The 57671-nt window shown below is 39.6% G+C and carries 51 protein-coding genes, 1 tRNA gene and 7 pseudogenes (1 of these 59 cut by a window edge); 26 read left to right on the top strand and 33 right to left on the bottom strand.

The genetic code is table 11. The annotated features are described in order from the left end of the window. The 3 genes from coaBC to slmA all read left to right on the top strand — a co-directional run. Positions 1 to 753 carry the 3' portion of a bifunctional phosphopantothenoylcysteine decarboxylase/phosphopantothenate--cysteine ligase CoaBC gene (gene coaBC / locus M1F25_RS00770; RefSeq protein WP_140172662.1) on the top strand. Its footprint begins 459 nt before the window's first position, so the window shows 753 of its 1212 coding nt (coding positions 460-1212); its start codon lies off the left edge, out of view; the stop codon is at positions 751 to 753. Beyond that, the gene (gene dut, locus M1F25_RS00765) at positions 740 to 1195 is read left to right on the top strand and encodes a dUTP diphosphatase (protein ID WP_181489000.1); all 456 of its coding nucleotides are present in this window, start codon (positions 740 to 742) and stop codon (positions 1193 to 1195) included. Before coaBC ends, dut begins: the two co-directional genes overlap by 14 nt. Before the next feature lie 217 nt (positions 1196 to 1412). Further along, positions 1413 to 2012, top strand: coding sequence for a nucleoid occlusion factor SlmA (slmA, locus tag M1F25_RS00760; protein WP_004906897.1), 600 nt, complete (start codon positions 1413 to 1415; stop codon positions 2010 to 2012). Positions 2013 to 2061: 49 nt separating this feature from the next. Here slmA and pyrE read toward each other — a convergent pair whose 3' ends face one another. Both pyrE and rph read right to left on the bottom strand, forming a co-directional pair. Continuing rightward, positions 2062 to 2706, bottom strand: a complete 645-nt coding sequence (pyrE, locus tag M1F25_RS00755; RefSeq protein WP_125895057.1) for an orotate phosphoribosyltransferase — start codon at positions 2704 to 2706, stop codon at positions 2062 to 2064. 112 nt (positions 2707 to 2818) lie between these two features. Further along, the gene (gene rph / locus M1F25_RS00750) at positions 2819 to 3532 is read right to left on the bottom strand and encodes a ribonuclease PH (RefSeq protein WP_140172663.1); all 714 of its coding nucleotides are present in this window, start codon (positions 3530 to 3532) and stop codon (positions 2819 to 2821) included. A 123-nt stretch (positions 3533 to 3655) separates the two neighbouring features. On the opposite strand from rph, the gene M1F25_RS00745 reads away from it, so the two are divergent. Then, positions 3656 to 4519 carry a YicC/YloC family endoribonuclease gene (locus tag M1F25_RS00745; protein ID WP_004906895.1) on the top strand — a complete coding sequence of 288 codons (864 nt, stop codon included), beginning with the start codon at positions 3656 to 3658 and terminating at the stop codon, positions 4517 to 4519. 357 nt (positions 4520 to 4876) lie between these two features. Here the strand turns inward: M1F25_RS00745 and M1F25_RS00740 are convergent, their stop codons facing one another. The 3 genes from M1F25_RS00740 to M1F25_RS00730 form a co-directional block, all read right to left on the bottom strand. Then, positions 4877 to 6133, bottom strand: a complete 1257-nt coding sequence (locus tag M1F25_RS00740; RefSeq protein ID WP_004906869.1) for a nucleoside permease — start codon at positions 6131 to 6133, stop codon at positions 4877 to 4879. After that, on the bottom strand, positions 6130 to 7047 hold the full coding sequence (locus M1F25_RS00735) for a DMT family transporter (protein ID WP_004906867.1): 918 nt from the start codon (positions 7045 to 7047) through the stop codon (positions 6130 to 6132). The genes M1F25_RS00740 and M1F25_RS00735 overlap by 4 nt, the downstream gene beginning before the upstream one ends. A gap of 67 nt (positions 7048 to 7114) precedes the next feature. Next, positions 7115 to 7933, bottom strand: a complete 819-nt coding sequence (locus tag M1F25_RS00730) for a purine-nucleoside phosphorylase (RefSeq protein WP_004906865.1) — start codon at positions 7931 to 7933, stop codon at positions 7115 to 7117. Positions 7934 to 8122: 189 nt separating this feature from the next. Here M1F25_RS00730 and M1F25_RS00725 point away from each other — a divergent pair, with 189 nt between their 5' ends. Together M1F25_RS00725 and M1F25_RS00720 are read left to right on the top strand one after the other, a co-directional pair. Then, positions 8123 to 9325 (top strand): ROK family protein, encoded by a 1203-nt coding sequence (locus tag M1F25_RS00725; RefSeq protein ID WP_140172664.1) that lies wholly within the window; start codon positions 8123 to 8125, stop codon positions 9323 to 9325. A 77-nt stretch (positions 9326 to 9402) separates the two neighbouring features. Next, a pseudogene (locus tag M1F25_RS00720) lies at positions 9403 to 9612 on the top strand (hydroxyethylthiazole kinase); the annotation flags it as partial. Position 9613: 1 nt separating this feature from the next. On the opposite strand, the gene M1F25_RS00715 reads toward M1F25_RS00720, so the two are convergent. The 7 genes and pseudogenes from M1F25_RS00715 to M1F25_RS00685 form a co-directional block, all read right to left on the bottom strand. Then, positions 9614 to 10782, bottom strand: a protein-coding gene (locus M1F25_RS00715; RefSeq protein ID WP_094963266.1) for an IS3 family transposase whose coding sequence is annotated in 2 segments (ribosomal slippage) — positions 9614 to 10533 and positions 10533 to 10782 — 1170 coding nt in all. Because the reading frame shifts where the segments join, the coding sequence is not laid out codon by codon here. Between the two features lie 73 nt (positions 10783 to 10855). After that, positions 10856 to 11428 (bottom strand): annotated as a pseudogene (locus M1F25_RS00710) (EscN/YscN/HrcN family type III secretion system ATPase); the annotation flags it as partial. A 6-nt stretch (positions 11429 to 11434) separates the two neighbouring features. Further along, positions 11435 to 11839, bottom strand: coding sequence for a type III secretion system protein (locus tag M1F25_RS00705; protein WP_094960865.1), 405 nt, complete (start codon positions 11837 to 11839; stop codon positions 11435 to 11437). Between the two features lie 97 nt (positions 11840 to 11936). Then, the gene (locus tag M1F25_RS00700; RefSeq protein WP_181488998.1) at positions 11937 to 14003 is read right to left on the bottom strand and encodes an EscV/YscV/HrcV family type III secretion system export apparatus protein; all 2067 of its coding nucleotides are present in this window, start codon (positions 14001 to 14003) and stop codon (positions 11937 to 11939) included. 21 nt (positions 14004 to 14024) lie between these two features. Then, positions 14025 to 15125: a type III secretion system gatekeeper subunit SctW gene (gene sctW, locus M1F25_RS00695; RefSeq protein ID WP_181488996.1), complete on the bottom strand. Its 1101-nt coding sequence runs from the start codon at positions 15123 to 15125 to the stop codon at positions 14025 to 14027. After that, entirely contained in the window at positions 15116 to 16819 is a 1704-nt protein-coding gene (gene sctC, locus M1F25_RS00690) for a type III secretion system outer membrane ring subunit SctC (RefSeq protein WP_181488993.1), read from the bottom strand. Before sctC ends, sctW begins: the two co-directional genes overlap by 10 nt. Continuing rightward, complete coding sequence (locus M1F25_RS00685) at positions 16809 to 17588, bottom strand: helix-turn-helix domain-containing protein (protein ID WP_094960869.1); 780 nt, start codon at positions 17586 to 17588, stop codon at positions 16809 to 16811. Before M1F25_RS00685 ends, sctC begins: the two co-directional genes overlap by 11 nt. A gap of 227 nt (positions 17589 to 17815) precedes the next feature. Between M1F25_RS00685 and M1F25_RS00680 the strand changes: the two genes are divergently transcribed. From M1F25_RS00680 to M1F25_RS00640, 9 genes are all read left to right on the top strand, one after another. Beyond that, on the top strand, positions 17816 to 19024 hold the full coding sequence (locus tag M1F25_RS00680) for a PrgH/EprH family type III secretion apparatus protein (RefSeq protein ID WP_094960870.1): 1209 nt from the start codon (positions 17816 to 17818) through the stop codon (positions 19022 to 19024). Between the two features lie 47 nt (positions 19025 to 19071). After that, the gene (locus M1F25_RS00675) at positions 19072 to 19380 is read left to right on the top strand and encodes an EscF/YscF/HrpA family type III secretion system needle major subunit (RefSeq protein ID WP_094960871.1); all 309 of its coding nucleotides are present in this window, start codon (positions 19072 to 19074) and stop codon (positions 19378 to 19380) included. A gap of 53 nt (positions 19381 to 19433) precedes the next feature. Next, entirely contained in the window at positions 19434 to 19730 is a 297-nt protein-coding gene (gene sctI, locus M1F25_RS00670; RefSeq protein WP_004263051.1) for a type III secretion system inner rod subunit SctI, read from the top strand. A gap of 3 nt (positions 19731 to 19733) precedes the next feature. Continuing rightward, on the top strand, positions 19734 to 20483 hold the full coding sequence (gene sctJ / locus M1F25_RS00665) for a type III secretion system inner membrane ring lipoprotein SctJ (protein ID WP_094960872.1): 750 nt from the start codon (positions 19734 to 19736) through the stop codon (positions 20481 to 20483). Then, positions 20467 to 21024, top strand: coding sequence for a hypothetical protein (locus M1F25_RS00660; RefSeq protein ID WP_094960873.1), 558 nt, complete (start codon positions 20467 to 20469; stop codon positions 21022 to 21024). The genes sctJ and M1F25_RS00660 overlap by 17 nt, the downstream gene beginning before the upstream one ends. Further along, positions 20996 to 21646: a hypothetical protein gene (locus M1F25_RS00655; protein ID WP_094960874.1), complete on the top strand. Its 651-nt coding sequence runs from the start codon at positions 20996 to 20998 to the stop codon at positions 21644 to 21646. The genes M1F25_RS00660 and M1F25_RS00655 overlap by 29 nt, the downstream gene beginning before the upstream one ends. Further along, positions 21636 to 22115: a hypothetical protein gene (locus tag M1F25_RS00650; RefSeq protein ID WP_094960875.1), complete on the top strand. Its 480-nt coding sequence runs from the start codon at positions 21636 to 21638 to the stop codon at positions 22113 to 22115. The genes M1F25_RS00655 and M1F25_RS00650 overlap by 11 nt, the downstream gene beginning before the upstream one ends. Before the next feature lie 318 nt (positions 22116 to 22433). Continuing rightward, complete coding sequence (locus tag M1F25_RS00645; RefSeq protein ID WP_181489669.1) at positions 22434 to 22862, top strand: winged helix-turn-helix domain-containing protein; 429 nt, start codon at positions 22434 to 22436, stop codon at positions 22860 to 22862. A gap of 26 nt (positions 22863 to 22888) precedes the next feature. Further along, complete coding sequence (locus M1F25_RS00640) at positions 22889 to 23335, top strand: YbaY family lipoprotein (RefSeq protein ID WP_004263072.1); 447 nt, start codon at positions 22889 to 22891, stop codon at positions 23333 to 23335. Positions 23336 to 23452: 117 nt separating this feature from the next. Here the strand turns inward: M1F25_RS00640 and M1F25_RS00635 are convergent, their stop codons facing one another. Continuing rightward, a complete protein-coding gene (locus M1F25_RS00635; RefSeq protein WP_004263073.1) occupies positions 23453 to 23914 on the bottom strand; it encodes a MarR family winged helix-turn-helix transcriptional regulator in 462 nt (153 codons plus the stop codon). Between the two features lie 108 nt (positions 23915 to 24022). On the opposite strand from M1F25_RS00635, the gene M1F25_RS00630 reads away from it, so the two are divergent. Further along, positions 24023 to 25837, top strand: coding sequence for an FUSC family protein (locus tag M1F25_RS00630; RefSeq protein WP_181488991.1), 1815 nt, complete (start codon positions 24023 to 24025; stop codon positions 25835 to 25837). A 56-nt stretch (positions 25838 to 25893) separates the two neighbouring features. Here M1F25_RS00630 and norR read toward each other — a convergent pair whose 3' ends face one another. Continuing rightward, positions 25894 to 27408, bottom strand: coding sequence for a nitric oxide reductase transcriptional regulator NorR (norR, locus tag M1F25_RS00625; RefSeq protein WP_181488989.1), 1515 nt, complete (start codon positions 27406 to 27408; stop codon positions 25894 to 25896). Positions 27409 to 27588: 180 nt separating this feature from the next. On the opposite strand from norR, the pseudogene norV reads away from it, so the two are divergent. Further along, positions 27589 to 28782: pseudogene (norV, locus tag M1F25_RS00620) on the top strand (anaerobic nitric oxide reductase flavorubredoxin); the annotation flags it as partial. Between the two features lie 62 nt (positions 28783 to 28844). Continuing rightward, positions 28845 to 29507 (top strand): iron-sulfur cluster repair protein YtfE, encoded by a 663-nt coding sequence (gene ytfE, locus M1F25_RS00615; protein ID WP_110592732.1) that lies wholly within the window; start codon positions 28845 to 28847, stop codon positions 29505 to 29507. A 70-nt stretch (positions 29508 to 29577) separates the two neighbouring features. Here ytfE and M1F25_RS00610 read toward each other — a convergent pair whose 3' ends face one another. The 6 genes and pseudogenes from M1F25_RS00610 to M1F25_RS00585 form a co-directional block, all read right to left on the bottom strand. Next, positions 29578 to 30948, bottom strand: a complete 1371-nt coding sequence (locus M1F25_RS00610) for an adenylosuccinate lyase family protein (RefSeq protein WP_180312276.1) — start codon at positions 30946 to 30948, stop codon at positions 29578 to 29580. A gap of 14 nt (positions 30949 to 30962) precedes the next feature. Next, positions 30963 to 31268 (bottom strand): annotated as a pseudogene (locus M1F25_RS00605) (glucose PTS transporter subunit EIIB); the annotation flags it as partial. Positions 31269 to 31296: 28 nt separating this feature from the next. Further along, on the bottom strand, positions 31297 to 32550 hold the full coding sequence (locus M1F25_RS00600) for an IS256 family transposase (protein ID WP_135536280.1): 1254 nt from the start codon (positions 32548 to 32550) through the stop codon (positions 31297 to 31299). Between the two features lie 97 nt (positions 32551 to 32647). Next, a pseudogene (locus M1F25_RS00595) lies at positions 32648 to 33907 on the bottom strand (PTS transporter subunit EIIC); the annotation flags it as partial. 193 nt (positions 33908 to 34100) lie between these two features. Continuing rightward, the gene (locus tag M1F25_RS00590) at positions 34101 to 34841 is read right to left on the bottom strand and encodes a MurR/RpiR family transcriptional regulator (RefSeq protein ID WP_094960882.1); all 741 of its coding nucleotides are present in this window, start codon (positions 34839 to 34841) and stop codon (positions 34101 to 34103) included. Positions 34842 to 34951: 110 nt separating this feature from the next. Further along, positions 34952 to 35434, bottom strand: coding sequence for a cold-shock protein (locus M1F25_RS00585; RefSeq protein WP_004263097.1), 483 nt, complete (start codon positions 35432 to 35434; stop codon positions 34952 to 34954). 182 nt (positions 35435 to 35616) lie between these two features. On the opposite strand from M1F25_RS00585, the gene M1F25_RS00580 reads away from it, so the two are divergent. Continuing rightward, positions 35617 to 36315 carry an RluA family pseudouridine synthase gene (locus M1F25_RS00580; RefSeq protein ID WP_181488987.1) on the top strand — a complete coding sequence of 233 codons (699 nt, stop codon included), beginning with the start codon at positions 35617 to 35619 and terminating at the stop codon, positions 36313 to 36315. Positions 36316 to 36347: 32 nt separating this feature from the next. Here the strand turns inward: M1F25_RS00580 and M1F25_RS00575 are convergent, their stop codons facing one another. Further along, a complete protein-coding gene (locus M1F25_RS00575) occupies positions 36348 to 36887 on the bottom strand; it encodes a DUF2058 domain-containing protein (protein WP_181488985.1) in 540 nt (179 codons plus the stop codon). Between the two features lie 290 nt (positions 36888 to 37177). Here M1F25_RS00575 and M1F25_RS00570 point away from each other — a divergent pair, with 290 nt between their 5' ends. Then, positions 37178 to 37540, top strand: a complete 363-nt coding sequence (locus tag M1F25_RS00570; RefSeq protein ID WP_036958636.1) for a YibL family ribosome-associated protein — start codon at positions 37178 to 37180, stop codon at positions 37538 to 37540. A 95-nt stretch (positions 37541 to 37635) separates the two neighbouring features. Here the strand turns inward: M1F25_RS00570 and rhuM (M1F25_RS00565) are convergent. The 3 genes and pseudogenes from rhuM (M1F25_RS00565) to M1F25_RS00555 form a co-directional block, all read right to left on the bottom strand. Further along, a pseudogene (gene rhuM / locus M1F25_RS00565) lies at positions 37636 to 37752 on the bottom strand (RhuM family protein); the annotation flags it as partial. Between the two features lie 32 nt (positions 37753 to 37784). Continuing rightward, the gene (locus tag M1F25_RS00560; RefSeq protein WP_094960890.1) at positions 37785 to 38900 is read right to left on the bottom strand and encodes an alpha/beta hydrolase; all 1116 of its coding nucleotides are present in this window, start codon (positions 38898 to 38900) and stop codon (positions 37785 to 37787) included. A 67-nt stretch (positions 38901 to 38967) separates the two neighbouring features. Further along, positions 38968 to 40170: an MFS transporter gene (locus M1F25_RS00555; RefSeq protein ID WP_181488983.1), complete on the bottom strand. Its 1203-nt coding sequence runs from the start codon at positions 40168 to 40170 to the stop codon at positions 38968 to 38970. Positions 40171 to 40281: 111 nt separating this feature from the next. Here M1F25_RS00555 and M1F25_RS00550 point away from each other — a divergent pair, with 111 nt between their 5' ends. Further along, positions 40282 to 41178, top strand: a complete 897-nt coding sequence (locus tag M1F25_RS00550) for a LysR family transcriptional regulator (protein ID WP_096863483.1) — start codon at positions 40282 to 40284, stop codon at positions 41176 to 41178. Between the two features lie 68 nt (positions 41179 to 41246). Here M1F25_RS00550 and rhuM (M1F25_RS00545) read toward each other — a convergent pair. Beyond that, positions 41247 to 41510 (bottom strand): annotated as a pseudogene (gene rhuM / locus M1F25_RS00545) (RhuM family protein); the annotation flags it as partial. A 176-nt stretch (positions 41511 to 41686) separates the two neighbouring features. Further along, positions 41687 to 41781 (bottom strand) — tRNA-Sec (locus tag M1F25_RS00540). A 309-nt stretch (positions 41782 to 42090) separates the two neighbouring features. Here M1F25_RS00540 and prlC point away from each other — a divergent pair. Together prlC and rsmJ are read left to right on the top strand one after the other, a co-directional pair. Further along, positions 42091 to 44133 carry an oligopeptidase A gene (prlC, locus tag M1F25_RS00535; protein WP_181488981.1) on the top strand — a complete coding sequence of 681 codons (2043 nt, stop codon included), beginning with the start codon at positions 42091 to 42093 and terminating at the stop codon, positions 44131 to 44133. After that, on the top strand, positions 44126 to 44896 hold the full coding sequence (rsmJ, locus tag M1F25_RS00530; RefSeq protein WP_094962881.1) for a 16S rRNA (guanine(1516)-N(2))-methyltransferase RsmJ: 771 nt from the start codon (positions 44126 to 44128) through the stop codon (positions 44894 to 44896). Before prlC ends, rsmJ begins: the two co-directional genes overlap by 8 nt. 83 nt (positions 44897 to 44979) lie before the next feature. Here the strand turns inward: rsmJ and gdhA are convergent, their stop codons facing one another. Beyond that, positions 44980 to 46314: an NADP-specific glutamate dehydrogenase gene (gdhA, locus tag M1F25_RS00525; protein ID WP_004263145.1), complete on the bottom strand. Its 1335-nt coding sequence runs from the start codon at positions 46312 to 46314 to the stop codon at positions 44980 to 44982. Between the two features lie 266 nt (positions 46315 to 46580). Then, on the bottom strand, positions 46581 to 47015 hold the full coding sequence (gene uspA / locus M1F25_RS00520) for a universal stress protein UspA (RefSeq protein ID WP_004263149.1): 435 nt from the start codon (positions 47013 to 47015) through the stop codon (positions 46581 to 46583). Positions 47016 to 47465: 450 nt separating this feature from the next. Between uspA and uspB the strand changes: the two genes are divergently transcribed. Continuing rightward, complete coding sequence (gene uspB / locus M1F25_RS00515; protein ID WP_004263154.1) at positions 47466 to 47801, top strand: universal stress protein UspB; 336 nt, start codon at positions 47466 to 47468, stop codon at positions 47799 to 47801. Between the two features lie 132 nt (positions 47802 to 47933). Here uspB and pitA read toward each other — a convergent pair whose 3' ends face one another. Next, positions 47934 to 49424 (bottom strand): inorganic phosphate transporter PitA, encoded by a 1491-nt coding sequence (pitA, locus tag M1F25_RS00510; protein WP_004263157.1) that lies wholly within the window; start codon positions 49422 to 49424, stop codon positions 47934 to 47936. Between the two features lie 375 nt (positions 49425 to 49799). Between pitA and M1F25_RS00505 the strand changes: the two genes are divergently transcribed. Together M1F25_RS00505 and M1F25_RS00500 are read left to right on the top strand one after the other, a co-directional pair. Then, entirely contained in the window at positions 49800 to 51008 is a 1209-nt protein-coding gene (locus tag M1F25_RS00505; RefSeq protein WP_181488979.1) for an NAD(P)/FAD-dependent oxidoreductase, read from the top strand. A gap of 478 nt (positions 51009 to 51486) precedes the next feature. Further along, positions 51487 to 52185 (top strand): pirin family protein, encoded by a 699-nt coding sequence (locus M1F25_RS00500; protein ID WP_094962883.1) that lies wholly within the window; start codon positions 51487 to 51489, stop codon positions 52183 to 52185. Between the two features lie 67 nt (positions 52186 to 52252). Here the strand turns inward: M1F25_RS00500 and pckA are convergent, their stop codons facing one another. From pckA to M1F25_RS00480, 4 genes are all read right to left on the bottom strand, one after another. Continuing rightward, positions 52253 to 53872, bottom strand: coding sequence for a phosphoenolpyruvate carboxykinase (ATP) (gene pckA / locus M1F25_RS00495; protein WP_004263163.1), 1620 nt, complete (start codon positions 53870 to 53872; stop codon positions 52253 to 52255). A gap of 203 nt (positions 53873 to 54075) precedes the next feature. Then, entirely contained in the window at positions 54076 to 54948 is an 873-nt protein-coding gene (hslO, locus tag M1F25_RS00490; RefSeq protein WP_004263166.1) for an Hsp33 family molecular chaperone HslO, read from the bottom strand. Positions 54949 to 54987: 39 nt separating this feature from the next. Continuing rightward, positions 54988 to 55398: a ribosome-associated heat shock protein Hsp15 gene (gene hslR / locus M1F25_RS00485; RefSeq protein ID WP_004263168.1), complete on the bottom strand. Its 411-nt coding sequence runs from the start codon at positions 55396 to 55398 to the stop codon at positions 54988 to 54990. 64 nt (positions 55399 to 55462) lie between these two features. Continuing rightward, complete coding sequence (locus tag M1F25_RS00480) at positions 55463 to 57556, bottom strand: IgaA/UmoB family intracellular growth attenuator (protein ID WP_004263171.1); 2094 nt, start codon at positions 57554 to 57556, stop codon at positions 55463 to 55465. Positions 57557 to 57671: the final 115 nt, after the last annotated feature.

Below are 57671 nucleotides of genomic sequence, written 5' to 3'. Positions count from 1 at the left end.
CCAGATGCAGGTAGCCAAGCTTGTGGTGATATTGGTCCTGGTCGCATGATTGACCCACTAGAAATTGTTCGTCTAACCAGTGAGTTTTTTACCCCTAAACTCGACTTACAAGGCATCAAATTAATGATCACTGCAGGCCCAACACGGGAAGCACTCGACCCTGTTCGTTTTATCAGTAACCATAGTTCAGGAAAGATGGGTTTTGCCATTGCTAAGGCTGCTAGCCAACGTGGAGCCGATGTCACTTTAATTGCGGGCCCTGTAAATATTGAAACACCAGAAGGCGTTAACCGAATTGATGTCATGAGTGGCTTAGAGATGTATGAACAAGTGCATCAAACCATTGCTGAACAAAATATTTTTATTGGTTGCGCTGCAGTTGCAGATTATCGCGCAAAAAACATTGCTGAAAATAAAATAAAAAAACAAGGTGATGAAGTTTCGATTACACTTATCAAAAACCCAGACATCGTCGCAAGTGTTGGAAATCTAAGGCACAATAGGCCATATGTTGTTGGATTTGCAGCTGAAACCCAAAATGTGGAAGAATATGCACGCCAAAAACGACAACAAAAACAACTCGACCTTATTTGTGCCAATGATGTATCACTAGCAGATAACGGATTTAATAGCGATAACAATGCATTACACCTTTTTGATGCCAACGGTGATACCCGTTTGCCTCACTGTAATAAAAATGAATTAAGCCACTATTTACTTGACGAGATACTTCAACGTTATGAAAAAAATTGACCTAAAAATCCTTGATAGCCGCATCGGTAATGAATTTCCTCTACCAGCCTATGCCACCACCGGTTCTGCTGGTTTAGATTTACGTGCATGCATTGATGCACCAATTGATTTGGCGCCAGGTCAAACAGAGCTTATTCCAACAGGTTTAGCTATTCACATTGATGATGAAAGTCTTGCTGCTGTCATCTTACCTCGTTCCGGTTTAGGTCATAAACATGGTGTTGTACTTGGCAATCTAGTTGGTCTCATTGATTCGGATTACCAAGGCCAACTCATGGTGTCAGTCTGGAACCGCAGTGACAAAGCTTTTACCGTTGAGCCTGGTGAGCGTATGGCGCAAATGGTGTTTGTCCCAGTTGTTCAAGCTGAATTTAATATTGTTGATGATTTTGACGCAACAGAGCGTGGGGCTGGTGGTTTCGGTCACTCTGGCCGTCAATAAATAGAATATCCTGATAACGAATATGCTAGATAGAACCTGAATTAGGTTCTATCTTTATGAATAAAAATAATCAGCCGCATATTTTCTTTCAGGAAGCTTGCTCAACATTACTTACATTTTAAATATTTTTTAAATCCATTTTGCTTCGTAAGCCTCTTTACTAAGAGCAAAATTTTGGATAGTTTGTTTTGCTGTTTTAGCAGGGGTCTTATTAGACATGGCAGAAAAAGCGATAACACAAAAACGTAACAGACGTGATGAGATTTTACAGGCTCTTGCGTTAATGTTAGAAAGTAGTGATGGCAGCCAACGTATTACAACAGCAAAACTTGCTGCTACGGTTGGTGTATCAGAAGCTGCGCTATATCGTCATTTTCCGAGTAAAATGAAAATGTTCGATAGCCTTATTGGGTTTATTGAAGACTCATTAGTTTCACGCATTAATCTGATTTTAACTGATGAAAAAGATACGATAATTAGAATTAAACTAATACTTGCCCTAATACTTGGGTTTTCCGAGAAAAACCCAGGGCTAACGCGAATCATGACTGGCCATGCTCTGATGTTTGAGCAAGATAGGCTGCAAGATCGTATTAATCAATTATTTGAACGTATAGAATCACAATTACGCCAAGTGCTAAAAGAGAAAAAAATACGTGATGGCCATGGGTTTATTCATGATGAGTCACTGCTTGCATCTCAATTATTAGCCTTTTGTGAAGGGATGCTCTCTCGTTTTGTGCGTTCTGAGTTTCGTTATCGGCCAACCGTCGAGTTTGAATCGCGCTGGCCTTTAATTCTAGCTCAGTTACAATAACCGATTATTTATACTACTCACCCCGCCCATCATTGGGCGAGGGCTTTTTTTACTCAATTCCGTATTGTTCGCGATAAGCCTTCATAGCCGCTAAATGTTCCTGCATACCGTCCTTTTCAGCAAGATAGGTGATTAAATCGCTCATGGTAATAATTGAGTAAACTTTACAGCCATAATCACGCTCAACCTCTTGCACTGCTGAAATTTCACCCTTACCTTTTTCTTGACGGTCGAGGCATAACAGAACACCATTCAACGTAGCTTGTTGTTGTTTAATAATTTCCATTGATTCACGAATTGCCGTCCCTGCGGTAATCACATCATCAACTACCACAACACGCCCTTGTAAAGGACTTCCGACTAACACGCCGCCTTCCCCATGGTCTTTAGCTTCTTTGCGGTTGAAGCAGTATGGCATATCGATGTCATGGTGCTCAGAAAGTGCTACCGCTGTCGTCGTTGCAATGGGGATCCCTTTATACGCTGGACCAAAAATGACATCACACTCAATTGCGCTATCTTGTAATGCTTGTGCATAAAAACGACCGACAAGTGCCAGATCACGCCCTGTATTAAATAACCCCGCATTGAAAAAGTAAGGGCTTTTACGACCTGATTTCAGCGTAAACTCACCAAATTTAAGTACCTGTTTTTTCATGGCAAGTTCAATAAAATCGCGCTGATAGGCTTTCATTGGTCATTCTCCTCGTTGATGATTATTTATCTATTTTCAAAGCTGGCACACTCGTTGATGAACCAGCAGGCATAAAAAAGGCGACTTTTCAGCCGCCTAATTAATGATTAACTTACTTCAGCGCTTCTCGCTGAGCTTCAAAAATGGTATTTAAACCTGTTTTAGCTAACGCCAATAGGGCTAATAACTCTTCATGACTAAACGGTTCGCCTTCTGCGGTGCCCTGTACTTCAATCATTCGGCCATCATCCATCATGACAACATTCATATCGGTTTCAGCTGCAGAATCTTCAACATACTCAAGATCACATAGAGCTTCTTGGTTTACAATTCCAACCGAAACGGCAGCAACCATTGATTTTAGTGGGCTTTTTACAATTTTACCTTGCTCAACCATGTTATTCAGTGCATCAACAAGCGCCACACAAGCACCAGAAATCGCTGCTGTCCGTGTACCACCATCCGCTTGAATAACATCACAGTCTAAAGTAATCGTGTATTCACCTAATTTTTTAAGGTCAACCGCAGCACGTAAAGAACGTGCAATTAACCGTTGGATTTCCATCGTACGACCAGTTTGTTTTCCTCGTGCAGCTTCACGTTGATTACGTGAGTTTGTTGCACGCGGTAACATGCCATACTCCGCTGTAACCCAACCTTGCCCCTGCCCTTTTAAAAAGCGAGGAACCCCTTCTTCAACAGTTGCATTACATAACACCTTCGTGTCGCCAAACTCAATAAGAACAGAGCCTTCTGCATGCTTAGTATAGTTGCGCGTGATGGTAATCGGGCGCATTTGGTCTGCTTGTCTATCTGCTGGGCGCATGGTGTTATCTCCATTATCAACTCAAATTGGGACGCATTATACGTTGTTCAAGCGATAATGCCTATCCTGTCATCCTGCATAGCGTTATAATCGCCTAAATCTTTACGATAATGGGAACGAATTATGATCCGTAGTATGACCGCTTTTGCCCGTCGGGATATCAAGGGTGAATGGGGGAATGCGGCCTGGGAGCTGCGTTCCGTGAACCAACGTTATTTAGAAACGTATATTCGCTTACCTGAGCAATTCAGAAGCCTTGAACCCGTTATTCGCGAACGTCTGCGTTCTCGCCTAACACGTGGAAAGGTAGAATGTAGCCTACGCTTTGAGTTAGATGGCGCAAATCGTGGTGAATTAATCCTAAATGAACAATTAGCACGCCAATTAATCAGTGCTGCGAATTGGGTTAAAAATTACAGCCATGAAGGTGAAATAAACCCATTAGAAATTTTGCGTTGGCCGGGTGTGATGTCAGCAGGTGAACAAGATTTAGATGTCATCAGCGAACAGCTACTGGCAGGCTTAGATGAAGCTATTGATGCTTTCATTCAAAGCCGTGAAGCTGAAGGTGCTTCATTGCATGCACTCATCGAACAACGCCTTGATGGCGTCTTAGTTGAAGTCGCAAAAGTACGTCAACATATGCCAGAAATTTTACAGTGGCAACGTGAACGCTTACAAAATAAGTTAGAAGAAGCTGATATTCAAGTGGATAACAACCGTCTGGAACAAGAACTTATTCTATTGGCTCAACGTGTTGATGTTGCAGAAGAACTGGATAGACTAGAAGCTCACGTTAAAGAAACGCGTAATATCTTGAAGAAAAAAGAGGCAACTGGTCGCCGCCTTGACTTTATGATGCAAGAATTCAACCGCGAAGCTAATACGTTAGCGTCAAAATCAATTAATAGCGAAGTCACAACTTCAGCCGTTGAGCTCAAAGTATTAATCGAACAAATGAGAGAACAAATTCAGAATATTGAATAATCACTCTGTAACGGTTTTAATCTATAAAGAAGCCAACCGATGAAGTAACCTTATTTATCGTTTGGCTTTTCTCTTTGAAAAGACCCTCAAACTAACTCGAAATAGGTACCAATTTTCATGAATTTTGGGCTTATATTCCATAAATCACCAATAGCATAGTTCCACAACAACCCTTCGAAAATATAAAAAGACGGGATAGTTCTTGGTCAACAAAAGAATTTACTCTTGCGGAAGAAACACTGACTGAACATATTTTACGCGGTAAACGTAATTATGTTTAATGTTAAAACTAACAAAAAAGAGAAAACCAAATTTATGGTTTTCTCTTAAATTGAATGTTATTTATAACGATTTATCTTAGCTCGATTTGGCTTCTTTCAGTGCTGCGTCTTTATCATGGTGATAATGGAACGTAAATTGGAATATTATTGCCAATACAACAGTATAAGAAGCAAAAACTAACCAAATCATTTGCCAATCTTTAATACCATCCACGGTGTAATAGTCGACAACCAATCCACTTAGTATCGCACCAAAATAGGCCCCAACACCGTTAACCATTGTCATAAATAAGCCTTGGGCACTCGCACGCATACGCGTATCTACTTCTCTTTCAATAAATATAGAGCCTGAAATATTAAAGAAATCAAATGCGCAGCCATAAACAATCATCGACATGATCAAGAACATCAAACCAATGGCTGATGGGTCGCCAAACGCAAAGAAACCAAAGCGTAGTGTCCAAGCGAACATACTTAATAACATGACTGTTTTAATGCCATAGCGTTTCAAGAAAAATGGAATTGCTAAGATAAAACACACTTCAGCCATCTGAGAGATCGATAATAATATCGATGGATACTGTACCACCAAACTATCTTGGAATAACGGGTTCAGCCCGAAGTCGTGCAAGAATGGGTTACCAAATGTATTCGTGATTTGTAAAACAGCGCCAAGTAACATAGCGAATAAGAAAAATACCGCCATAATAGGCTTTTTAAATAACACCAAAGCATCTAAACCTAGCTTACTGATCCAGCTACTTGAAATCGCTTTTTTATTGACTTCAATTTTTGGCAAAGTTAGTGAATAAAGCGCTAAAAGCAATGAACAACCACCTGCAATATAAAGCTGCATACTACTTAGCTCAAATTTCAATAAGCTAATGCTCCACATTGCAACAATAAAGCCTACCGTACCAAACACACGAATAGGTGGAAAGTTACTCACTGAATCGAGCTGATATTGGCTTAATGATGAATAACTGATGCTATTTGAGAGTGCAATTGTTGGCATAAAGGCCATTGCATTAATTAACATCACCCAGAACATGATAGTTGAACTTGTGACTGTTGCGGCATAAAACAATGCAGCAGCCCCAATCAAATGGCAAATCATATATAAACGATTTGCTGGAATGTATTTATCTGCAATGATTCCGATAAGCCCGGGCATTAAAATAGCAGCAATACCCTTTGAGCTATACACCATACCGACTTCTGCACCTGAAAAACTCAATGTTTTCATCATGTACGAGCCGAGTGTAACTAACCAACTTCCCCAAACAAAATATTGCAGGAAAAGCATGATTTTCAAGCGGGATTTAATATTCATACAAGGCTCCGTTTGGAGTTATATTTATTTGTTTTTATTTTCAACTCAGCAATGGTAACACCCATAAGGATGACAGCAACACCAACAAACTGAATGAATTCAAGAGGTAAATGCAATACCGTTACGGATAATAAAATCGTGACAGGTAACTGCATTGAGCTAACAATGGTCGCTAAACTGGTACCGATCAGTGGAGTACCTTTGGCAAACATCCACATACCGAAGAAAGAACCAAAGAAAGCCAGAGGTAATCCGTATGAGAAAAATAGAGATTGAAACGTTGAAGCGCTCAATAAGAATGTTGGCGGAACAACAATTGATGTCAAAATTGCGCCCCCTGTTACCATAATTGCAGAACGCATCATAGGATCTGTTTTAACCGCTAATGCTCCACTGACGTAAACACGAATAGCGTTCGATAATGCTGCACATAATCCTAATAGCACACCAAGCCAGTGAAACACGATCCCTGAACTGTTTAACAAACCTGTCGCTAATACTGTTCCAATTAATATCACCACAACTGACACCATGGTCATTACGGGAGGAATTTTGCGGTCAATAAATGCGTTAATTGCAACCCCCATCCATGTAAATTGCAAAAAGAGTACGACACCAAGTGCAGGGGATAAATATTGCAATGATGCATAATACAAAAGCCCGGTTAACCCGGTTGTCGTCCCAGTGAGTAACATTAATAGGCCTTGCCGACGTGTTGGCCATACTAGACGTGCTTTTTTAACTAATACGCCTGCGACAACAAAAAACCACAGTAAAATCGCACCTAATACCGTTTGGCTACCGATGACATCATTCAAGGAATACCCTGCGCGGTAGGCCAACACGACGAGTGTTGAAAGGATGCCATAACTACAAGCGCCTAAAGAAACTAAAATTAGACCTTTAAATTTCATTTCAATATTCACCTTATTTAGTGTCATGGACATCTTTATATTATTTTGAGAAAAAGAACCTAAAAAATTAGAAGCGTTCGATCACGCCTGTCACTAATTTCAAGAAGGTCGCTTTAACTTTTTCAGCTGTTTCAATAACTTCGTCATGACTAAGTGGCTGTTCTAAAATACCGCAAGCCATATTGGTTAAGCAGGAAATGCCCACTGTTTTAATTTGTGAATGATGAGCGACCAGAGCTTCTGGTACGGTAGACATACCAACAGCATCTGCGCCTAAGGTTCTGATCATACGAATTTCGGCAGGTGTTTCATAAGTTGGGCCTGTCCACCATGCATAAACACCTTCACGGACAGAAACACCTTGTTCAGCCGCTACATTCTTGATTGTTTGGCGTAATTCTTTGTTATACACCTCACTGACATCCAAGAAACGCACCCCTAATTCAGGGTTATTTGGCCCCATCAGTGGGTTATTTGCAGTTAAATTAATATGATCGGTAATAATCATCAGATCACCTGGGTTGAAGTCGGTATTTACCGCACCGCAGGCATTGGTGATAATCAATTTTTCAACACCCAACGCTTTCATCAAACGCACAGGGAAAGTGACTTGGTCAAGGGTAAAGCCTTCGTAATAGTGGAAACGGCCTTTCATGGCAACCACATTTTTACCTGCGATGGTGCCGATCACCAATTCATTGGCATGCCCTACCGCTTCAGATTTAGCAAAGTGTGGAATTTCGCTATAAGGAATATGCACTGCATTTTCTAATGTATCCGCGAACGGACCGAGTCCTGAACCCAGAATAATGCCCACTGTTGGTTTAATATCTGTGCGAGACTGAATAAAGCTTAAGCTTTCTAGAATATCTTTTGTATGATGCATGGTTGTCTCCAAATTGACATCGACTAAAAATTGTTAAAATCGATCATAAAGCAATTTAGAAACAGAACAGCGATCTTAATCTCATTTTAATAAAAAGTATTTCGATATGATGTATCACATGAAGCAGAATCTTATGCGTATATTTGCTAATCTTTATCGATAGAGTCGGAATGAAAAGGAGTGAGGCGCTTGTTACATACACTATTAAATGAATTTCGCACCTCAAAAAATTCAAAAACACAAAAACTCAAAACGCTTTACCGATTAATTTTAAACCATGGTCCCATTAGGGCAGAGACGTTGACATCACTGGCTAGCATGAAACCAGCAACTTGTGCTCGGTTACTCGACGAACTGGGGAGAAATCACTTAATTTCGACTTCTGAGCTCGGAGAGTCGACCGGTGGCCGCAAACCAATCCTCTATAATATTAATGCTGCAGATGGTTATCTTGTTGGTATTGAAATGAGTGATATATATTCAACGATTGTTTTACAAAACCTAAAATTGGATATTTTAGGTATGGTAAAAGTGAAATATGAGCACCTAGAAACCGCAGAAAATATGGTGGATCATCTGCTCAACAGATTAGATATTTTATTAGCTGAACATGGACTTAACGTAGAAAGCTTGTTGGGTATCGGCATCGCCATCGACCATATTTTAGAACGTGATAAACTGCCATATCATCAATACCACGCAAGAATAAAAGAACTTCACGACTACATTTCCAGTAAAGTTCCTTGTTTTGTGTTACTCGGAAGTGGGATTAGTTTTGCGGCTTTTGCTGAGTATCGCTTGCGCTATACCTCTGATAGCCAAAGATTTTTATTCACAACCTGTGATACTGATATTCGCAGTTGCACCATCATCAATAACCAATACGCTCCGGCCCCCATTAGTACAGCTCAAGCCTTTGGCCATACAACGATTGATATTAATGGCCAGCGCTGTGAATGTGGGTCATTTGGCTGTTTAAAGCAATATAGTTCACTGTCTGCAATTAAATCACGCGTGATCCAGCAACTTAGGTTGGGAAAAAGTTCAATAATCAATGAATTAGTTAATGATGAGTCTGAAATTAGCTACCATACTATTTTCCAAGCTCTCACAGTGGACGATTCCCTATGCCTTGAAGCGCTGGGTGAGGCGGCCTATTATTATGGTATCGCCATCGCTAATGCTATTTTAACGACGCAAGCCGATGTGGTGGTGTGCGGCGGCACCCTAACACCTAAAAATCATTTTTTTGAGATGACTAAAAAATCGATTGAAGAAAAACTCTCTATTTTTCCTCATATTAAGACACGTATTTACCCCGCCAATGATTCATACGAAATTGTTGCTCAAGGCGCTGGTGGAATGGTCATGGAGAAATACCTTGCTGATTAAGTGGTTCTTTCATTAAAACAGATAGAGTGTAGAATAAATCAACGAACCTATGCTCTATCACTATTAATGAGGGGATCATGTTAGAATTTGAACACATCAGTAACACGGCGAAATCACTGGTACTACAGCAACTTAATTCTCAATCTCCTCTTGTTCATTGCATGACAAACGATGTTGTTCAGACCTTCACTGCCAATGTCCTATTAGCACTCGGCTGTTCCCCAGCCATGGTGATTGAACCCGAAGAAGCTGAGCAGTTTGCCGCTATCGCATATGGCTTTGTAGTGGTCAACTAAAATTGGCCACGGTTTTAGAGTTTTTCCGGTATTGGTTTTCTGATTCGTTTGGTGGTAATCCACCGTTATATTCATGCGGCCTGACTTCGCTGTAATACCCGACGATATAATCCGTTATTGCATGGGCTGCTTCACTGAAGCTGATGTAGCCGGTCACCGGCACCCACTCATTTTTCAGACTTCTGAAGAAGCGCTCCATCGGGCTGTTATCCCAGCAGTTACCACGCCTACTCATACTTTGTTTTATCCGGTATCGCCACAGTAACTGTCGGAACTGCCTGCTTGTATAGTGGCTACCCTGATCACTGTGGAACATGAGCCCGGATGGCTTATTTCGTATTTCCCATGCCATTTTCAGCGCTTTGGTTGTCAGTTTGCTGTCCGGAGAAAATGACATTGCCCAGCCCACGGGTTTCCTTGCGAACAGGTCGAGTACAACGGCCAGGTATGCCCAGCGTTTACCGGTCCAGATATACGTTACGTCGCCGCACCATACCTGATTGGGCTCTGTCACTGCGAACTGTCGCTCAAGGTGGTTCGGGATAGCAATGTGTTCATGACCGCCACGTTTATACCGGTGAACAGGCTGCTGACAGCTCACCAGCCCCATCTCCTTCATTAGCCGTCCGGCAAGCCATCGTCCCATCCGGAAGCCCCTGTGTGTTGCCATTACAGCGATACTTCTTGCACCTGCTGAGCCATGACTGAGGCCGTGCAGCTCCTGAACCTGACTACGTAATACGGCTCTCCTGCCGTCCGGATTGTCAGGCCGGTTTTCCCGGTATCTATAGCTGCTGCGGTGAACTCCGAACACGCAGCAAAGAGTGGCCACAGGATAATGCGCTCTGAGTTTCCCGATCACCGAGACCTGTTCAGGGAGTCTGACATCAAGAGCGCGGTAGCCTTTTTTAATATTTCGTTTTCCATTTCAATACGTTGAATTTTTTTCTTCAGCTCACGTATCTCAATTTGTTCCGGCGTGATAGGGGATGCTTTCGGTGTTTTGCCTGCCCGTTCGTCCCGTAATTGCTTTACCCACCGCGTCAAGGTGGAAAGCCCGATATTCATGGCTTTCGCGGCATCTGCAACTGTATAGTTCTGATCCACAACCAGCTGGGCTGATTCACGTCTGAATTCTGCACTGAAATTTCGTTTTTTCATTAAGGCACCTGTGTTGTTCTGAGGTGAGCATATCACCTCTGTTCAGGTGGCCAAATTTATTAAACCACTACAGCCCTCGTTCACCGATTAAAGCAACGACATGAATATCCGCATGAGCGTGGTTGATGATCATGTTCATTAATGAAGTTTTACCACTACCTGCGGCGGCAAAAATACCAATACGCTGACCTAAGCCACATGTTAGTAGGCTATCAATTGCACGTACCCCTGTGACCATCGGCTCAGAAACCGGTCGCCTTTGTGTCACGCTCACTGGAGGGCTATCAATACGTAATAATTTTGTATTGAGCAACATTGGCTCAGTAAGGTCTTCACTCAACGCACCAACTTGTTCACCTGCCGCATTAAAAATTTTACCCGCCAAGTGTTCGCCAACTTCAAATACAAATGGGTAGCCGCTCGGGCGAATAACCACTTCTCGCGTTAAACCTTGTGTGCGACCTATTAAACTCAATACTGTGAGCCCTTCTTTAAAACCAACAACTTGCGCTTTCGCAATAATGTCGGGCTGCATAAGAGAACGCTCAATAAAACAAATTTCACCAATAAAAACACCGTGTAAAGGTGCTTCTATTAAGCATCCATGAATGCGCGCAGGATGCGCGCAGAAATCGAATAACTTCATAATGGGTTACGTTAGCTGAGCACTAAGCTCATTTGCACGCTCAAAGAACTCTTCAAAGCTATCTGCAAATAATTGCATATCATTTAAAGCTGATTCTTTTAAAACCGCAGAAAGAACATAGGCATCATCCACAAGATTCAATGCCGGTTGCCCCGGATAAAAATTATTTGGCGCATATTCTAATAATGATTTCAATAAAGGAGCACTAACTAACTCTAAATGACTGTAATTGCAATCTACTAATTGACTCCAAATGATAATATCATTCGTTGATAAATCGATATTAATCGCAGAGAACTCGTTCATTTCAAATTGAATATTAGAATGACAATCTAGCTGAGAGTTAACTAGGTCACTACGCCCCATAGAATTTAAATACTCATTTAACATTTCTATAAATCTATATTTCATTGGTATTCCTTATATTTTAAATATATTTTATATCATCCAACATTTTTAATTATATTGAATTAAGTCGCTTTATTTGTTAATAAAGCCAATTTTTTGATTATATGGTTTTAACCACATTAACCTTCACCATTTCAGAAACTTCATTAAAAGAAAGCACTTCTAGCTCTGGAAAGCGGCCTTCTAAGATTTTTTTGACAAAACGACGAATATCAACCGGTACTAAAACATTCACATCCCTAACTGACAAATAACTATTTTCTAAAGCAAGTTCTGCAGCCTGTATCAACTCATTGGTTTTTTCAGGTTCAAGATGTAAGTACACTCCACCGGAAGCCTGCCTAATCCCTTGACGTATCGTGTCTTCTAGCCCTGAGTTAATCATGAGGACATTCAAACGCCCATCCACAGAGAAACAGGATGAAATATAACGTGCCATTGAGCTTCTTACGTGCTCAACTAACATTAAACTATCTTTTTCTTTTGGCACCCACTGCACTAAGGTTTCAATAATTAGTTTCATATTACGAACTGAAATTTTTTCCATTAATAAACGTTGAAAAACTTCAGTAACTTTTTGTACTGTCGTATGTCGATAACACTCCTTTAATAATTCAGGGTATTTTCTTTCAAGGTCATCAAGTAAGTTTTTAGTTTCTTGAATACCAAAAAATTCATTTATAAATCTCAACAACAAGGTACTAGCACAATCAATCGCTTCTGTTACATCATCACGAACCATTAAACCGAGTTGTTCAATATTAGATAGGTCATTTTTTTCAAACCATGTGCTCACTGAACCGTATTCATCCGTAAACTTTGTCAATACCATACCCAGGTATTCAGGTTCATCATTAATAGTCAGTAAGCGATACCCATGAAAATAGATATCATATTCCCCTGCTTTAATTTCATTAATGAGTATCACCATTTTATTTTCAGGAATAATCGGTGAGTAGTTGACAGCAATATCTGGGATCCTATATCCGTATCGAATAAAAATATCTTTTTTCATTCTAGACAAAAATCTATTATCTTCTAAATGTTCTTTATATTTTTGGTTAACAGATATGATAATCGGTAATGTTTCTGGAATATATTCTTCTTCAATATCACTGATTTCTCTTTGTGTTTCACCTTCCGTTACATCTGAATTAATCGTTTCTGCTTCACCTTTAACTATTTTTTGCTTGTTTTTTTGTTTTTTAAAATATCGGAAAGCAAATAATCCAATAAGAAGCCCTGATAACAGTAAAAATATAATCGTTGGAAAACCAGGTAAAAAACCCATTGAAAGTACAACTAATGCTGTAATTAAAATCGTAAAGTCATTTGCAAATAACTCCGAAACAATGTTTTCACCTAAGTTTTTATCATTACCTCCTACTCGAGTGACAATAAAACCCGCACTGATAGAAATGAGTAGTGCAGGGATTTGGGCAACTAAACCATCACCAATCGTTAATAAAGAAAACGTATTTAGTGCAGTTGAAACATCCATTCCCTGTTGAGCTGTGCCAACAGATATTCCGCCAATTAAGTTAACAAAAATGATGACAATACCCGCTATCGCATCCCCTTTAATAAATTTCATCGCACCATCAAAAGACCCAAATAACTGGCTCTCTTTTTCAAGGTCGCCACGCTTCTCTTTAACTGTCGCCTCATCAATCACCCCCGCACGTAAATCAGCATCGATACTCATTTGTTTGCCCGGCATCGCATCAAGGGAAAAGCGTGCAGCCACTTCAGCAATACGTTCAGAACCTTTAGTGATGACAATAAACTGTACAATGGTGACTATCGCAAATACCACCATACCAACGACTAGGTTATCTTGAATAACAAATTCACCAAACGTTGCGATAATATCCCCTGCATCTGCTTCTAATAAAATTAGACGGCTGGTACTAATTGATAAAGCAAGTCGAAATAACGTACTAATTAGCAAGATAGATGGAAATGACTGAAAATTCAGTACCCGAGTAATATAAAAAGAGCTCATAAAAATAAGTACTGAGATCATAATATTTAAGCCAATCAATAAATCGACCAATATTGTGGGTAATGGAATAATCAACATCGCAATAACCATAACCATGATAACTAATACCATTAGCTCTGGGCGATTACGGATTTGTAATAAAAATCCGGTTATATTTTTCATGAAATTACTTTTCCTATCAAACTACGAATGTCGGTGTAAAAACAGCTCTTTCACCATAACTTGGTCCATGAGTTTCTTTAATTGATCAATAAGTTCCTCTCGTGCTTCCAATGAAGGAAATACAGCAACTGGAATGATAGAAAACGCCAGTAAAAGTAATTGTAAAAATTGACCTCGAATATCGGAGCTCATTATGTTCAATATGTTACTAATAAAAGTGATGACCACTTCTTCAAAGCCAACGTGATTACGTATCCCTCGGGTAAATAATTGGCTTAACTCTTTTTCAAGCTTGGATTGATTTGATTTTCCATTGTGACGAAAAAAACCGGATTGAAAGAATTGCTGACAAAATACATAGTCTAATGATTGCAATTCTCGGAGCCGGCCAACACGGCTAAAAAAACTACCGAACGCAGTGATATTTAGATCGCCTAATGGCAACGCCTGTAAATCACAAGCAAGTGCCCGACCAAGATAACGCATCATATTTTCACGCTCTTGGATTTCCATTTCCTCAACCCATTGTTCATATAAATAAACAACCGGCCCGCCATAACTGATAAATTCACGATATAATGTACGTAAATTCCCAGCACTAAAATGTAATTTTTTTGCAAATGCCTTTGCAATGAGTGCAACATTAATGCCTGCTTGAGCACTCCGCTCAGTGTCTTCTGCTTGCAGTAATTCCGCTAAAGCTTCAAGGTTATCAATTTGTTCTTTTTTTAATTTTTTTCGATTAAGTAATGCTGCAAGAAGCATTAATAAGTCACTAGGGTCAGTAAAAAATTGCAATAAAAATGCTCGTAACTGTTTCGGGGTCATTAACTGCTTATTAAGCAACCCTTCTATATGTAACACTTTGTCATCAGCATCTTTATCTAAAATGCGTTCAGAAAATTGCAACCAGTCTTCTTCGCTGCCCTTTTTAGAACTTCCTCGGCGCACATGACTTGCCGCTAGCATCGACATCGATGCATATTCACTAGAGCTATCAATGACACCTGCGCCACGAGCAACTTCATCGGAGTCGTCACTACTGCTACTCACTGGTGCACGACTTTTGTTTTGAGTATTAACCGAAAAGCGGGTATTAAAGCTCAGTGGTGTTATTGCCATGACTCACTCATGTATTGTTGAAGAAATTGAACCGTACTATGCAACTGACTGTCATGGTTGGTAATCCGCGTTTTTTCGGAAAATTGTCGCCCATCCCACCCTTCATTTTCATTCAATAAACGCGGTTGGATTAAAAATAAACGCACCATCTTTTGCTGGTTAGTAGATGAATGGCTAAATAACCCTCCCACATAAGGAAGATCGCCTAAAAAAGGAATTTTGCTCTCATTTTCAACATATTGCTCACGTGTATAACCACCGATAAGCAAACTACTGTCTTTTGCAATACGCGCAACAGTATTAATACTGGTTCGATTAACAGCTGGTAGCCCTTCTACGCTGGATGTTTTACCCATGCTATCGCGGTTTTCTGCACCATCTTCAATATTGACTTCCATTTCAACGTTATTACCTGCGGAAATACGCGGCATCACACTCACCATGGTGCCATATGTGACTTGCTCAAGAGTCGCAATACGTTCACCTTGTAATTTGGCGTAAAAACTAGTGTTGTTATCAAATAAAGCAGGAATGTTTTCTTGGGTTAATAGCACTGGCCGAGAAACTATGTGCCCATTACCCGTCTTATTCAATGCATCAATCTGTAATAGAAATTGCTGGCTGTTCGATAATGTACTGCGATTAAAAGATACTGAGCCCGTTCCCGTATTAAATGTGCCAACTTCCCAATTGACACCTAAATTATCTAATTCAGAACGAGTAATATCGATAATCCATAATGACAGCTCCACTTGGCGACGACGCATATCCAATGTATTCACAAGTTGACGAACATAACGAATTTGCTCTTGGCTGCCTTTAACAATCAAACTATTACTGTCAGGATGCGCCACTAGAGAAAAAGCACTGTTAGAAGGCTTTCTTGTTAACAACTGGGGCTTATTCGTAGAAGATGATGAGTCCCCAATTGGCGCATCCATTAATTCATCGATTGAATCTCCTGTTGAGTTAATCGCTACAGATGGAGGCTGAATAATTAACGTTTCATCGATTGTTGTGCCATTTTTAAATAAGTTATTAATGACATTCAGCAAACCTGGGATCGTAATATTTTGCCCACGTAATGAATAACTTCTATCTGTTACTGAGGCGTGTTTTAACGGAATAACCGCAACTTCACCGCTGGATAATTCCTCTTTCCTAATTTGTTCTGCAAGGTATAAAGAAGCTGCTTTAATTAATTCAATATACAGAGGCGGACCAGAAACAAATAATAATCTTTCCCCCTCTTGTGAACGTACAGGGAAACGTGAATCATAGATGCCATTTCGTTGAATATAATTAAGCAACTGGTTACTACTGACGTTATTCGTTGGAATAATTGCGCTGCGCATTTCACTATTATCATAAACATAGATACTTGCGCCATCGTCATACCACACTAGCGCAATTCGCCGAGCTAATGCTTTAAACATTTCATCTGCATTAGCCAAATTAAAATTGCCAGTTACTTTTTTTTGAGCTGCTAATTTACTAAGAATAATCGGTTTATTTAGACGCTCTGCGACCGCATCAAACACCTTACCCACTGCTATATTATTTGCGACGAATGTATCGTGGTTTTTTGACTGTGTAACAGGCTCCGCCACAATAATTTCTGCTTGCGCCGAATAAAAATTCACACTCAGTAAAAATAGTGTTAACCCAAACACTCGATTTTTTTTACTGCTCATATAATGTTGCTCCAATATGCCTAATTTCTGATGGTGTTAGGCCTAATTCTTTTTTAATATCATTAGTAAAATGAGATGCTGAGCAATATCCCGCTTCCAGCCCTACATCTAATATTGAATCATCGCTTTCAATTAGCTGTAGAATGGCATTAGCCATACGCACACTCATAATTTTACGTTTTGCCGTTTTATTAAAGTTTTCTCGATAAAGCTGCCTAAAATAAGAAGCTGATATACCATAACGTGCACATAGCTGATTAATATTGGCATTCTTATCATCTTGAGCGGAAGTAAGAATAAATCGCATCATACCGTAGGCTTCATATCGTCTTAATATTTCACACCAACTATCAAATACAGGGTGGTTTCTAATAATTAAATCAATCGCTATATTTTTAATCGAAACGGTTGGTGGAAACTTTTCCGGTAATACAATAAGTTCGTCTTGACTATTTTCATCAACCTTTGGTTTCTCTTTTTTAGCGAGAAATGCTTGCCCTGTCGCGGTATCAATAACCGCTAAAATTTCAACTAATTCTGATAAATCCATTGAATATAAATTCCAGTTTGATTTATCTATCAACTCCCATTCATTTTCTTGGCAAATAAATATAGCCTGAATTTCTATCGAAATATTTAAATTTGAATATAGAGATTTATAAGAAAAAGGCGTTGCATTCTTATTAGGTATAGCCAAGACCAATTTATCCTGCAAAGAAAAGCAACAGCCCCTACTTTCTAATAATATAGCAATATCTTTTTTTGACATGATATAAGCCTTATTAAAGTAATTTGGTGTATACAGAATGAGCGATAGATGAAAAATCCTCAAGGGAATACTCTGGAATCCTTCACACTTTCCATTCCAAATTAAAAGTAAAAATGAATAAGAACAATTCAACTGACAGAAAAAATATTTCTTGTTTTACTTGCTGCCAATAACGAGACCCAATAAATACATAACTAAAATGAAATGAATTCCATGAGATTATTTTTATGAGTAACACAAATAGCCAAACATGCATAATAAAAATTGCTAGTGGTCCTATGACCGGCCAAGAGTTAATGGTTAATACAGATAATAATCTTATTATCATTAGTAACGGCCTAGATTACAAAACTGACATCAATGATGATGGATTTACAACTTACCAGATCCCTAGTGATGGTATTACCTGTGAGTTTTCAATTGTTACGGCAAGTCAATCTACTGAAAGTGGTTTGGCAATTAGACTAAATGATAGTGGACTAAGTACCGAAATTCCTATCGTTCTTCAGCAATTGCTTTTGGCTGATATATTTCCTATTGCAATAAAAATGCAAGATACTGATTGGCAAAGCTTCCAAACGTTTGAGGATGCATTGAGCTCGGAAGTGGAAAATCCATTACCTGCCATTCAATCTAAAGTAAAAAAGTCAACCAAGGAAAAAGCAAGTGTTTTTAATAAACAAACTATGCTGGTCTTTTTCTTTACTTTATTTTCAATATTTATTGCTTACGTTATTTTTCAATATATTCCAGAACAAAGTACTGAGAAAAAAGTAAAAACACTAGAGCGCATACTTCAAGGCAACCACGACCCTATTACTGTAACTCAAAGTGCAAATGACGAAAGCCTCATTTTAGTTAAAACCCAAAGAGATGCCGACTGGAGTATGCAACGCCTAGTCAAAGCTAAATATAATGAAAAGTTTTCAATTAAAATAATAAATAAACTCGAAAATGAAATTGAAAATAAGATTATTGACGTATTTCCAGATACATTAAAGATAGAGCTTAGTAACCCATGTAATCCAAAAATAACAGCGATAGATGACAAAACATCCATTAATGTAAACAATAAAATAGACAAAATATTATCTGGTTATTTCAGTTGTTATATTAAGAGTGAAATAAAACAGGTTAACCTTGGTGAATTATTACAAAAAGCAGAGTTAGGATTAACAGAAAGTAATGTTCAATGGCGTAAAATCACTAAAGATAATAAAGTCATATTTATAATAAAAGACAGCTTAAATGACGACCAGACGGCTTCACTGATTAATTTTACAAATTTATTTTACAAAAAATGGGGAGAAAATCACATTCAATTTTCTATTTCCCTTGCAAATAACAAGCTCGAAGGAAAATCATTTGTCACCAATGCAAATGGTTATATTCTATTAGGTAATAACCATTGGTTTTTTAATTCAATCAGTTTTTAACTTAAAAAATTTAATTAATATGATTTTAAACATAAAGAGGAAATAAAATGTCAGATATAATTTCAGGTTTAGATACTAGTGGCCGTTGGGGCAGCTCTAAATTAGAAACCGAAGGAACAGGTAAAAATGATCTGGGTATGATCTATCGTACCTCGGCAAGTATTAGTGCTAAAGCTACAAAATTTGGCGATGAATTAAACACCTTACTTGCTAGCACCAATTTAGAAGTCGATAACCCACTAGTGTTGGCAAAAATCACCGCTATGAGTGGTAACTATAATATGGCACGCCAATTGCAGAGTAATTTTATGAAATCCATTAAAGATACTGACCAAGCCATTATTCGTAACGTTTAATTTTAAAGAGCATTATTAATTATAATGCTCTATTTTATTTAGGATAATTATTTATGTTAGCTATTACACCACATTTACTACTCACTGCCCCAACAGAGACCACATCAGTTCTCTCACCATCTCTTCCGATTGAAGACAAGGTCAAAAAGCTATTTGCTGAATACACAGCAACTGTCAGTCAAGAACGGAAAGCCTTAACTGAGAATGTCAATAATATTGACCCAAGTAACCCAACCCAACTACTGCAATTTCAAAATCGTGTCGGCAATTATAGCCTGACAATGAATATGATTAGCACATTGACACATAAAAGCGTCTCTGCAATTGATGCCGTCTTAAAAGCACAGTAAACCATGAATATTTTAAAGAAGTTTATCTTGATTGGATTTATTAGCTTCTTAGCGGGCTGTGATAACCAATTATTACTCAGCCAGTTAAGCCAAAGGCAAAGTAATGAAGTGTTGGCCATACTGCAAGAGCATGGTGTTGAGGCTACGCGTAAACAAGATAATAAAAACGGGGATTCTATTCGTGTTCAACCTAGTGATTTTGTTATCGCGGTAGATTTATTGCGCCAATATAACTTACCATCAAAAGAGCCAATAGAAATTATTCAAGCATTCCCTGGAGATTCTTTGGTCGCATCACCACAAGCAGAACGTACCCGTTTACTTTCTTTAATCGAACAACGGCTTGAACAATCACTGCTCACCATCCCCGACATTATTAATGCTCGAGTGCATGTCAGCTACCCATTAAATGGCAATAATCCGACCAAGCAAATACAAAATGTGTCTAGCTTAGTTACTTATTCCGGAAGTGAAGATCCTCAGATGATGATGCATAAAATTAAACTGTTTCTAACGAACAGTTTTGCTGAAGCAAATTACGATAATGTCTCAGTCGTCGTCGTCAACCGGCCACCATTACAATACCAAATTAAATCTGAACCAGAAAATACATTCAATCCAATTATAATCAGCTCAATTATCGCAGCAATTATCATTCTATTTACTATTTTACTATTACTGTGGCGCCAGCTAAGTAACAAAAAATCAGCAACTCATCTGATGGAGAAACCTGTTGATGGCAACGCTGACTAACCTACTAATTGAACAAGGGAATATTTTACTCGCGCCAGGTTGCTATTTCCATAGTGAATTTAATGGGGTCGGATATAACGACTTTCCACCTTTACTGCAACGTAAACACAATCAGCAATTGATTCATCAATACTCATTGCCTTTACCCAATGAGAAAACTCCCTTATTGCCAAAAGTATTATCTGAACATTGGGCTTTACTACCGGAGGTAGCGTTAGGCTTAGGGGTTTTGTTACACGCCAAACCGCTCCCTTGGTGGGTTGAACTTTCCAAATACCGTGTATTACATACACGCCTAAGTCGCCCACTTTGGCAGTCAGAAAATCAACCCACTACTTCACCACAGGTATTAACTGCCCTTGGAGCACAACAATTATTGATGTGTTTAACCCCTTTTGGCACCGCTTACACTCTTCGAGCTAAATATATGTTTAGTCTTGAAACTCAGCAACTTATACCGTCATCCGTAAAAACGATGCTACCTTGGAATACTATTGAAGAAACATGTCGATATGTCAGAGAAAACACCCCCAAATGTTAAACAGACGATGTCTGAAAAAGTTTTGATCAAATACCAAGCATTGAGTGCCGATAGATACCACACAATTATCACTCAACAAGCTCAAAAAAAGGCGAGTGAGCTATACAAACAAACAAAACAACAGCAAGAAGCTATCTACCAAACCGCTTATCAACAAGGCTATAACGATGGAATTAAACAATTATTAACTGATTTTATTCATGCGGTAGAAACCAGTGAAATTCAATACCAAGAAAATATCAGTCAAAGCAAAGAACAGCTGATGAAAATATTGAATGATATTTTTGGTGATAACCATCTACAAGAGACGGTTGCAACCTATTTTGAGAGGCAATGTGCAAAAACAACCAATACAACATTACACTTACCTGAAAAAATGCAAACTCGTATTACGATAGGTGGTTCTGATATGAAGTTTTCAACCACGGCTGATAATACAATTGCCTTAGAAGTCGATAATAGAATCACCTACTTTTCCCCTGTCATTGCCTCTAAAAATATTTTTCCTCATGTATTTTCTGTTCCGACACAATGCCAAATTTTAAAAATGCATAAAAATGCCTATCAAAACTTGATAACAACAATAAATTCAATACCGGAAGAACACAAATATGCAGACTAATCTACAAACTAAGGTTATTAATCCTCAATATAACGGTTCTCAAATTCATACAGAAAATATTCAAAGTAAAATGACCTCAATATGGCAGGAGAAAAATATGGAGACCACAAATAAGTATCAATACAGCGAAAAAATAGATTTATCCCCTATAGAAAAAAATAAAGTTAACAACTTTATTGATGAGCTTAAATCAAAGGGAGATGACAAAATATTCTTCTCTCATGTATTTAAAACTATGATTGCATTGGGTAAAGATGAAAAACAAAACTTTATCGCCGGTGTTAGCCAAGCATTACAATCATCAAATGACCCAGAGCTAGTATCACTAAATAAAAAATTTAATCGCTCACTCAACCATTATATGTCTATCAGTTTGATGAGCGCCCCTCTTAGCAACCAACTTCGTCATAATATGACTAATATTAATTTAGAGGGTAGCGACGATGAGGATGATGAACTAGTAATCTAGCATTAATTGCCTCTATTACCCTCATCTTGAATTTATTATCTATCGACTAATATTTATAGGTTTAGTGTATTTTTTTAATACCCTAAGCCTATTTATTTAGCAAAAGCTAAAAAACATAAAAAATTTAAATAAAAATTGATATATACAACCTCTGAATATCGTTTAAATTCACTTTATCAAAACACATTGAATCAATATCAAAAAGCGATTTTATTTTTTAAATATATTATCTAGTCTCGTTTTTTGTATTGACATATATTTCATCGATAATCAGGATAGGTATCAATTATGACCGGTTTATCAACAGTACAAAATTTTATGAATAATATTGACTATAATGAAAAGGAATCAATGATCCTCTTATCTGGAAATGTCGTGTATGACCCACTGAAACGCACACTTTCCCATGAAAAAAATGTCGTTAACCTTTCCGAAAATGAATCATGCCTGCTTAAATTATTATTAATAAAAACAAATAGTAAAAGAGAAGTTATGTATGAAATTTGGGAAAAAAGAGGCACTATCGTAACTGAAAGTAGTTATTACAAGCTAGTCAGGCAATTACGACAATCCTTTAAAAAAGTCGATCTCGATGAAAATTTAATTATGACCTTACCTCGAATTGGTATTTTATATACAGGAGAGAAATCAGAAATGCCAACACTCTCAAAATATGACACAAAAAAAAGCCTTTACACCTATATACGATATTTTCTTCAGAGAATGTTTATTCGTTCATCACTATAACCAGATTTCATCAAAGAGAAAATTTAATGCTAAATATTAACCCAAATTTTTCAAAGAAATACTTTTTTTTATTATTTATACTTTTTATAACCTTCATGCTATCTGCTTGTAATAGTACTTTAATGAGTTATTTTACTCATACTCCCGCTTATAATATTAATGGTAATATTTATTCGCACTCTTATGATATTCCCGAAAATTCCACAATTACACTCTCATTGACCTCAATACAACAAAATGAAAACAACGCAAAGTCTAATCTGGATTACAGTTTAAAAACAAAAAGTGCAGGACGTAGTATCGCATTTACAGTCGCTCTTCCTGAAGAATTTCAATCCAAACGGTATACCTTAGGAATGAGTGCAAGAATTGAAAAAGATGGCGAATTAATCATGATGAGTAATAAACTAAGCCCAATACCTGAGAATATGTCTGAAGTAGTATTACTTCCTATGACCGCTATTTCGCAATAACAACGTTCATTTCGCCAAAATAAATTTAAAGAATTCTCCTCCTCTTAATGAAGAATTACATAACCCGCTCTCAAACCAGTCCTAAATACATAACATTGCTAGGTTGGTTATTGAGCCTCACTCATTTGGTTTTTCTAATAAACTCGGAAAATCTGCCGCCGAGCTTTCAATAGCTCGTTTCGCTAAGCTTTCTAGTGCACTAAATAGCTGATCAGCCTCTTGTTCTGGCAAATCCGCCGCTAAATAATCATTCCATTTATCTAGTTTAAAATTTAACTCATTCACAATCGTTTTGCCGAGCGCTGTCAACGAAACATGATAAACCCGTTTATCGACTAAGCTATTCGTTTTAGCAACCCACCCCTTAGCTAAAAATTTGCTCACACCTCGAGTCGTCACTGATTTATCCACAACCATCGCTTTCGTAATCTGCTCTAGGGTTGATGCATCATATTGATGAATATGTAAAATCATCAAACACTCAATTGCATTGATACCATAAGGCTCTCCCATCCATTTCATATAATGGTGAGCTGCTCGACTAATCACTCCAAATACTCGAGCCTGTTCTGTACGCATAATCCCTCTTTAGTTGATTTTATCAACCAATTAGTTAATAATCACGCTGATTTTAGTTGATATTATCAACTAAATACTTTTTTAACACCCCAAATTTACTCATATTCTATGTCAAAAATAATAACTTTACTGAATTCATTGGGATTCAACCCAGCACGCTTTCGTTTTGCCGCCATTACCGCTTGTGCATCAATTGCTGCGCTCTTTATTGCTCAATATTTAGAGTTAGTTCACCCCCAATGGGCAGCCATGACCGTCTGGGCTTCAGCGCAACCTTGGCGCGAAAATTTACTGGAAAAAAGTTGGTGGCGTTTTGCTGGAACAGTTTGTGGTGTGCTTGCCGGTGTCGTTTTAATTCAGCTTCACCTTATTCACCCGTTACTTTTCATTATTGGGCTAGCGAGTTGGTTAGGCATTTGCAGTGGTATCGGCCAATTACAAAAGGGCTTTGTCGCTTATGGCACATTTTTAGCAGGTTACTCCGCCGTGATGGTGAGTATGTTGAGCGTTCATATTACTGATAACTTATTTATAGTCGCTTGGGATCGGCTATGGACCATTTTGGTTGGCGTGCTTTCAGCGGTAGTATTCAATTTCCTTTTTACCCCTAAGCGTGAACAAGATAATATCATTACCCTTAAAAATCAAATTGATACACTATTCTTCCAAATACTACATGACTCACTTGAGAAAAAGCACCCAATTAAGCAACACGATATCGACTATCTTTGGCAAACCATGGCTAGCTATGACGAAATTTTAGAGACTCATCGTATTGGCTGGCGTTATCACCGCAAACAAGTTGCTAAAGCGCGTCAAAAACTCATGTTTCAAAGCCAAATATTATTACACTTAGATAAATATCAATCTATTGCACCTTTTTATTTTCCTGCACTAGAGCCAACTGAGACTCAATGGAAACATATTTTATCATTATGCCCCGCTGGAGTACTGAAAACACTATTGATCCCACTTTACTATGCTATTTTTGGTAAATCAGCGAAACACTTTGAAAAAGTGGATAAACTGAAGCTTCATCAAGATAAAATTTCAGCGTGGCACGCCTTTGCTCGTTCTTTTATGACTATCGCTGCAGTTGGTTTGTTATGGTTGTGGACACAGTGGCAAGTACTGGCTTATCTTACTCTCGGTCTTTCAGTGATGTTGGCTCTATTCGCATCCCTCGATTACCCCGCTAGGTTTATGAAAAATATTTTTACTGGGCAATTGTTTGGCGCTATTACAGCGTTAATCTGCACATGGTACTTATGGCCTTTTGCCTCTTCATCATGGCAGATGACCTTTTTCATTATTCCAGTGATTATTAGTGGCGTTATCATTTTTTCCCATAACCGCCTAATTTTAATTGCTTTTGATTACATTATGGTTTCTTTAATTTTGCTCCAACCGAGCTATCCTTTTTCTCTTTCACTCCCTCAAAGTATCGGTAATGCCATTGCGATAGTTTCAGGCCCATTAGTTGCAATGGCTGCTTTCGCATGGATTTATCCAACCAACCCGACCAAGCGTTACCAGCAATTAATCTATCTCTCTGAGCAGCAATTTAAACAAGGAGTAACGGCTCTAATTCAGGGCAATAAGCCTTCCACATCCCAATTCATGCACCGTTTATTTAGTGGATTATTGCTAGCAAAAAAAGCAAATCTTCCTCACCCGCCTATATTTGATTTTTTTATAACTCGACAAAGTATTTGGTTGTATCTACTTATTTTACATAAGCAATTTGCGCAGCACTCATCAAAGAAAAGAGCCCTTATTGTGCTTGAAAAACGCATTCAACAAAATCGCTTTGACTTAAGGAGAATTTCCACACTATTTCAGCATTTACAGCGTAACGAACATGATAATAATGAACTTGAACAGCTTAAGAAATATGTAAAACACTATATGGAAAAAGAATAGTGCTAATAATAAAATAAGTACTTATCAGTACCCCGGCTAAAGCAGGCATTAATACTTTATTTCAGACCTAGTCGTTTAGCTAATCGATGTAAATTAGCGATATCGACAGACAATTCTCTAGCACATGCAGACCAATTATAATGGCTTTGTTCTAATACTTGTGAAATGACTTTACGCTGAAAATCATCCGTTACCTCACGTAAATTTTTAGTTAGTGGTAAGACTTTCTGTGATGTTTCTGTAAACTCATACTTATTATTATCAAAGGTAAAATATTGAGGCTGTAAGATAATTTCATCAGTATCACTTGAAGCTCGAGCAAGAACAACGGCACGATGAATTGCATGTTCCAATTCACGTACATTACCTGGCCATGAATAATTGAGTAAATACCGTTGTAATGAAGGACTCAGTACCACACTGGATAAGCCAAAACGCTGGCGATATTGTTCACAGAAGAACCCCGCCAATAAAATAATATCTTCGCCACGTTCCTTTAATGGGGGAACAAATAGCGGAAATACACTTAAACGATGAAATAAATCGGCCCTAAACCGACCTTCTAACACTTCTTCGCGTAGATCACGGTTAGTTGCCGCCAATATACGAACATTAACGCGTAAACTACGGTCATCACCAACACGTTGAATATCGCCATATTGCAATACTCGCAGTAATTTAGCCTGTAACGCTAATGAAAGCTCCCCTATTTCATCTAAAAATAAGGTACCATTATCCGCCATTTCGAATTTACCGCTACGGTGGCTAATTGCCCCAGTAAAGGCACCTTTAACATGACCGAATAATTCACTTTCCGCCACACTCTCAGGCAGCGCAGCACAGTTTAAATAAATAAGAGGGTGATCTGCTCGAAGGGATTTTTCATGGATAGATTTAACGACTAGCTCTTTTCCTGTTCCCGTTTCTCCGCCGACCAGAACATTTAATTCAGACGCGGCAACAATATCAATTTCCTTTTTTAATTGTTGCATACGAAGAGATAAACCAATAATCTCGGTTTCTCCAGAAGGTTTAAATAGTATGGGTTTATTCGGTAATATATTTTGCTTTTCAAGTTGTTCAATAAGTAATGCATTATTTAGTGCTCCCGCAGCTAACGCGGCAATTAACCTCAGTGACTCATTGCTAAATGCATCGAATTGATCAGGTTCCATACCATCTAATGTTAATGCACCAATAAGATTTTGCCCCGCATACAAGGGTAAGCCGACACAAGCATGAACTTTTAGGTGTTGATGATGAGGAATTAACCCATCGTATGGGTCAGGGAGCTGGCTATTAGCAGGAAAACGCACTACATCACCGGCTCTTGCAATTGCTTCTAGCCGAGGGTGCCCTGACAAAAAGAATCGACGACCTAAAACATCAGCCATTAACCCATCGATTGCTAAAGGAATAAATTGGCCTGATTCATAACGTAATAACGCACATGCATCACACCTTAATGATTGCCTTAACGTGGTAATCAAACGCTGAAATCGATCTGAATGCTCCATACCACTTTGTAATTCGATTGCAATCTTTGCTAGTGCCTCGACAGAAAAACCCATGATTCATTCCCCATTGTCAATTTGACAACAATTATAGTCATAATGACAACATTTGACATAGTCATTTTGACTATAAACTAAAACAAATTTTTTTAATTTAGTTAAAAATCAAAATGTTAAATATTGGCATGAATATTGATTATGTCTTCTTATACTCTAAAGCTACAGGACAAAATTAATATGGCGATTCATGTAAAAAATAACATCCATTGGGTAGGTCAGCGTGATTGGGAAGTACGTGATTTTCATGGAACCGAATACAAAACATTAAAGGGAAGTAGTTATAATAGCTATTTAATCCGCGAAGAAAAAAATGTTCTTATTGATACTGTCGATCATAAATTTAGCCGTGAGTTTGTTCAAAATTTGCGCTCGCAAATTGATTTAAATGATATTGACTACATCGTCATTAACCATGCAGAAGAAGATCACGCAGGTGCATTAACCGAATTAATGAGCTTTATTCCTAATACCCCGATCTATTGCACAGCCAATGCCATTGATTCAATAAATGGTCATCACCATCATCCTGAATGGAATTTCAAAATCGTTAAAACAGGTGACACGCTCGATATAGGTAACAATAAACAATTGATTTTCATTGAGACTCCAATGCTACATTGGCCTGACAGCATGATGACTTATTTTACTGAAGATGCCGTACTTTTTAGTAATGATGCTTTCGGGCAGCACTATTGTGATGAGCGATTATTTAATGACGAAGTCGACCAAAATGAATTATTCGAACAGTGCCAGCGTTACTACGCCAATATTCTTACCCCATTTAGCCGCTTAGTGACGCCAAAAATAAATGAAATTTTAGGCTTTAATCTACCTGTCGATATGATAGCGACATCTCACGGAGTAGTATGGCGTGATAATCCAAATCAAATCATTGAATTGTATTTGAAATGGGCAGCAGATTATCAAGAAGATCGTATCACTATTTTCTACGATACCATGTCAAATAATACTCGTTTAATGGCGGATGCAATCGCTCAAGGCATCAATGAAGCCGACCCTAATGTCGCGGTTAAAATATTTAACGTTGCACGCAGTGATAAAAACGACATTATTACTCATGTTTTTCGCTCCAAAGCGGCACTGGTCGGTACCTCAACCATGAATAATGTCATGATGCCTAAAATAGCAGGTATGCTTGAAGAAATTACAGGCTTACGTTTTTTAAATAAAAAAGCCGCTGCTTTCGGTAGTTTTGGTTGGAATGGCGGCGCCGTTGACCGTGTTCAAACACGTTTGATGGATGCCGGTTTTGATACCGCATTATCTTTAAAAGCAAAATGGAAACCAGACACAAAAACATTAGATGACTGCCGTGAATATGGGCGTAATATTGCTCGCCAATGGGCATTACCTGCATAAATTAAATAACAAAGTAGCATCAGAATTTTATGATTTTTTAAAGGATACCTCATATGCAATTTAGAGATAAAACACTCGGACAGCTCGCATTATCCATTCCTAGAGCTTCTTCTTTATTTCGCCAATATAATATGGATTACTGTTGTGGTGGCAAACAGACGCTGAGTCGCAGCGCAGAAAAATTAAAGTTAGATATTGAGCTATTAGAAAGCCAATTAGCTAAATTAGCCACAGAAACGTTAGAACAGGATTGGCGCAAAGCCCCACTCAGTGAGATTATCGATTTTATCATTGTTCGCTATCATGATAGGCACAGAGAACAATTACCTGAACTAATACTACAGGCACAAAAAGTTGAACGCGTTCATATAAATAAGCCAAGCGTGCCAAAAGGTTTATCAAAATACTTAGAAGCATTACTGGAAGAACTAGCTAGCCATATGATGAAAGAAGAACGCGTTTTATTCCCTATGATAAAAAACGGAATGGGCAGAAACGCAGCAGGTCCAATTAGTGTCATGGAACAAGAACATGATGATGCTGGTGATATCTTAGAAGCAATTAAAGGTATTACCAATAATGTCACACCGCCACCAGAAGCCTGTACTACCTGGCGTGTGTTGTATAATGGTATCAATGAACTGATTGATGATTTAATGAATCACATTAACCTAGAAAATAACTTATTATTCCCAAGAGCACTCGCTGGCGAATAAATAAGTAAGGGGCTATCGATATAATAGACGGCCCCTTGTTTTAAACATTTTTAGTAGATACTAAAAATACCTATTTGTACTGTTGCTTAATTTCTTGCGAAACGACTAATCCACGTTTTGCTTCTTTTTCTGCAATTTCAACGGATAACCCAATATAAGATCTCGGGTCAAGCATTGCTTTAATTTCTTCATTACTGAATGCTGCTGATATCACACTATTTTTGGTCAAATTAGTATAAAAATCTTCCCCATCCGCCGCAGTTTTAATTGCTTCTTCATACAGAAGGGAGTGAGCTTTATCTTTACCTAATTTTTCCGCCATCTTCATCATGACATACTCAGTATTATCCAGACCTTTGTTTCTCAAGACATTATGAAGCATTCTCTCTTCATGTGGCACAATCGTCCTAGAAAGCTCTTCAGTTCTTAGTAAAATTTCCGTGGTCAATTCCAAAGCTTCTTCGATTAACCCATCAAATAACATATAAGAACTACTATCACCTTCATAAGGCCTTACCGCAGAATACATACCAACACTCGGTAAAGAATATAATTTCTGTGAGTTAGCAATAATTCCCTTAGCAAGTTTTGGGTTTATTTTATGCGGCATAGTACTACTGCCCACTGTTCCTTTAGTAAAGCCTTCAGAAACCTCTGCAATTTCTTCTAACGTTGTGCTATAAACTTCTTCACCGATTTTATGGCAAATATTGGCCATTAACGCTAAATTTGCCATATATTCAAGCTTATGCGTACTCAAGTTTCTGGATGGCACTTCCATGGCTTCCATCCCTACCAACTCAGCAACACGTTTTTGTACCGCCATACCAACACTAGGCATTGAGTTAAATGCACCAACTGCACCACCCATCATAATAGTGAAAACCCGTTTTTCACACTCTTTCATACGTTGATAGCAATCAATAAAATCGCTGATCCACACCGAAACTTTATAGCCGTAGGTGATGGGGATGGCATGACGCCCATGAGTTCTTCCCGGCATCACCATATGTTTGGTTCTTTCGGCCAAATCGGCTAAGTTTTCGATGATTTCACCGAGTAACAACATAAATTTATGATGTACAGTTTTCATCATATAGAGCTGTGAACTTTGCTGAATATTTTGCGTGGTAATTCCATAATGGATATATTTACCGCTTTCCTCAGAGCAAGCATTCACTAAAACTTTCAAGAAAGGTACAAAGCCATGGCCTATTTTTTGGTAAATACGGCTCATTTCTTCAAAATCGATATTTTCGATAACGGCCTTTTCTTTAATTTCATCTGCCGCGGATTGTGGAATAAATCCCAGTTCCGCTTGAGCTTGGGCCAGCATGGATTCAAACATTAACCAAGTAGAATATTTTGCTTCATCAGACAATAAGTCTTTAATTCCACGGTCATCAATAGTTTTACTTTTAGAATCGTATAATGCTCTCATTTCGTATCCCTTCTTTATTTCTTCATTGCTTCATCAACAGCATTGCGAACAAACTCAACCTTTGGTCCATATACAACATGGACGTGGTTTGCCGATGGAAAGAAGAATGCGGTACATCCTGATTCCAACATTAAATCTTTATCAATTTGGTTCACTTCTCCAACATCAATACGCATACGGGTAATACAGTTATCTACGTTACGAATATTTTGTTTGCCACCTAACGCTTGAATTAAAATTTCTGCAATTTCGCCATAACGTTTTTCTTTAATTAAGGTATTTTTCAGATTACTCGATTCTTCGCGACCTGGTGTTTTTAGAGTTATGGTCAAATCTGGTGTACGAGCATCAGGCGGTTTTCCTGTCTGACTGCTCCATTACTTGTTCGCCGTCTTGGAATTTAACGTTATTGACCACGAGGGTTAGCAGTTGAAATCCTTTCAGGCGGTTCCAGCGCTTCTGCGCTGATTGCAGCAATTTATAAACCATTGCTAGGGTTGTGTTTCTTGAACCGCAGTTGCGGGTTTTGCTGGTTCTTAAACGTACTGTAGCGAAGGCAGATTCAATTGGGTTGGTGGTGCGTATACTCACCCAATGTTCTGCTGGAAAATCGTAGAAAGCCAACATGCTCTCACGGTCTTTAGCTAAGCATTCCATTGCGCGTGGGTACTTAGCAGTAAACCTTTCCAGCGCTATATCAAAGGCTTTATGAGCCTTCTCACGCGTCTCTGCCATCCAGATATCATGCAGTGCTTCTTTTACTTTGGGTTGCACTGCCTTGGGCAGTTTGTTGAGCACATTGGCCGTCTTATGCACCCAGCAACGTTGCTGTTTGGTCTGCGGGTATACTTTGCTCAGAGCCTTCCAGAAGCCCAGAGCGCCGTCAGCTGTTGCCAGCTTTGGGCAGGTCGTAAGCCCACGCGCAACCAGGCCATTCAGCAGCTCAAGCCAGCTGGCTTCGGACTCGCGATAGCCTTCTTCAACAGCAATCAGTTCCTTGCGGCCATGCTCTGTCACGCCCATCACCACCAGCAAGCACAAACGGTCATCGAGGCGGACGTTGCTGTAAATACCGTCAACCCAAAGGTACGCGTAGCGCTTGTCACTCAAATCGCGCTGTCGCCACTCTCGGTGCTCATCAATCCAGCGTTCCTTGAGCCTGGAAATGGTGTTAGCTGACAGACCTTTGGCATTCTCACCCAGCAAGGCTGCAAGGGCTTCTTGGTAGTCTCCAGTGGAAATACCTTTGAGATACAGCCACGGTAATAACTCTTCAACGCTGCGGGCACGCTTGAGGTATGGCGGTAGCAGTGCGCTGGTAAAACGAATACCAGAGCCGCTACGATCACGCACTTTTGGCACCTTGATATCAACATCGCCAATGCCCGTTTGGATGCTGCGCTCAGGCAAATAGCCGTTACGCACCACAGCTTTGCGGCCATCGGGTAAACGCAGTTCTTCATGAGCTTGCAGCAGTTGCTGCAGCTCTACTTCAACTGCTTGCGCAATGAGCTGACGAGCACCATTACGCAATAAAGCAGTTAGCACATCAGTGCCAGTTTCATCTGGTTGTGAAAGAACATTCAGGGTAATATTTGTCATGGCGTATCGCTCTACTGTTAATTATTTCTTGGAGGAAACAATCAACAGGATACGCCACCCTCTTTTCCCCTCATACACCACAAATGACTATAGCTCGTGTTTTTATATCAAACTTAATAATGGCCCAGTAGAAAATAAAATAAGTGACGACAGCCAAACAGCTACCGATAATAACCAAGAAAATCCAGTTAGTGTTTTCGTACAGTAGACCAAAAATCGTGAAATCAAATACGGTTCCACGAATATAACCAATACCGACCTCAGCTAAAGAAAGTAATACCGCACCGATACCGACAATAATGGCGTAAATTAAGTACAATAATGGCGCAATAAATACGAAGGTAAATTCGAGTGGCTCCGTGACGTTACCAAGCATGGCTGTTAATACCATGGTAACCAGCATGGATTTCACTTCTGCGCGGTTTTCTTTCTTCGATGTTTTGTAAATAGCAAGAGCAATTGCAGGGAATAGGAATAGTGTGACTAGCATTTGTTGCTGCGCCATAAAGCGAGTCAAACTTGGCATCATCGACCAATATTCACTATCTGGGCCTTGGTTAAATAGCACCTCAGTTAATGCAGGAACAACACCAACAAAGGTTTGTCCGTCAATAACATAAGTACCACCCGCCTCAGTAAATCTAAATAAAACGTTCCATACATGGTGTAAACCAAATGGAATAAATAAACGTTCACCACCCGCGGTAAAAAATGGCCCTACAGGACTTAAAAATACCGCGGAGAGTTTCATCAAACCTTGGACTAATACTTCCCAAATAAACGGTAATAACGCACCCACTCCAATCATTAAACCGATCATAATAATAGAGACGGATTTTTTACCAGAAAAGAAAGCAAATGCGGTTGGCAATTCAAGGTTATAGAACTTATCAGTCGCCCAAGCGGCAATCAAACCGGTAATAATCCCTCCTGCGGCACTGATATTTAAAGTTTGTATACCAAGAACTTTAATTTGTCCTACTTGCCCCATCATTGCAGGGTCTGCAAGTTTACCAGTAAGCACTAACCAAATATTCATGGTGATGATCAGCGACAAGTAGCCGACAACCGACGCAAAGACGGCGATCCCCTTATCTCGATGGCTCATACCATAGGCCACACCCATAGCAAACAATAGGGGAATATTATCAAAAATAACACCCGCGATTGAACGAATGCTGACAAGTAATGCATTAACCGTTTCATTTCCGAGAAAAGGAAAACGTGCAATCATATAAGTTTGCACTAATGCACCACTGATACCCAATATCATACCAATAGGTGCTAAAACACCTATTGGAAGGAGTAATGTTCTCCCAAAGCGTTGAATAGATTCACCAAACTTTTTTCTGGCCATACTGTTTCCTTATGACTTCTATTATTAGAATTAAAGGCATACTAGCTTGGGGGGATTATAAAAGAAATGATGTCACGGTTTTAAAAGTTATCTTAGGTCATAACTAATGACTTAGGTCATGTTAATAAAAACTATCTACCAAAGATAAGAATGAAAGACGAGTGAAGTTCTCTTAGAAAATAAAAAAGAAAATTTAAAGTAGATTTTCTAATTCATTGATAAGTAAATCAACTAAAATAAAAAAGCCAATTCTGGATTTTGTGTCATCTCTTTTAGTATCAAAATTATCGGCAAAACAAAACAAAGTATTATCAGTATAAGTGGTTAGTTCATTAGTATTAAAAGCGGTCATACTAATGATATTTGCCCCTTTTAATTGCACAATTTTTGCTGTTTCAATAATTTTTTTGGTTCCCCCTGATAGTGAGATAAAAATGACGGTGTCATCTTTGCTAACTAATCGAGTGAAAGAGTCAGATAAATTGTAGTCATTAATAAAAAAACAGTGTAAACCTAACGCAAATAGTAAGTGTTCAAGATAATAGCCAACAGCTTTACTTGTCCCTCTGGCAACAATAAAAATATTTCTCGATTTATGTAGTATTTTAGCGCAATCGCTAATTTGCTCTTCGTTAATTAATGTAAAACTTTTATTAATATTTTTTTCGAGTTGTTTTTTATAAGACGAAGGTGTGATTTTTTCAGTTTTATTTTTTGTTAAAATATAATTATTAATCTGAAACTTAAGTTCTTTAAATCCACTAAACCCTAATTTTTGCGACAAATTAATAATAACTGTTTTAGAAACAAAGGTTTTAGCAACTAGTTCATTAATATTTAAGTAAGGGATATCTGTAATATTATCAGTCAGGTATTTTAAGACTTTTTTTTCGCTAATGGTTAAATTATCGTAATTTTTTAAGAAATCTAACATATCCCCTCTCCGATAAGCCTAGCTAGCTTTCAAATGACTCTATTGTATAAGAATAAAGTAATAAACAAGTAAACAGCACTCAAGAGTGGTGCTGTTTACCTGACAAGAAATCACTTAAACTTAAGTTGTTTCACAGCTTCATCGATATCAATTTCATCTTCCGAAAATGTTAATGATGTCCCATGTAACGTACTAATTTCTAATTTTTTCAATGAACGCATTTGACCAGGTTTATCTGATTTTGGTTTGATACTATTCATTAATGCGCCAATTGATAACACGGTATTTTCTTTATCGATACGCGTATCTGCAGGTACTTCTACTGAATAAACACGATAGGATTTAATTGATGTAATCTTAATCCGTTCTCCTGCGATATAAATATATTTACTTTCAGGTATGACTTTGACCGCAAAAGCAGATAACCCTTTATTATTTGTCGTCGGTTCGAAAGTGACTGCAGCATTTTTTTTAATCAAATCTGGGTTGGCAACCTTAACCACATGAAAATAACGGTTATCGCCATTCTCATCTTTGATAAATCCAAAACCTTTATCTTCGAACCATGTTGTGATCGTTCCATTCATTGCCATTACCGCCTAATTAATCTTTTATTGACTCAGTTTTTACAACACGCAGTATAGAGCACAATGCGTGTGCAGACTACGGCTTTGCTTTTAGTCTGAGTGATAAATTTACGTGATGCAAGTGACAGCGTTCGCCTACCTACTAAAAATTGGTTATTATCAACCACCATTTTTTGCTGGAAAGGCTAATGACTGAAATCATCGACACCTTTATTGCCCCGCCCTGTCACGATGAGATAGAAATTATCTATCAGGATGAGCATCTAGTTCTTATTAATAAGCCAAGTGGCCTACTCAGCCTTTCTGGAAAAAACCCACAAAACTTAGACTCCGTCCATCACCGATTAGTACAAATATTCCCAGACTGTACTCTTGTTCACCGTCTCGATTTTGGCACATCTGGGTTAATGGTGGTTGCTCGCAATAAAGCCATCAATGCAGCTCTGAGCCAGCAATTTAGCCAACGCTCTGTCATTAAAATATACCAAGCTTTACTTTGTGGCCACTTAGCTAATGATGAGGGGGTCATTGATGCGGCAATAGCAAAAGACCCTGCACAGTTTCCCCGCATGTCGCTTTGCGAGGTGAATGGCAAACCTGCCCGCTCCCACTATCAAGTAATAGAGCGTCTGTATCACCCTGTAGAAAATGGGATATCGTTACCTGTAACCCGTGTCCAATTAACCCCTGAGACAGGGCGTACCCACCAGCTACGCATCCATTGCCAAAAATTAGGTTACCCTATATTAGGCTGCGACCTATATGGTGGGCGATTATTACAAGGAACTGAGCAAACTCCACGTTTACTTTTGCACGCTAGTGAATTGCATTTTGTTCACCCTGCGAGTCAGAAGAACGTTAAAATGTTTAGCGCCAGCCCGTTTTAACGCCAAAGCTACGACTTAAAATTTGACGAGTATTACCACATCAAGTCGTCAGGGATCTTAAAGTCCGCATACGGGTCATCTTCATTCTGTTCTTCTTGGCTGAGTGCATTGTTGAGTACGATACTATCCGCATCTCTTTGCGTTATTTTATCCGCTACGCTTGCTGGAATAATCACATACTCGTTAACATCACTGTTATCAATCGCTAAACGTGCAATCGCCAGACGCCCACTGATCAGTTGTGTTTGTGTTATTTTGTCTACAACAACTTGCTTGATAACGTTGTTATCTGTGAAATTAAAACTAATATCTCCCTTTGAAATATCAACTTTATTCATTTCAATAAGTTGTTTAACTTGCGCTTTAAACTCTTTGGATTGCACCATTTGTTTATGCTGCTCACTCAATTGTTTGTCACGCTCAAGCTGTGCTTTTTTATTTTCTTCTACGGCTTCCCTTGCTTCACGCGCCTGAACACGTGATTTTTTAGCCGTTCTTTGCACTTTTGCCATTTTCTTACTGGTAACTAATCCTGCTTTTAGCATTTGCTCTTGTAAGGTGAGTTTCGCCATCTTCGCCTCTAAATCTATCGGATAATTATGTGATTATACCTGTAGCGACTGAGACCTGATAGGTTTTGAGCTTTATTGATAGAGAAATTATGTGATGTTATTTAAGAAAAGATGCTAGCGATGATAATACAATTATTGGCTGAACCTACATTGGTTTAATAACAAGTTCTATCTAACAATTTGTCATAAGTGTTATATTTGATAGCTAACCGCCCTGTATCCCTTTTCCCCCCTTATCTAGAATAGTGTATACTTGCCAACAAGAAATTTATTCACGGTTAATTAATATAATGAAAGAAATCGAAAAAGCACAAATTAAGCTTCTTAGCGACCGTTTAGATCTTATTCGTCGCCAGATGGCAAGTATGCAACTGACGAGTGAAGTAGAAAAACACGCAGAACTAGAGAAAGAAAAAGCGACACTGGAAATTGAAATCGCTCGTCTGAAGGCGGTGCGTAACAAAAAACTAAGCAAAGAAGCGCAAAAACTAGTAGATATGCCGTTCAAGCGTCCCATCACTAAGAAAGAACAAGCCGACCTTGGCAAGCTGAAAAAATCCGTGCGGGGCTTGACCATTGTCCATCCAATGACGGCATTAGGCCGCGAAATGGAGCTGGATGTTATGACCGGTTTTTCTAAGGCTGATTTCTAGTTAGAAAGTCAACCCAACTAAAATCTGTAATGCCCAACGAATACTGGGAGGTTCTTAATACACTTTTTATAGTTATGAACCGCTAGTAAGTAATTCAGCCGCTCATCATCCATCACAAACCCTTTGATCAGATACCGTTCTAGCGTTTGCGTTGCCTACTGGCGAAATTGAGTGCCACCAACAGATGTAACGCAGTAACTGACAGCAAGCACATTATTTTACTAAAAATAATGTGCTACTATATTTATAAATTCTGTTGAAAGAAAACAGTGAGTTTATCGAAAGGGATCTTGCTTAGATTATCATATAAATCAACATGATCAGCATTTGGAATAATCAAGAGTTCTTTAGGATCTGAAGCTACTTTGTACACATCTTCAGAATAATAACGAGAATGTGCATTTTCCCCTGCAATCAGCAAAATTGGTCTTGGTGATATCATTTCAATATTGGTATGCATAGGAAAATTAAAAAAAGATATAGGCGTTGTTGCTGTCCACGCGGTTGTTGAATTAATTGAACGGGGATGAAAACCTCGAGGAGTACGGTAATAATCAAAAAATGCGGCTAATACAGGCGGTGCATTCTCTGGCAGAGTCTCCGGTAAAACACGTTGTCCCTCGATAATATTGCCATCTTCATCGAATGGCACCTCATGGTAACCTAAAGCATAGTGTCCGTTTTTTGCATCTTTCCAGCGCTGCTGGCTAAGATAATCAATCACTTTATGTCGTTCTTCAATGGTGTAACTATCTTGGTATCCGCGGCTAATACTGCGAGACATATCGTACATTGATGCTGTTGCTACGGCTTTAATACGTGAATCGCTACTCGCTGCAGTTAAAGCCATACCACTTAATCCGCAGATAGCTAACGCACCAATACGCTCGCGATCCACATTTGGCTGTAGCCCTAAAAAATCGACAGCAGCACTAAAGTCTTCCGTATTGATATCCGCAGAAGCAACATTTCGAGGCTCACCCTCACTTTCTCCAGTAAAAGAGGGATCAAATGCTAGAGTAATAAAACCACGCTCTGCTAATGTTTGCGCATACAACCCCGAAGACTGCTCTTTTACTGCGCCAAATGGGCCACTCAATACAATCGCAGCAAATAACCCACTAGTATGTTTAGGTTGATATAAATCTCCGACTAAGGCTAAACCATAACGATTTTTGAATGTGACTTTTTTATGTTCAACCTTATCACTTTTTACAAAGGTTTTATCCCATAGCTCACTGAAATTTGTATTTGGTTGCGCTAATACTGGCGCTGTAATTATCGATGCCATACCTGCAACAGCAATACTTGCCCCCGTTAATTTCAATAAATCTCTACGTTCATGATCCATAATGTACATCCTCTTTTAGTCATTTCTTTGGAAAAGCTCTATCACTGCTTGTTTTGGTGATATTCCAGCCCATGGGTTATGTTTCCTTTTCAGCCTTTGCTGTGCATTGAACAAGTATTGCTGCGACTACAAGAAATAACGCACTGACTGCAAAGGTACTTTCATAGCCCATCAAATCAAATATTATGCCTCCCACCGAAGCGCCGCAGGCAATGGAAAGTTGGATCACAGCAACCATCAATCCCCCTCCTGCTTCTGCACTATTTGAAAATATGCGAGGTATCCAGCTCCACCAACCAACAGGCGCCGCAGTCGCGATAAAACCCCAAATACTCAATAATACGATGGAAGTAAGACTGGAATAGCCAAAGAAAATAAGTGATACCGCAATACTGGCCATCAATAGTGGAATGGCGATTAATGTTTGATAGAACCCTATTTTTAATACACGATTAATCAGTAGAGTTCCGATAAATCCCGTAATACCAATAAGTAACAAACTAAATGTCACCATCGAAATATCGACTTTTACGACGGTCTCAAGAAAAGGGCGTACATAGGTAAATAAGGTAAATTGCCCCATAAAAAATAACCCGATAGCAAGCATACCCAGTGTGATAACGCGGTATTTAAAGAAGCTAAAAATACTGAAAATCTGAGGCGTATTTTGATGAATGTTCGGATCAGTTGGCATTGAGGGTAAACTCACCCACAACCACAAAATAGTTGCAATCGCGATAGGCACCAAGCCTAAAAATGCCCCTCTCCATCCAATAGTTGAGCCCAGATAAGCTCCTAAAGGTGCAGCAATAACCGTTGCTAGCGCATTGCCGCTATTGAAAATAGCCAGTGCCTTAGGAACTTGATCTATCGGCACAAGGCGCATTGCTATCGCAGCAGACATAGACCAAAAACCGCCAACAACAATACCGATTAGCGCACGACCAACCATATAAGTATAATAATTGGTGGCTAAAGCAATCATCGCGCCTGACGCCCCCATTAAGAACGTAAGCCCCAGCAATAAGGCTTTACGATTTAAATTACGAGTAAGTGCAGAAATAAATAAGCTCGTTATGACAGCAAATATTCCTGAGATAGTAATACCTTGTCCCGCCATTCCTTCTGTCACCTGAAAATCAAGCGCTAACGGTGTTAACAAGCTCACAGGCATAAATTCTGAGGCTATCAATACAAAAACACATAGCGTCATGGCAAAAACTGCACTCCAGTTCGCTCTTTCAGGAAAATTTCGCTCTTGAAAAATGGCATTATCCATCGGTTATATTCGCCTATGTACCTACGATATTTAATGGACATCATCATGGCATACAGGTAATAATTTAATTAGTGGGTATAATCTTTATGAACTTGTGAGAAAAATTCATTAATGATGAAAGGTAAAATGAATGACTTGCACGCTTTTCTTATCGTTGCTCAAGAGCAAAGTTTTACAAAAGCGGCCGCAAGACTCGGTGTGACGCCTTCGGCATTAAGCCATACAATACGACTTTTGGAAGAACGCTTAGGGATTCGACTTCTCGCAAGAACAACCCGAAATGTTTCAGTAACAGAGGCTGGCGCACAGCTAATGAATGCCATCCGACCATTATTTGAACAGATTGATATTGAACTTAATGCATTAAGTGAGTTAAGAGACAGCCCTAGAGGGACTATTCGCTTAAGTTGTACCGATGACCAAATAGAAATTTATATTCGACCAATATTGAATAATTTTTTACAAAAATACCCTGATATCACAATAGAAATATATGTGGACTATGGTTTTACAAACATTGTTGAAGAACGTTTCGATGCAGGAATTCGAATTGGCGATGATATCAATAAAGACATGATAGCAGTTCGCATTGGGCCAGATTGGCGCTTAATTGCAGTCGCTTCACCGGACTATTTTAAACAGCACCCTAAACCTTTATTTCCTAACGACTTATCTGAACATCAATGCATCAATATTCGCCATCGTGCTGCGGGGGCTATTTATGCGTGGGAATTTAAACAAAATGATCATACAACAAGTATAAAGGTGGATGGGCAACTCGTTTTCAATAGTACACTGCACCAGTTAAATGCAGCGCTGGACGGAATGGGAATAGCCTATATTCCAGAACATTTAGCCGAGCCTTATATTGCCAAGGGGAAGTTACAGGCTGTATTAATCGATTATAGCCCTTACTTTGAAGGTTTTCACCTGTATTACCCAAACCGTCGACAGTCCTCACCCGCTTTTATGGCTTTTGTAGAAGCGATACGGTATCGAACAAAGTAGTCGCATTTGGTGAGTTGGATAAATAGCAGTGCCCCCATTAATACCCCCAGATTGGTTTTTTAGTGGTAGGCTTTTTTACTAATCCCACCAGCACATTGCAAAACTTCACGGTCATTAAAACTTAAAAACTGATCCAGCTTGGTATCCCAATCCTGTAAAAAAACTTGCTTACGACGCAGTGCTTAGTCTTCTGCAAAATCTAACCACATATTGACGATACGGTTTAATTCTTTCAGTTCATTTTCTCGAAGATAGTTCTTCGCGATCGTGACATCGGTTTTATGCACCTCATCAAATTTATAGCTGGTTAAGCCCATATCCAGCTGACTGGCTTTAAGCTTCATTGTGGGGGCATCCAAAAAATAGGGAAAAATTATGCCCCCAATTTTGCCCCCAAACAGGGGTATAAACCAGTAAACAAGGGGAGAATCAGACAGACTTCGAAGTGATTAATCTTGTTGATTTAAAAGGAAAATATAGACTTTGAGAGAAATTCAGAAACTGCGTTTGGCGGAAGATCACAGGAGTCGAACCTGCCCGGGACTGCTGGCAGCCCCAACTGGATTTGAAATCCAGCCGCCTCACCGGAGACGACGATCTTCCTCTATAGATTGGAAAGTGATTATAGACTGAATTCATTATTTTCCAAAGCATTGAAACTACAACTATTGCCTTTATTGATAAAAACCAACAAAAACCCCATTTATTGATAAGCGTTAATAAGAAAAAACGTTAGATTGATATTGAGGTTTGTACATCTGCCCCCATATACTTTCTTATATTCGCAATGGCGTGCTGGTTCTATCACCCATAACATTTATCCTATTTGGGTATAAGTTCGCCATTTAACTTTTATTGTCAACACAGTAAGCCTTGGCCTACGAGCACAAGCCTGCAATCACAGGATGTTTTATGACAAATTCATTATTAGCCGATTCCGCACTACCCCGTTTTTCTACTATAGAGCCTGCGGATATTTTTCCCGCGGTCCAACACGTACTCAATGAATATAGCCAAACAGTAGAAAACCTGTTGAGTGCAACAGATCAATACACTTGGGACAACCTGTGCCAACCTTTAGAAGAAGCCAGTGATAAGCTGTCTCGTGTTTGGTCGCCAGTGAGTCATTTACATTCCGTGAAAAACAGCCCGGAACTGCGCGAAGAGTATGAAAAATGTTTACCATTACTGTCTGAATTCAGTACTTGGATGGGGCAGAATGAGCCTTTGTATCAGGCATATAAATCATTAAAAGAAGGGGCTGAATTTAATTCCCTTAGCCAAGCTCAACGTAAGTCTATCGAAAATACCTTACGCGATTTTGAGTTATCCGGCATTGGCTTACCTGCTGAAAAACAGCAACGTTATGGTGAAATTGTGGCACGTTTGTCGGAGATAGCGTCTAAGTTTAGCAATAACGTCCTTGATGCGACCATGGGGTGGAGTAAGCTCATTAAAGACGAAAAAGAATTAACGGGTATGCCAGAAAGCGCCATTGCTGCAGCAAAAGCCATGGCTGAATCAAAAGGTGAAGAAGGCTACTTACTCACTCTCGATATGCCAAGCTATTTACCTGTTATGACCTATGCTGATAACGCAGAATTACGTCGTGAGATGAGCCATGCATATAGCACCCGTGCGTCTGACCAAGGCCCAAATGCGGGTAAATGGGATAACAGCGAATTAATTGATGAACTGATGGCTTTACGCCACGAGCTAGCGCAATTATTAGGTTTTAAAAACTACGCAGAAAAATCCCTAGCGACCAAAATGGCCGAATCACCAGAACAAGTGCTGAATTTCCTCAATGATTTAGCTGACCGTGCTCATCAACAAGGGGAAAATGAACTGGCTGAACTGACGGCTTTTGCTAAAGAACATTATGGTGTCGATACGCTTGAATCTTGGGATTTAGCCTATTACAGCGAAAAACAAAAACAGCATAAATTCTCATTAAATGATGAACAATTGCGCCCATATTTCCCTGAACAACGCGTCCTGAATGGCTTGTTCGAAGTTGTTCATCGCATTTATGGTTTAACTGCCAAAGAACGCAATGATGTAGAAACATGGCATAAAGATGTGCGTTTCTTTGAACTCTATGATGAAACCAATACCTTACGCGGCAGCTTCTACCTAGACCTCTATGCTCGCGAACATAAACGCGGTGGAGCTTGGATGGACGATTGTGTTGGCCGTATGGTGCATAAAGACGGCTCATTACAAAATCCTGTAGCCTATTTAACCTGTAACTTCAATAAACCACTTGGCGATAAACCCGCACTGTTTACTCATAATGAAGTCACTACCTTATTCCACGAATTTGGTCACGGCTTACATCATATGTTAACGCAAATTGATGTTGCAGATGTCGCAGGGATTAACGGTGTACCATGGGATGCTGTCGAGTTACCAAGTCAGTTTATGGAAAACTGGTGCTGGGAGCCTGAAGCCCTCGAATTTATTTCCGGCCATTATGAGACAGGCGAACCATTACCAACAGAAATGCTTAATAGCATGTTAGCAGCAAAGAACTACCAATCAGCCATGTTTGTTCTGCGCCAGTTAGAGTTTGGCCTGTTTGATTTCACCTTACATGCTGAGTATGACCCAGCCAAAGGTGCGCAAGTCATGCCAACGCTATATGCGATTAAAGATAAAGTCGCTGTGGTTCCTTCACCAAAATGGTCGCGCTTTCCACATGCTTTTAGCCATATTTTCGCAGGTGGCTATGCAGCTGGCTATTACAGCTACTTATGGGCAGATGTGCTTGCGGCAGATGCATACTCACGTTTCAGTGAAGAAGGCATCTTTAACCGTCAAACAGGTCAGTCTTTCCTCGACAATATCTTAAGTCGTGGTGGCTCAGAAGAGCCAATGGCGCTGTTTGAACGCTTCCGTGGTCGCAAACCAGAATTAGATGCCATGTTGAAGAGCTATGGTATTCATGGCTAATCGTATTGAGATCCAATTGATCTGCGAAGAGGGTGCCGATCCCGGCACTCTTTCTCAACTTTCTGAAAAATGGCAACTTTCTCATACCCCTGATGCCATTATGGCGGTTGTACTTACGCCTGAAAACTTACAACTGCGCAAACTAGATGAACCTAAGTTAGGGGGAATTTTTGTTGATTTCGTCTCTGGGGCGATGGCCCATCGTCGCAAATTTGGTGGAGGTCGCGGTGAAGCTGTTGCCAAAGCCGTCGGGATCAAAAAAGATTATCTTCCCGATGTCATTGATGCCACTGCTGGCCTAGGGCGTGATGCCTTTGTTCTAGCCGCTCTCGGTTGCCATGTCCGTATGTTGGAGCGCCACCCTGTAGTTGCTGCTCTATTGGATGATGGTTTACAACGAGGCTACCAAGATGCAGAAATTGGCCCATGGTTACAAGAGCGAATGTCATTGATTCATGCATCCAGTATTACAGCACTGAGTGAGATAACCCATGCCCCTGATGTTATCTATCTTGATCCGATGTACCCTCATCGGCAAAAAAGTGCTTTAGTGAAGAAAGAAATGCGAGTATTTCAGTCATTGGTGGGAGCAGATGATGATGCAGATTCATTATTAGCCCCTGCGATTGCTTTGGCTAAACGTAGAGTGGTTGTTAAGCGCCCTGACTACGCGGAGCCCCTTGCGGGACAAAAAGCGCCATCAGCGGTTACCACTAAAAACCATCGATTTGATATCTATCCATGCATTAAAAATAGCGAATAAACGTAACGGCGAAGGGCGTATGTACAGGTGAATTTATCAGTATGATACAGCCGCCCTTTCGCGTACGTTTTGAGGTCAGAGGATTACAACACACCCTGCCCAAGCATTGCATCTGCGACTTTTACGAAGCCCGCGATGTTAGCGCCTTGAACATAGTTAGTTTGTTTCTCTTCACCACCGAACTCCACACAATGCTGGTGGATATCCAACATGATGTGATGCAGACGGGCGTCAACTTTCTCTGCTTTCCAACCTAGACGAGCCGCATTTTGAGCCATCTCAAGACCTGAGGTTGCCACACCACCTGCGTTAGCCGCTTTACCTGGCGCAAACAGCACTCCTGCTTCAAGGAACAGCTCAGTTGCAGGAATAGTCGTTGGCATATTAGCCCCTTCAGCGACCGCTTTAACACCATTTTTGATTAACACTTTTGCTGCATCAACATCCAGCTCATTTTGTGTTGCACATGGCAGAGCGATATCGACAGGAACATTCCATGGTTGCTGGCCCGCTAAGTAAGTTAAGCCAAACTCTTTTGCATATTCTTCAATACGACCATAGTTGTTTTTGATTTCTTCCAAACGTGCGAGTTTTTCTGTTGTAAAGCCGTCTTCATCAACTACAGTACCGCTTGAATCGGAAGCTGTAACCACTTTGGCACCTAGCTCCATGCATTTTTCAATGGTGTACTGCGCAACGTTACCAGAACCAGAAACCGCGACACGCATCCCTTCGAAACCTAGGCCATGACGTTTTAGCATCGCATTTGTGAAGTAAACCAAACCGTAACCGGTTGCTTCAGGGCGAATTAAACTACCACCAAAAGACAAGCCTTTACCGGTAAATACACAAGAAGTGTCATTAGACAGCTTTTTCATCATACCTGTCATAAAGCCCACTTCACGGCCACCAACACCAATATCTCCTGCTGGGACGTCAGTATTTGAACCAATATGGCGATAGAGTTCTGTCATCAATGCTTGGCAGAAACGCATCACTTCACCATGACTTTTACCTTTAGGATCAAAGTCAGAGCCACCTTTACCACCACCCATAGGCAATGTGGTCAAAGCATTTTTCAGTGTTTGTTCGAAGCCTAAGAATTTCAGGATAGATAAATTCACAGATGGGTGAAAACGCATACCACCTTTGAATGGGCCGATTGCAGAGCTAAATTGCACACGCCATGCACGGTTAACTTGAACTTTACCTTGGTCGTCTACCCAACATACTCGAAATTGAATTACACGCTCAGGTTCAACAAAACGTTCAAGTAATGCTTGGTCACGATACTTAGCATTTTGCTCTAAGAACGGCCAAAGGGAAGTGAATACTTCACGCACGGCTTGTAGAAATTCAGGTTGAGAAGGGTCTCTTTTTTGGACAGACTCCAAGAACGAAGATAGTGATTGTGTCATCTATGTCTTCCTTTTTAACATGTAGTTGTTGTGATGTGCCTCACTCTTTCTTATCATTATTTTTAGGAAATGTGAGGTTGATTTGTGTTTGCCTATTGAATATATCATTAGTTTGTATTCTAAATTCAAGGTTTTTTTTCACTCTATAGCAAAATAAATTGCTTGACCTGCCAATAACTCCCTCAAAATACATATTTTGAAACAAAAAAAACGCCTGCATAAGCAAGCGTTTTCAGTGAATAATATTTCAAATTGAGTGATATGGATTATTCTTCATCATCATTTAGTGGCACAATCAACATATCCACATGAACAGTATTGATTAACTGGCGAGCAGATGACATCAGCTTGCTCCAGAAATCTTGGTGATGCCCACAGACCACTAAATCCATATTGTATTTCTTAATCGCGTCCACAAGTACTTGGCCTAGGTCGCCACTACCACTGAGTGTTTCTTGGATTTCATAACCTGCGCCCGCAGACAAATCCTTCAGAGCATTACGTGTTTCATCAGTAATACGTTGCTGCATGTCACCAAGATTGACATCAATAAGACCGGTATAGAGGTCTGAATAGTTAACATCAACATGGATCATAGATACTTTGGCCCCGTAAGGTTTTGCCATAGAGACAGCCTTATCCAGTAATACTTTACTTTCAGGTGATAAATCTACCGCAACGAGAATATGTTTGTAAGCCATAAGTAAACTCCTTCCGAATGCTGATTATCTGGTGGTTATGCCTTCACCACATCTTTATGAATACTATACCTGCTAATTGTGATTATTAAGTGTTGCTTTGATCACATCTAAGCAGATTAACCTTAAAATCATCACTTCATATAACATTTTATAAAACAATAACATCATTCATTCAATATTAATATATTGCCCTAAAAAATTCGAGTCATGGCGACTCTTTAGTTTAGAAATGCAACAAAGTTGCACAGCAAACTGTGATAATAAAGTTCAGTAACTCAGATTTATTTTCTTCAATAGAAACAAGAGGTCATCACAAATTTGCGCTAACTGCACTTTTTTTAAACAGTAATTTATCCTACAATAAAATAACTGAGTATAAGTACAATTTTTCTGCTGTATTTCCTTTGCGACAATTGCTGTGAGCTTGAGCTAGGTTCTAAGGAGAGGATTATGTTCAGTATGATTGCATTATTTTGGGCATTATGCATTTTGTGCATCTTAAATATGATGCGGTACTTTTCTTCCGTTCGTGTTTTATTGTCTATTCTAAGGGATTCAGATCCCCTGCTTTATCAATCCGTTGATGGTAATGGTTTTTTTACTACACACGGCCAACTGAACAAACAACTGCGGTTAGTTCGATACATAAATAATAAACAATACCTGGAACATTACGACCCAGAAGTTATTTTGCGTTGTGAGCGGATCCGTAAGCAATTCATGATGATAAGCAGACTCAGTATTCTTGTTGTCGTGAGCTTAGCCTATTTATTGATAACCGGTTAATTGTGATTAGTAACTTGCTAGCGAGAAAATAGTGATGACCTTCCGATCATCACTATTTTATATATGTAGATTACTGTGTTCATGTAACTGTTAAAGGCTCCATACTCATGTATGAAGCCAAAATTAGTGCGACTAGATAAACAACAGCGATAGCCAGTACAAACCGCCCGATAACACAATGGACACCGGTAAAGTCAATAACCATGCTAATGCAATGCTTTTAATGGTTTTTGTTTGTACACCACCACCATCGACAACCATCGTCCCCGCAACCGCAGAAGATAAAACCTGCGTTGTTGAAACTGGCATACCAGTATAACTTGCCACGCCGATAGAAACTGCTGCAGTCACCTGGGCAGATACACCTTGCGCATAAGTCATGCCTTTCTTACCAATTTTCTCACCAATGGTCACAGCAACACGCTGCCAACCAAACATGGTGCCTAATGATAATGCTAAAGCAACCGCAATAATGATCCACAGTGGCGCATATTCAACGGTATACAGCAAATCATTACTGAGTTTTTTCAGTAAGCTGGCATCTTTCGAACTGGTTTCTGGCAATTTCGCAACCGCATTCGCAGTATCAGAGATACACATCAGCAAACGGCGTGCGTGGTTACGTTGGTCTGGCGTCAGCTCTTCATAGCTTTGAATGCCATCAAGCATCTTTTGCGCTTGATTTAAAATAGCGCTAGTACGCGTGCTATCACAATGGAATTCACCGCCAGGCTCATCACTACTTTCTGCAACGGCCGGGGCATTTTCTATTGCATGGTTTAACGCTGGTTTATGTGTTTCATAGTATTGTTGCAGGTGGACAACCGCATCATGTGTTTTTGCGATGTCATAACCGTTAGAATTCATATTCATAACGAAACCTGCTGGAGCAACACCAATTAACACCAGCATGATAAGACCGATGCCTTTCTGGCCATCGTTCGCACCATGGGAGAAACTCACCCCAACTGCTGACAAAATCAATGCAGTACGGGTCCAGAATGGTGGCTTACGCTTACCATCTTTTTTCTCACGTTCCGCTGGTGTTAAGTGAATACGACGACGTTTCTTTGTGCCACTCCAATAACGGCGCAAAAAGAAAATCATCAAACCAGCAATCACAAAACCGATAGCGGGAGACAAAATTAATGACATGAAAATACTGATCATTTTCGGTATATTCAAGGCATCAACAACAGACGAATCAGTCACAATCGCGTTGGTTAAACCCACCCCGATTATTGCCCCGATCAGTGTGTGTGAACTGGAAGCAGGGATACCGAAGTACCAAGTTCCAAGGTTCCAAATAATTGCAGCCAAGAGCAATGAAAAAACCATTGCAAGGCCGTGAGCTGAGCTCACATTAAGCAAGAGGTCTGTTGGTAAGAGATGGACAATGGCATATGCAACGCTCAACCCTCCCAGCAAGACACCAAAAAAGTTAAAAACCCCTGCCATGACAACTGCGAACTGAGCCCGCATTGCTCTGGTATAAATAACCGTTGCTACCGCGTTAGCGGTGTCATGGAAGCCATTTATAGCCTCATAGATCAGCACAAATAACAGTGCCAGAACTAATAATAGACCTGTATGAAATTCTAAACCTGTAAAAAGATGTAGCATAGACGTTAAGCCATTATATGTTGGACATGAACGCGGCGCATTATCAGTGACAAACGCTGGCGGTGGAAGCAAAATCTAACCTTTTTTTGATTTAACTACCCATCAAAAAAGCACCTCATAGCAATTACCCCATATTTTTCAATACATTAAAGCAATCAAACTTATTCTGAATTTTTGAAACTTTTTAACGATATTTCCAGAAAATAATCGTTGTTTGCTTTTTTTAGACGAATTTTTCTAATTATAATACGTCCTGTATAGTTTTCATCAGTTCTTCCTCAAAGCTTTACATTACAATCCCGGTGAGATGACGTAAAATATCCCGGTTATCAATGTAATTACGCTTAAAATCAAACATATATAGAGACACTTATTGTGAAAAATTTCGACGTTATTATTTTAGGTGCTGGTGCAGCGGGTTTATTCTGTGCCTCACACTCTGGCAAACGCGGTTTGAAGACGCTAGTGGTTGATAACGGGAAAAAATTAGGCAGAAAAATATTGATGTCCGGTGGCGGGCGCTGCAATTTCACTAATATGTATGCAGAACACAGCAATTACATTTCAACAAACCCACACTTTTGTAAGTCAGCACTTGCTCGCTATACACAGTGGGATTTTATTGCCTTAGTGGCCAAATATAATATTCTCTATCATGAAAAAACCTTAGGGCAGCTTTTTTGTGATAATAGTGCACAAGATATCGTCGATATGCTGCAAAGTGAGTGTAATCTACCCAATATCACTATCAAGTTACGCAGTGAGGTGACTGCCGTTGACAAAGCAGATGATGGTTTTTTAGTCACGATCAACGGCTCTCAAGTAAGTACCCACTCACTTGTCGTTGCAACAGGCGGCCTATCTATGCCAGGTTTAGGTGCGACCCCTTTTGGCTATCGTCTTGCGGAACAGTTTGGGCATACTATTATTCCAACACGAGCAGCACTGGTGCCATTCACCTTACATAAACCCCTTTTAGAAACCTTACAGGTACTTTCAGGTATTTCTGTCCCTGCAACGGTAACAGCGGCAAGCGGCACCGTATTTAAAGAAAATATTTTATTCACCCATCGGGGACTTTCTGGTCCAGCTATTTTGCAGATATCCAGCTACTGGAACCCTGGCGAGTACGTGAGTATTAACTTACTTCCAGATATCTCCGTCAATGATTTTATCGTTTCAGAGAGACAACAGCACCCAAATCAATCATTGAAAAATACCTTAGCTAAATTATTACCAAAACGGCTAATTGAGGTATTACAAGCCCAAGGACAAATCCCTGAGTTTGCTCTAAAACAGCTTAATCATCCTCAAATTGAAGCGTTACACACCACCTTACACCAATGGCAGGTGCAACCTAATGGAACGGAAGGTTACCGTACCGCCGAAGTGACATTGGGTGGCGTTGATACTCACGAAATATCATCTAAAACCATGCAATCACTTAAAGTACCAGACCTGTATTTTATTGGTGAAGTGATGGATGTGACCGGCTGGCTCGGAGGTTACAATTTCCAATGGGCATGGAGCTCCGCGGCTGCATGCGCGGAAAGCTTACCTCTCCCTTTTGCAAAAAACGACTAAAAAACACTCGGCCTTAACCAGACTCTTAACAGGATTGCTCTGTTAAAGTTATCGGCCTTTATTTATGGCCAAATAATCTTAATCCATTGAAAAATAATGGTTAATATTTAATTTCATATAAATCATATAATTGCAGTTTTAATTATAAGATATATTATTTTGGTTAAAAATAATGCTTTACAAACGATAGTGATAACTATTATCATTATCATCACTTTCTCAACAGGGTTACTTAGTCACCCTTTGCAGGGAGTACGACATTGCTCACATTGCTTCCAGTGTTTACTTTAGCCAGCCTTGCGCTGGCTATTTTTTTATTCACACCACATTCTCTGCAATCACCTTATATCTTATTCAAATTTTTTGGATCCTATGGTTAATGGGAGCTACTTTTCTCTGTGTATAAATTGGTTAAACTGTCATCAATACATTTAGAGCGAGTTCAACCAAGGTTGAAATCCGTACAGGAGAGAACACGATGATCTATTTACGCAAAGCGAACGAACGTGGTCATGCAAATCATGGGTGGCTCGACAGTTGGCATACTTTTTCATTCTCTAGCTACTATGATGAGCAATTTATGGGCTTTTCTGCGCTGAGAGTGATTAACGAAGACTTTATTGCTGCTGGCCAAGGGTTTGGAACACATCCCCATAAAGATATGGAAATATTAACCTACGTGCTCAATGGTACTGTGGAACATAAAGACAGCATGGGCAATATGGAGCAAATCCCTGCGGGTGAATTTCAAATAATGAGTGCGGGTACGGGTATTCGTCACTCTGAGTACAACCCAAGCAATGAAGAAGAGCTACATCTGTACCAAATTTGGATCATTCCTGAAAGAACAGGCATTGAGCCACGTTATGAGCAAAAACGGTTCGACTCCAAAGACGGTAAGCAATTGGTGCTATCACCGGATGCACGTGATGGCTCCTTAAAAATTTATCAAGATATGGAACTGTGGCGCTGGGCATTACCTGCTAATGAAACACACACCCATGCTATCGCTGATAAACGTGTCGTGTGGATCCAGATCGTTAAAGGGAATGTTGAAGTGAATGGCCAAAAAGCAACCACCAGCGATGGTTTAGCCATTTGGCAAGAAACAGCGCTCACCATCAAAGCAAGTGAAGATAGTGAAATCCTGTTGTTTGACTTACCATCAGCAGAATAATCATTTTCACAACAAAAAAGGCTCTACTTTGGTAGAGCCTTTATTATTTATTGATTCACAAAACCAATTACAGTTTTGGCCCTGCTTTCACCAGTGCAGCGCCTGCTGGGGTGTCCGTGTACTTATCAAAGTTGTTCACGAAACGTTCCGCTAAGTCTTGCGCTTTTTCATCCCACTGTGCTTTGTCTGCATAAGTATTACGTGGGTCAAGGATATTGGTATCCACACCCGGTAATGCTGTTGGGATTTCTAAATCGAACACTGGCAGTTTAATCATGTCTGCTTTTTCGATGTCACCACTTAAAATAGCGTCAATGATGGCACGTGTATCTTTGATGGAAATACGTTTACCTGTACCGTTCCAGCCTGTATTCACTAAGTAAGCTTTCGCGCCTGCTGCTTCCATACGTTTAACTAATACTTCAGCGTATTGTGTTGGGTGCAGTGATAAGAATGCCGCACCAAAGCAAGCGGAGAAGGTTGGAGTTGGTTCCGTGACACCACGCTCTGTACCTGCTAATTTCGCGGTAAAGCCTGATAGGAAGTGGTACTGCGTTTGCTCAGGCGTTAAACGAGAAACAGGAGGTAACACACCAAATGCATCTGCGGTTAAGAAGATAACTTTTGTTGCATGACCCGCTTTAGAAACAGGTTTTACAATATTTTCAATGTGGTAGATTGGGTAAGAAACACGGGTGTTTTCTGTTTTTGAACCATCATTGAAGTCAACTGAACCATCTGCCAACACCATCACGTTTTCCAATAACGCATCACGTTTGATAGCGCCATAGATGTCTGGCTCAGCTTCTTTAGATAAGTTGATAGTTTTTGCGTAGCAACCACCTTCAAAGTTGAATACGCCGTCATCATCCCAACCGTGTTCATCGTCACCAATTAACTTACGTTTTGGATCGGTAGAGAGTGTGGTTTTACCTGTTCCAGATAAACCAAAGAAAATGGCTACATCACCTTTTTCGCCGACGTTAGCAGAACAGTGCATAGATGCAATGCCTTTTAATGGCAGCAGGTAGTTCATCATAGAGAACATACCTTTCTTCATTTCGCCGCCATACCAAGAGCCGCCGATCAGTTGCATGCGTTCGGTTAAGTTGAACGCAACAAAGTTTTCTGAATTCAAACCTTGTGCTTTCCAATTCGGGTTAGTACATTTTGCGCCATTCATGACGATGAAATCAGGTTCGAAACCCACTAATTCTTCATCAGATGGGCGAATGAACATGTTTTTAACGAAATGCGCCTGCCATGCAACTTCGGTGATAAAACGTACTTTTAGACGAGTGTCAGCGTTCGCACCACAGAATGCATCAATGATAAACAAACGTTTACCTGACAGTTGTTCAGTCACTAAATGTTTGAGATCCGCCCAAACTTCTTGTGACATAGGTTTGTTGTCATTTTTACCTTTACCTTGGTCTGCCCACCAAACTGTATCGCGAGTCACGTCATCACGTACAATATATTTATCTTTTGGTGAACGACCAGTAAAGATACCTGTATCAACCGCAACAGCTCCTAAAGTGGTTACTGTTCCACGCTCATAACCTTCAAGTCCAGGCTTAGTTTCTTCCGTGAATAATAGCTCGTAACTTGGGTTATAAACCACTTCAGTTACATCATGAATACCGTACTTTTCAAGTTCCTTCAGGGTAATGCTTTTAGCGCTCATTATATTGCTCCTGGTAAACATAACTAATCTGCGGATGATCATAATTCTTTACGACTAATTAACAGCGATTGCTATCAAAGAATTGAAAATGTATGATTTTTTTTAATTCATAATGAGACTTAGAGCACGTAATAATGCTTTAAAATTATAAGAAAAAGGTGCAGAATTGCACCCTTGTCACATAATTAGGTTGCTAAATCGTATCAGTGAAGTTGCTGATTTAGCTCATTATTTAACCCCTGAAGATCGGATTCAATAAATACATAATGTGAGCCACAAAATTCACATTCCATATCAATTTTCCCATCTTTGTGCAAAATATCGATAACATCTTCCTTAGGTAAGGTGGCTAACGTACTTTCGCAACGCTCCCTTGAACAAGTACAACGAAACTCGACAGATTGAGGGTCATATAAAGTGACATCTTCTTCATGATAAAGACGATGTAAAACCTCTTTCACATCCAATGTGCTCAGCTCTTGGCCTTTAATCGTGGCAGTCAGTTGCACTAAGTGGTCAAAAAAGTCATGGCTTGTTTCATTTGCTGCTGGCAAAACTTGCAATAACATACCACCTGCACTTGGTTTCCCATCTACTTCACCCACACGGATAAATAAACGGGTTGGTAATTGCTCTGATTGGCGGAAATAGGCATCAATGCTTTCTTCGATAGAATCCCCTTCGATCGCCACAATCCCTTGATAACGTTCACCTTGGTTCGGTGTGATGGTAATAACCATAAAACCGTTACCAATCATTTGCTTGAGAGTGCTACCCGCCACAACTGGGCCATCTACACGTGCAACACCACGCATCTGTTGTAAATTATTACCGTTGATAACCGCCAAATTAACAGGCCCATCACCTTGAATTTGCACAGTAATATCACCATCGAACTTCAACGTTGCCGTCAATAAACTGGTAGCAACAAGTAACTCACCCAACAACCCTTTTACCGCTGTTGGGTAGTCATGGTTTTCTAAAATATGTTCAAAGGTTTCATCAACACTGATCATTTCTCCACGAACAGAATGTTGTTCAAATAAAAAACGGTGGAGTAAGTCTTGGTTTGCCATAATATCTCTCTATTGCTCGGGCTGTTGCTCAGGCCGTCATTAAGACGACTCATGAGAATTTGTTTGTTTAAACTTTAACAGGGTACGCCGTTCTTTCTTATCCGGGCGTCGCTCTGGATGTGGCATCGTCAGTGCATTCATCTTACGCGCTTGTGCCATTTTCTCGCGTTGATTAATACTTTCTATCGTTTCACAGTACAGCAACTGAGCTTCCGGTGCACCTTTGCGCTGGCTACTGATTTGCATGATTTCAACCGTTCGTTCATCATTACCTTGCCGAAGCTTAACGATTCCATGCAGCTCAACAATTTTCCCTGGCTTAGTTCTTTGCCCATTGTAATGGACTTTGCCGCCTTCAATCATTTCACGGGCGACCGCACGCGTTTTATAAAATCGCGCAGCCCACAGCCACTTATCAAGGCGAACAGGTTCTATAATGGATTGATTCATGGGGCCTCCTCAACATAAGTCTGAATCAAACTAAGAAGAGGCTCCCTCTACTTCCGGGATGATGCTATCGACGATAGGAAGGGGGATTAGCCTCAAAGCATTTATCATAATATTCTGTGATATTACGCAAACGCTTCTTATTATTCAAAACACGTAGCACAATCAACGAACCATTTAACAACGCACACACCAACAAAAATAGGATAAAAAGCGCACTACATATATACTGAGATACCACTTTTTCATTGGGTTCTTCATGCAACACAATTTGCAATGTCCCATTGGCATCTACTGATAAATCCGTAATGACACCTTCAATATTGAACGGTGTATTGATCAGAAGATTTGATAACCTTTGCAACTCTTGCCAACGCTGTAATGGCGATAGCTCATTAAAAGAAGCTCCCTGTATCGAATCAACTAAAGGCTTGTTTTCATCACTAATTAATAAAACACCACCAGGAGGCGGACTATTAATTTTGCGCACTTCTCTATCTATTTCTGTCCTGATAAAATCATATATGGTGTCTTCCACGATGTTTTCCAAGGCCTCAGCGCTACCAGCACGCAATAAAACATGAGCCCCTTTTAGTTTTCCCGTAGACGCTTTCTTTACTAAAGAAGGCCAATCATCTGTACTCCCTAGGTTAGTCAGTGCATTTTTTAATTTTAGGCAGTTATCAGAATTATGGCACAGTTGTTCTGTCCCCATGATGATAGCCGAAAAATCAAAGATAATATTCATCCCTGATTTCATAATATCCCGCTGTAATCTTGGGTTAACTCCTGTCGAGTTTTTATCTGGATGCAATTGGCTTTTGACGGTATCAAGCAATGATATTGAGTGTTCAACAACCTCTGATTGAGGTTCAGTCTGTAAACTAACATCATTCCAATAAATACCAGAGCAATCAAACGGCACAAATTGAGCTTGGTTTTCTTTATTCAAATTCGGTGATCGGTAACACATCCCTTTTCCTTGGGCAACTAATGTATCCCCAACTTTGAGCTGACGGGAAGCGAGCTCATTAGGACTCTCAGCCTTGATTTTCTCTGTGCCACCTAGCCACGCAAAACCCAGTTTTATTGGCAAATCTATCGGTTGATATGCAAATATCAGGGCCATCGTTAATAAAGCCCCAACTAACATCAATACATTCTTTTTGAACCGTTTGTACGGGTAATAGCGCTCTTCTTCATGCAAAGAAAGATACTTACCGTGCCTGACCACCTCACCCGTCGTATAAAAATCAATATTAACAGCTTGGTTTTCTTCGTATTTTAAATAATTCGTCCAATGATTAGGGTAGTGCAAGTCAATACCAGCAATAGACGTATTGGTGGAATATTTTTTATCCAGTTCGCCATAGAGTTCCCAGCGCTTTGGTTGGCCATGAATGCATTGAATATCTTGATATTGTCGGGGAAACATCCTAGAACGAAAGAGAATAAGTAACCCAATAATAAACGTAATCGTTGTGATCACTAATCCTGATTCCTGTAATAAAGGAATCGAAACAAGGGTTAAATAACCAAATAAAAAACTCAGGCAGATAATCGCAGCACCAAGCCAACCTGTAGAATGGTGTAGCCGATGTTCTTCATTCGTCTCTTTACGAACTTTCAATCGCTCAATACTATGCTGGCCACGTTCTTGAATTGCCGCATCAGGCCATGTTGAATCGATAGGCATACCCGTTTGCCATTCACTACTGAAATCTTTCAGCGAATGGCTATTCATTGAAATAATTAACGGCAAGTGGTCTGTTTCCACTATTTCCATAACATTTTGGCGTTGCAAAAAAGGCTCAAGCTGTGAAGGGAGCTGAACCTCAATTGTATCAATAAAATAGCGCCAACTATTTCCTTGCTCTTGGCGTAAGTTAAAACGTGTCAATGAATGGCAAACTGTCGCTATGATTGAGTTTTTTTTGATTTGCCATGGATGCTGAGATGTATTTGTTGATATAGCAGCGCAATAATTTAAATACTGGGAGATGGTTTGGTAATCTGAATCAATCATTTTCCTAAATGATGGTGACGCTACAGAAGGTATTTGATAGACGCCAGAATGCCGCCCCCGCCTAAAATATAGGAAGGAAGCCATTATAGTCAGGCTAATAACAATTATAGCCGTTATAATGACATGGTTCAGCATTGTTTCCCCAATGAAAAATGAATAAGAAAAGCATATCAGCCCTCACACTTCCTAAAAATAAGCCGATTCCTATTCTATTTGTAGTTTTTATTTTAAATTACAACATCTTGTAAAA

The organism is Providencia sp. PROV109, assembly GCF_033681625.1.
In the GTDB taxonomy this organism is placed as follows: domain Bacteria; phylum Pseudomonadota; class Gammaproteobacteria; order Enterobacterales; family Enterobacteriaceae; genus Providencia; species Providencia hangzhouensis.
This window is presented reverse-complemented; position numbering and strand designations above follow the sequence as displayed.

Excerpts from the sequence above, each read along its gene's own strand:
- M1F25_RS00555 (WP_181488983.1), bottom strand. The coding sequence starts at position 40,170 with ATGGATAATGCCATTTTTCAAGAGCGAAATTTTCCTGAAAGAGCGAAC.
- hslO (WP_004263166.1), bottom strand. The coding sequence starts at position 54,948 with ATGGCAAACCAAGACTTACTCCACCGTTTTTTATTTGAACAACATTCT.
- pckA (WP_004263163.1), bottom strand. The coding sequence starts at position 53,872 with ATGAGCGCTAAAAGCATTACCCTGAAGGAACTTGAAAAGTACGGTATT.
- sctJ (WP_094960872.1), top strand. The coding sequence starts at position 19,734 with ATGAATATTTTAAAGAAGTTTATCTTGATTGGATTTATTAGCTTCTTA.
- sctI (WP_004263051.1), top strand. The coding sequence starts at position 19,434 with ATGTTAGCTATTACACCACATTTACTACTCACTGCCCCAACAGAGACC.
- M1F25_RS00590 (WP_094960882.1), bottom strand. The coding sequence starts at position 34,841 with ATGTTAGATTTCTTAAAAAATTACGATAATTTAACCATTAGCGAAAAA.
- M1F25_RS00700 (WP_181488998.1), bottom strand. The coding sequence starts at position 14,003 with ATGAAAAATATAACCGGATTTTTATTACAAATCCGTAATCGCCCAGAG.
- sctC (WP_181488993.1), bottom strand. The coding sequence starts at position 16,819 with ATGAGCAGTAAAAAAAATCGAGTGTTTGGGTTAACACTATTTTTACTG.
- M1F25_RS00730 (WP_004906865.1), bottom strand. The coding sequence starts at position 7,933 with ATGCATCATACAAAAGATATTCTAGAAAGCTTAAGCTTTATTCAGTCT.
- gdhA (WP_004263145.1), bottom strand. The coding sequence starts at position 46,314 with ATGACACAATCACTATCTTCGTTCTTGGAGTCTGTCCAAAAAAGAGAC.
- M1F25_RS00635 (WP_004263073.1), bottom strand. The coding sequence starts at position 23,914 with ATGCGTACAGAACAGGCTCGAGTATTTGGAGTGATTAGTCGAGCAGCT.
- hslR (WP_004263168.1), bottom strand. The coding sequence starts at position 55,398 with ATGAATCAATCCATTATAGAACCTGTTCGCCTTGATAAGTGGCTGTGG.
- sctW (WP_181488996.1), bottom strand. The coding sequence starts at position 15,125 with ATGGCAATAACACCACTGAGCTTTAATACCCGCTTTTCGGTTAATACT.
- M1F25_RS00740 (WP_004906869.1), bottom strand. The coding sequence starts at position 6,133 with ATGAATATTAAATCCCGCTTGAAAATCATGCTTTTCCTGCAATATTTT.
- M1F25_RS00630 (WP_181488991.1), top strand. The coding sequence starts at position 24,023 with ATGTCAAAAATAATAACTTTACTGAATTCATTGGGATTCAACCCAGCA.
- M1F25_RS00645 (WP_181489669.1), top strand. The coding sequence starts at position 22,434 with ATGAATAATATTGACTATAATGAAAAGGAATCAATGATCCTCTTATCT.
- rph (WP_140172663.1), bottom strand. The coding sequence starts at position 3,532 with ATGCGCCCAGCAGATAGACAAGCAGACCAAATGCGCCCGATTACCATC.
- prlC (WP_181488981.1), top strand. The coding sequence starts at position 42,091 with ATGACAAATTCATTATTAGCCGATTCCGCACTACCCCGTTTTTCTACT.
- M1F25_RS00575 (WP_181488985.1), bottom strand. The coding sequence starts at position 36,887 with ATGGCGAAACTCACCTTACAAGAGCAAATGCTAAAAGCAGGATTAGTT.
- M1F25_RS00640 (WP_004263072.1), top strand. The coding sequence starts at position 22,889 with ATGCTAAATATTAACCCAAATTTTTCAAAGAAATACTTTTTTTTATTA.
- uspB (WP_004263154.1), top strand. The coding sequence starts at position 47,466 with ATGTTCAGTATGATTGCATTATTTTGGGCATTATGCATTTTGTGCATC.
- M1F25_RS00570 (WP_036958636.1), top strand. The coding sequence starts at position 37,178 with ATGAAAGAAATCGAAAAAGCACAAATTAAGCTTCTTAGCGACCGTTTA.
- M1F25_RS00480 (WP_004263171.1), bottom strand. The coding sequence starts at position 57,556 with ATGCTGAACCATGTCATTATAACGGCTATAATTGTTATTAGCCTGACT.
- pitA (WP_004263157.1), bottom strand. The coding sequence starts at position 49,424 with ATGCTACATCTTTTTACAGGTTTAGAATTTCATACAGGTCTATTATTA.
- M1F25_RS00580 (WP_181488987.1), top strand. The coding sequence starts at position 35,617 with ATGACTGAAATCATCGACACCTTTATTGCCCCGCCCTGTCACGATGAG.
- dut (WP_181489000.1), top strand. The coding sequence starts at position 740 with ATGAAAAAAATTGACCTAAAAATCCTTGATAGCCGCATCGGTAATGAA.
- M1F25_RS00660 (WP_094960873.1), top strand. The coding sequence starts at position 20,467 with ATGGCAACGCTGACTAACCTACTAATTGAACAAGGGAATATTTTACTC.
- pyrE (WP_125895057.1), bottom strand. The coding sequence starts at position 2,706 with ATGAAAGCCTATCAGCGCGATTTTATTGAACTTGCCATGAAAAAACAG.
- M1F25_RS00550 (WP_096863483.1), top strand. The coding sequence starts at position 40,282 with ATGATGAAAGGTAAAATGAATGACTTGCACGCTTTTCTTATCGTTGCT.
- M1F25_RS00680 (WP_094960870.1), top strand. The coding sequence starts at position 17,816 with ATGAGTAACACAAATAGCCAAACATGCATAATAAAAATTGCTAGTGGT.
- norR (WP_181488989.1), bottom strand. The coding sequence starts at position 27,408 with ATGGGTTTTTCTGTCGAGGCACTAGCAAAGATTGCAATCGAATTACAA.
- M1F25_RS00705 (WP_094960865.1), bottom strand. The coding sequence starts at position 11,839 with ATGAAATATAGATTTATAGAAATGTTAAATGAGTATTTAAATTCTATG.
- rsmJ (WP_094962881.1), top strand. The coding sequence starts at position 44,126 with ATGGCTAATCGTATTGAGATCCAATTGATCTGCGAAGAGGGTGCCGAT.
- M1F25_RS00500 (WP_094962883.1), top strand. The coding sequence starts at position 51,487 with ATGATCTATTTACGCAAAGCGAACGAACGTGGTCATGCAAATCATGGG.
- M1F25_RS00610 (WP_180312276.1), bottom strand. The coding sequence starts at position 30,948 with ATGAGAGCATTATACGATTCTAAAAGTAAAACTATTGATGACCGTGGA.
- ytfE (WP_110592732.1), top strand. The coding sequence starts at position 28,845 with ATGCAATTTAGAGATAAAACACTCGGACAGCTCGCATTATCCATTCCT.
- M1F25_RS00655 (WP_094960874.1), top strand. The coding sequence starts at position 20,996 with ATGTCAGAGAAAACACCCCCAAATGTTAAACAGACGATGTCTGAAAAA.
- M1F25_RS00600 (WP_135536280.1), bottom strand. The coding sequence starts at position 32,550 with ATGACAAATATTACCCTGAATGTTCTTTCACAACCAGATGAAACTGGC.
- uspA (WP_004263149.1), bottom strand. The coding sequence starts at position 47,015 with ATGGCTTACAAACATATTCTCGTTGCGGTAGATTTATCACCTGAAAGT.
- M1F25_RS00650 (WP_094960875.1), top strand. The coding sequence starts at position 21,636 with ATGCAGACTAATCTACAAACTAAGGTTATTAATCCTCAATATAACGGT.
- M1F25_RS00675 (WP_094960871.1), top strand. The coding sequence starts at position 19,072 with ATGTCAGATATAATTTCAGGTTTAGATACTAGTGGCCGTTGGGGCAGC.
- M1F25_RS00560 (WP_094960890.1), bottom strand. The coding sequence starts at position 38,900 with ATGTACATTATGGATCATGAACGTAGAGATTTATTGAAATTAACGGGG.
- M1F25_RS00585 (WP_004263097.1), bottom strand. The coding sequence starts at position 35,434 with ATGGCAATGAATGGAACGATCACAACATGGTTCGAAGATAAAGGTTTT.
- M1F25_RS00745 (WP_004906895.1), top strand. The coding sequence starts at position 3,656 with ATGATCCGTAGTATGACCGCTTTTGCCCGTCGGGATATCAAGGGTGAA.
- slmA (WP_004906897.1), top strand. The coding sequence starts at position 1,413 with ATGGCAGAAAAAGCGATAACACAAAAACGTAACAGACGTGATGAGATT.
- M1F25_RS00735 (WP_004906867.1), bottom strand. The coding sequence starts at position 7,047 with ATGAAATTTAAAGGTCTAATTTTAGTTTCTTTAGGCGCTTGTAGTTAT.
- M1F25_RS00685 (WP_094960869.1), bottom strand. The coding sequence starts at position 17,588 with ATGTCAAAAAAAGATATTGCTATATTATTAGAAAGTAGGGGCTGTTGC.